The sequence below is a fragment of the Serratia sp. MMO-28 genome (assembly GCF_037199905.1).
GTDB lineage: Bacteria > Pseudomonadota > Gammaproteobacteria > Enterobacterales > Enterobacteriaceae > Chania > Chania oryzae.
In genome coordinates, this window is the sequence record NZ_JBBCVB010000022.1 from 1 (window position 1) to 57146 (window position 57146).

The 57146-nt window shown below is 52.9% G+C and carries 53 protein-coding genes and 3 tRNA genes (1 of these 56 running past the window's edge); 36 read left to right on the forward strand and 20 right to left on the reverse strand.

What is annotated here, in order from left to right; genetic code table 11:
* Positions 1–28 precede the first annotated feature (28 nt).
* From WG891_RS18535 to WG891_RS18545, 3 genes are all read left to right on the forward strand, one after another.
* Positions 29–105, forward strand: a tRNA-Asp gene (locus tag WG891_RS18535).
* Between the two features lie 201 nt (positions 106–306).
* Positions 307–1110, forward strand: coding sequence for a 2,5-didehydrogluconate reductase DkgB (gene dkgB / locus WG891_RS18540; RefSeq protein ID WP_337264152.1), 804 nt, complete (start codon positions 307–309; stop codon positions 1108–1110).
* Between the two features lie 249 nt (positions 1111–1359).
* Positions 1360–2154: an endonuclease/exonuclease/phosphatase family protein gene (locus tag WG891_RS18545; RefSeq protein WP_337264151.1), complete on the forward strand. Its 795-nt coding sequence runs from the start codon at positions 1360–1362 to the stop codon at positions 2152–2154.
* Between the two features lie 63 nt (positions 2155–2217).
* On the opposite strand, the gene mltD is transcribed toward WG891_RS18545, so the two are convergent.
* Both mltD and gloB read right to left on the reverse strand, forming a co-directional pair.
* The gene (mltD, locus tag WG891_RS18550; protein ID WP_337264150.1) at positions 2218–3594 is read right to left on the reverse strand and encodes a murein transglycosylase D; all 1377 of its coding nucleotides are present in this window, start codon (positions 3592–3594) and stop codon (positions 2218–2220) included.
* 72 nt (positions 3595–3666) lie between these two features.
* Positions 3667–4422 (reverse strand): hydroxyacylglutathione hydrolase, encoded by a 756-nt coding sequence (gene gloB, locus WG891_RS18555; protein ID WP_337264149.1) that lies wholly within the window; start codon positions 4420–4422, stop codon positions 3667–3669.
* A gap of 44 nt (positions 4423–4466) precedes the next feature.
* Between gloB and WG891_RS18560 the strand changes: the two genes are divergently transcribed.
* On the forward strand, positions 4467–5186 hold the full coding sequence (locus tag WG891_RS18560; RefSeq protein ID WP_076944387.1) for a class I SAM-dependent methyltransferase: 720 nt from the start codon (positions 4467–4469) through the stop codon (positions 5184–5186).
* Here the strand turns inward: WG891_RS18560 and rnhA are convergent.
* On the reverse strand, positions 5183–5650 hold the full coding sequence (gene rnhA / locus WG891_RS18565; protein WP_076944388.1) for a ribonuclease HI: 468 nt from the start codon (positions 5648–5650) through the stop codon (positions 5183–5185). The two genes, WG891_RS18560 and rnhA, sit on opposite strands and share 4 nt — an antisense overlap.
* A gap of 72 nt (positions 5651–5722) precedes the next feature.
* On the opposite strand from rnhA, the gene dnaQ reads away from it, so the two are divergent.
* The 6 genes from dnaQ to WG891_RS18595 all read left to right on the forward strand — a co-directional run bounded on the left by dnaQ (position 5723) and on the right by WG891_RS18595 (position 12991).
* Positions 5723–6457 carry a DNA polymerase III subunit epsilon gene (dnaQ, locus tag WG891_RS18570; protein ID WP_443006180.1) on the forward strand — a complete coding sequence of 245 codons (735 nt, stop codon included), beginning with the start codon at positions 5723–5725 and terminating at the stop codon, positions 6455–6457.
* Between the two features lie 156 nt (positions 6458–6613).
* Positions 6614–6690: transfer RNA gene (locus WG891_RS18575), tRNA-Asp, on the forward strand.
* 498 nt (positions 6691–7188) lie between these two features.
* Positions 7189–7374 (forward strand): hypothetical protein, encoded by a 186-nt coding sequence (locus WG891_RS18580; protein ID WP_337264147.1) that lies wholly within the window; start codon positions 7189–7191, stop codon positions 7372–7374.
* On the forward strand, positions 7367–9658 hold the full coding sequence (locus WG891_RS18585; protein ID WP_337264146.1) for a type I secretion system permease/ATPase: 2292 nt from the start codon (positions 7367–7369) through the stop codon (positions 9656–9658). The genes WG891_RS18580 and WG891_RS18585 overlap by 8 nt, the downstream gene beginning before the upstream one ends.
* On the forward strand, positions 9658–10965 hold the full coding sequence (locus tag WG891_RS18590) for an HlyD family type I secretion periplasmic adaptor subunit (RefSeq protein WP_337264145.1): 1308 nt from the start codon (positions 9658–9660) through the stop codon (positions 10963–10965). Before WG891_RS18585 ends, WG891_RS18590 begins: the two co-directional genes overlap by 1 nt.
* Before the next feature lie 4 nt (positions 10966–10969).
* Positions 10970–12991 carry a TolC family protein gene (locus tag WG891_RS18595; protein ID WP_337264144.1) on the forward strand — a complete coding sequence of 674 codons (2022 nt, stop codon included), beginning with the start codon at positions 10970–10972 and terminating at the stop codon, positions 12989–12991.
* A gap of 226 nt (positions 12992–13217) precedes the next feature.
* Here WG891_RS18595 and WG891_RS18600 read toward each other — a convergent pair whose 3' ends face one another.
* Both WG891_RS18600 and WG891_RS18605 read right to left on the reverse strand, forming a co-directional pair.
* On the reverse strand, positions 13218–13991 hold the full coding sequence (locus WG891_RS18600; RefSeq protein WP_337264143.1) for an amidohydrolase: 774 nt from the start codon (positions 13989–13991) through the stop codon (positions 13218–13220).
* Positions 13979–15139, reverse strand: a complete 1161-nt coding sequence (locus WG891_RS18605; RefSeq protein WP_337264142.1) for a pyridoxal phosphate-dependent aminotransferase — start codon at positions 15137–15139, stop codon at positions 13979–13981. The genes WG891_RS18600 and WG891_RS18605 overlap by 13 nt, the downstream gene beginning before the upstream one ends.
* Before the next feature lie 242 nt (positions 15140–15381).
* Here WG891_RS18605 and WG891_RS18610 point away from each other — a divergent pair, with 242 nt between their 5' ends.
* Genes WG891_RS18610 through WG891_RS18620 form a run of 3 tightly spaced genes read left to right on the forward strand, consistent with a single transcriptional unit; the run spans position 15382 to position 17221 of the window.
* Positions 15382–15996 carry a methylthioribulose 1-phosphate dehydratase gene (locus WG891_RS18610; protein ID WP_337264141.1) on the forward strand — a complete coding sequence of 205 codons (615 nt, stop codon included), beginning with the start codon at positions 15382–15384 and terminating at the stop codon, positions 15994–15996.
* The gene (gene mtnC, locus WG891_RS18615; RefSeq protein WP_337264140.1) at positions 15993–16682 is read left to right on the forward strand and encodes an acireductone synthase; all 690 of its coding nucleotides are present in this window, start codon (positions 15993–15995) and stop codon (positions 16680–16682) included. Before WG891_RS18610 ends, mtnC begins: the two co-directional genes overlap by 4 nt.
* Entirely contained in the window at positions 16679–17221 is a 543-nt protein-coding gene (locus WG891_RS18620) for a 1,2-dihydroxy-3-keto-5-methylthiopentene dioxygenase (protein ID WP_337264139.1), read from the forward strand. The genes mtnC and WG891_RS18620 overlap by 4 nt, the downstream gene beginning before the upstream one ends.
* Before the next feature lie 60 nt (positions 17222–17281).
* Here WG891_RS18620 and WG891_RS18625 read toward each other — a convergent pair whose 3' ends face one another.
* The 3 genes from WG891_RS18625 to WG891_RS18635 form a co-directional block, all read right to left on the reverse strand.
* A complete protein-coding gene (locus WG891_RS18625; protein ID WP_337264138.1) occupies positions 17282–17536 on the reverse strand; it encodes a SemiSWEET transporter in 255 nt (84 codons plus the stop codon).
* A 2-nt stretch (positions 17537–17538) separates the two neighbouring features.
* A complete protein-coding gene (gene melB / locus WG891_RS18630) occupies positions 17539–18960 on the reverse strand; it encodes a melibiose:sodium transporter MelB (protein ID WP_337264137.1) in 1422 nt (473 codons plus the stop codon).
* 83 nt (positions 18961–19043) lie between these two features.
* Positions 19044–20393: an alpha-glucosidase/alpha-galactosidase gene (locus tag WG891_RS18635; protein ID WP_076944172.1), complete on the reverse strand. Its 1350-nt coding sequence runs from the start codon at positions 20391–20393 to the stop codon at positions 19044–19046.
* A 267-nt stretch (positions 20394–20660) separates the two neighbouring features.
* On the opposite strand from WG891_RS18635, the gene melR reads away from it, so the two are divergent.
* Positions 20661–21587, forward strand: a complete 927-nt coding sequence (melR, locus tag WG891_RS18640) for a transcriptional regulator MelR (RefSeq protein WP_337264136.1) — start codon at positions 20661–20663, stop codon at positions 21585–21587.
* Here melR and mtnA read toward each other — a convergent pair.
* Positions 21579–22607, reverse strand: coding sequence for an S-methyl-5-thioribose-1-phosphate isomerase (gene mtnA, locus WG891_RS18645; RefSeq protein WP_337264135.1), 1029 nt, complete (start codon positions 22605–22607; stop codon positions 21579–21581). The genes melR and mtnA overlap by 9 nt on opposite strands.
* A gap of 129 nt (positions 22608–22736) precedes the next feature.
* Between mtnA and mtnK the strand changes: the two genes are divergently transcribed.
* Positions 22737–23936, forward strand: coding sequence for an S-methyl-5-thioribose kinase (mtnK, locus tag WG891_RS18650; RefSeq protein WP_337264134.1), 1200 nt, complete (start codon positions 22737–22739; stop codon positions 23934–23936).
* A 52-nt stretch (positions 23937–23988) separates the two neighbouring features.
* On the opposite strand, the gene fadE is transcribed toward mtnK, so the two are convergent.
* Positions 23989–26445, reverse strand: a complete 2457-nt coding sequence (gene fadE / locus WG891_RS18655; protein WP_337264133.1) for an acyl-CoA dehydrogenase FadE — start codon at positions 26443–26445, stop codon at positions 23989–23991.
* 252 nt (positions 26446–26697) lie between these two features.
* On the opposite strand from fadE, the gene lpcA reads away from it, so the two are divergent.
* Positions 26698–27279, forward strand: coding sequence for a D-sedoheptulose 7-phosphate isomerase (gene lpcA, locus WG891_RS18660; protein WP_076944177.1), 582 nt, complete (start codon positions 26698–26700; stop codon positions 27277–27279).
* 91 nt (positions 27280–27370) lie between these two features.
* A complete protein-coding gene (locus tag WG891_RS18665; RefSeq protein WP_337264132.1) occupies positions 27371–28165 on the forward strand; it encodes a class II glutamine amidotransferase in 795 nt (264 codons plus the stop codon).
* Here WG891_RS18665 and dpaA read toward each other — a convergent pair.
* Positions 28109–28867 carry a peptidoglycan meso-diaminopimelic acid protein amidase gene (gene dpaA, locus WG891_RS18670; protein WP_337264131.1) on the reverse strand — a complete coding sequence of 253 codons (759 nt, stop codon included), beginning with the start codon at positions 28865–28867 and terminating at the stop codon, positions 28109–28111. The two genes, WG891_RS18665 and dpaA, sit on opposite strands and share 57 nt — an antisense overlap.
* Positions 28868–29424: 557 nt before the next feature.
* Here dpaA and WG891_RS18675 point away from each other — a divergent pair.
* From WG891_RS18675 to dinB, 9 genes are all read left to right on the forward strand, one after another.
* A complete protein-coding gene (locus WG891_RS18675; RefSeq protein ID WP_337264130.1) occupies positions 29425–30774 on the forward strand; it encodes a Na(+)-translocating NADH-quinone reductase subunit A in 1350 nt (449 codons plus the stop codon).
* Positions 30775–30777: 3 nt separating this feature from the next.
* The gene (locus WG891_RS18680; protein WP_337264129.1) at positions 30778–32019 is read left to right on the forward strand and encodes an NADH:ubiquinone reductase (Na(+)-transporting) subunit B; all 1242 of its coding nucleotides are present in this window, start codon (positions 30778–30780) and stop codon (positions 32017–32019) included.
* Positions 32009–32803 carry a Na(+)-translocating NADH-quinone reductase subunit C gene (locus tag WG891_RS18685; RefSeq protein ID WP_337264128.1) on the forward strand — a complete coding sequence of 265 codons (795 nt, stop codon included), beginning with the start codon at positions 32009–32011 and terminating at the stop codon, positions 32801–32803. Before WG891_RS18680 ends, WG891_RS18685 begins: the two co-directional genes overlap by 11 nt.
* Complete coding sequence (locus WG891_RS18690; protein ID WP_337264127.1) at positions 32796–33425, forward strand: NADH:ubiquinone reductase (Na(+)-transporting) subunit D; 630 nt, start codon at positions 32796–32798, stop codon at positions 33423–33425. Before WG891_RS18685 ends, WG891_RS18690 begins: the two co-directional genes overlap by 8 nt.
* A 6-nt stretch (positions 33426–33431) precedes the next feature.
* On the forward strand, positions 33432–34028 hold the full coding sequence (nqrE, locus tag WG891_RS18695; RefSeq protein WP_076944184.1) for an NADH:ubiquinone reductase (Na(+)-transporting) subunit E: 597 nt from the start codon (positions 33432–33434) through the stop codon (positions 34026–34028).
* 15 nt (positions 34029–34043) lie between these two features.
* The gene (gene nqrF, locus WG891_RS18700) at positions 34044–35267 is read left to right on the forward strand and encodes an NADH:ubiquinone reductase (Na(+)-transporting) subunit F (RefSeq protein ID WP_337264126.1); all 1224 of its coding nucleotides are present in this window, start codon (positions 34044–34046) and stop codon (positions 35265–35267) included.
* Positions 35268–35281: 14 nt separating this feature from the next.
* Complete coding sequence (locus tag WG891_RS18705; RefSeq protein ID WP_337264125.1) at positions 35282–36298, forward strand: FAD:protein FMN transferase; 1017 nt, start codon at positions 35282–35284, stop codon at positions 36296–36298.
* A gap of 7 nt (positions 36299–36305) precedes the next feature.
* Positions 36306–36533 carry a (Na+)-NQR maturation NqrM gene (gene nqrM, locus WG891_RS18710; protein ID WP_337264124.1) on the forward strand — a complete coding sequence of 76 codons (228 nt, stop codon included), beginning with the start codon at positions 36306–36308 and terminating at the stop codon, positions 36531–36533.
* A gap of 270 nt (positions 36534–36803) precedes the next feature.
* On the forward strand, positions 36804–37862 hold the full coding sequence (dinB, locus tag WG891_RS18715; RefSeq protein ID WP_076944188.1) for a DNA polymerase IV: 1059 nt from the start codon (positions 36804–36806) through the stop codon (positions 37860–37862).
* A 49-nt stretch (positions 37863–37911) separates the two neighbouring features.
* On the opposite strand, the gene pepD is transcribed toward dinB, so the two are convergent.
* Positions 37912–39372, reverse strand: coding sequence for a beta-Ala-His dipeptidase (gene pepD / locus WG891_RS18720; protein WP_156294229.1), 1461 nt, complete (start codon positions 39370–39372; stop codon positions 37912–37914).
* A gap of 337 nt (positions 39373–39709) precedes the next feature.
* Between pepD and gpt the strand changes: the two genes are divergently transcribed.
* The 8 genes from gpt (at position 39710) to WG891_RS18760 (ending at position 48160) form a co-directional block, all read left to right on the forward strand.
* Positions 39710–40168 carry a xanthine phosphoribosyltransferase gene (gene gpt, locus WG891_RS18725; RefSeq protein WP_337264123.1) on the forward strand — a complete coding sequence of 153 codons (459 nt, stop codon included), beginning with the start codon at positions 39710–39712 and terminating at the stop codon, positions 40166–40168.
* A 238-nt stretch (positions 40169–40406) separates the two neighbouring features.
* Positions 40407–41654 (forward strand): esterase FrsA, encoded by a 1248-nt coding sequence (frsA, locus tag WG891_RS18730; protein ID WP_337264122.1) that lies wholly within the window; start codon positions 40407–40409, stop codon positions 41652–41654.
* Positions 41655–41718: 64 nt separating this feature from the next.
* The gene (gene crl / locus WG891_RS18735) at positions 41719–42120 is read left to right on the forward strand and encodes a sigma factor-binding protein Crl (protein WP_337264121.1); all 402 of its coding nucleotides are present in this window, start codon (positions 41719–41721) and stop codon (positions 42118–42120) included.
* 112 nt (positions 42121–42232) lie between these two features.
* Positions 42233–43336 (forward strand): glutamate 5-kinase, encoded by a 1104-nt coding sequence (proB, locus tag WG891_RS18740; protein ID WP_337264120.1) that lies wholly within the window; start codon positions 42233–42235, stop codon positions 43334–43336.
* A gap of 9 nt (positions 43337–43345) precedes the next feature.
* Positions 43346–44599 (forward strand): glutamate-5-semialdehyde dehydrogenase, encoded by a 1254-nt coding sequence (gene proA / locus WG891_RS18745; protein ID WP_076944194.1) that lies wholly within the window; start codon positions 43346–43348, stop codon positions 44597–44599.
* A gap of 191 nt (positions 44600–44790) precedes the next feature.
* Positions 44791–44866 (forward strand) — tRNA-Thr (locus WG891_RS18750).
* Positions 44867–44953: 87 nt separating this feature from the next.
* Entirely contained in the window at positions 44954–46894 is a 1941-nt protein-coding gene (locus tag WG891_RS18755; RefSeq protein WP_337264119.1) for a site-specific integrase, read from the forward strand.
* A 186-nt stretch (positions 46895–47080) separates the two neighbouring features.
* Positions 47081–48160, forward strand: a complete 1080-nt coding sequence (locus WG891_RS18760; protein WP_337264118.1) for a hypothetical protein — start codon at positions 47081–47083, stop codon at positions 48158–48160.
* Between the two features lie 136 nt (positions 48161–48296).
* Here WG891_RS18760 and WG891_RS18765 read toward each other — a convergent pair whose 3' ends face one another.
* Both WG891_RS18765 and WG891_RS18770 read right to left on the reverse strand, forming a co-directional pair.
* The gene (locus WG891_RS18765) at positions 48297–50624 is read right to left on the reverse strand and encodes an AAA family ATPase (protein WP_337264117.1); all 2328 of its coding nucleotides are present in this window, start codon (positions 50622–50624) and stop codon (positions 48297–48299) included.
* On the reverse strand, positions 50625–50906 hold the full coding sequence (locus tag WG891_RS18770) for a hypothetical protein (RefSeq protein ID WP_337264116.1): 282 nt from the start codon (positions 50904–50906) through the stop codon (positions 50625–50627).
* A 246-nt stretch (positions 50907–51152) separates the two neighbouring features.
* On the opposite strand from WG891_RS18770, the gene WG891_RS18775 reads away from it, so the two are divergent.
* Both WG891_RS18775 and uraH read left to right on the forward strand, forming a co-directional pair.
* Positions 51153–51710 (forward strand): recombinase family protein, encoded by a 558-nt coding sequence (locus WG891_RS18775; RefSeq protein ID WP_337264115.1) that lies wholly within the window; start codon positions 51153–51155, stop codon positions 51708–51710.
* A 263-nt stretch (positions 51711–51973) separates the two neighbouring features.
* Complete coding sequence (gene uraH / locus WG891_RS18780; RefSeq protein WP_337264114.1) at positions 51974–52378, forward strand: hydroxyisourate hydrolase; 405 nt, start codon at positions 51974–51976, stop codon at positions 52376–52378.
* 41 nt (positions 52379–52419) lie between these two features.
* On the opposite strand, the gene WG891_RS18785 is transcribed toward uraH, so the two are convergent.
* The 6 genes in view from WG891_RS18785 to WG891_RS18810 are tightly spaced (at most 42 nt apart) and all read right to left on the reverse strand, a layout consistent with a single transcriptional unit that may run on beyond the window.
* Positions 52420–53409, reverse strand: coding sequence for an amidohydrolase family protein (locus WG891_RS18785; protein ID WP_337264113.1), 990 nt, complete (start codon positions 53407–53409; stop codon positions 52420–52422).
* Complete coding sequence (locus tag WG891_RS18790) at positions 53409–53978, reverse strand: 3-hydroxyanthranilate 3,4-dioxygenase (protein ID WP_337264112.1); 570 nt, start codon at positions 53976–53978, stop codon at positions 53409–53411. The genes WG891_RS18785 and WG891_RS18790 overlap by 1 nt, the downstream gene beginning before the upstream one ends.
* A gap of 42 nt (positions 53979–54020) precedes the next feature.
* Entirely contained in the window at positions 54021–54437 is a 417-nt protein-coding gene (locus tag WG891_RS18795; protein ID WP_337264111.1) for a RidA family protein, read from the reverse strand.
* Positions 54434–55216, reverse strand: a complete 783-nt coding sequence (locus WG891_RS18800; protein WP_337264110.1) for a 2-keto-4-pentenoate hydratase — start codon at positions 55214–55216, stop codon at positions 54434–54436. The genes WG891_RS18795 and WG891_RS18800 overlap by 4 nt, the downstream gene beginning before the upstream one ends.
* Positions 55213–56250 carry a 4-hydroxy-2-oxovalerate aldolase gene (dmpG, locus tag WG891_RS18805; protein ID WP_337264155.1) on the reverse strand — a complete coding sequence of 346 codons (1038 nt, stop codon included), beginning with the start codon at positions 56248–56250 and terminating at the stop codon, positions 55213–55215. Before dmpG ends, WG891_RS18800 begins: the two co-directional genes overlap by 4 nt.
* Positions 56247–57146: the 3' portion of an acetaldehyde dehydrogenase (acetylating) gene (locus tag WG891_RS18810; RefSeq protein ID WP_337264109.1), read on the reverse strand. Its footprint extends 48 nt past the window's final position; only the last 900 of its 948 coding nucleotides appear in the window; the start codon falls outside the window, past its right edge — the gene reads right to left on this strand; its stop codon occupies positions 56247–56249. Before WG891_RS18810 ends, dmpG begins: the two co-directional genes overlap by 4 nt.

Here is a 57146-nt window from a genome sequence, read left to right on the forward strand (position 1 = left end):
CCGCAAGGTACTGCATGAAAGAATCGGTGGAGCGGTAGTTCAGTTGGTTAGAATACCTGCCTGTCACGCAGGGGGTCGCGGGTTCGAGCCCCGTCCGTTCCGCCACTTATTGATAAGCCCTGAGTCTATGACTCAGGGCTTTTTCATATGTAAAAATCGCCCGCGAGTGCCACTCCTCTCCTATGTTAAGGTTATTATTGCTTATTAAGCAAAAGTATAATGCTGAATGGGGTGTTTTTGCTCAACAAAACTATCGTCATAATCTTTATATCCTTTGTTTACAAATAACCTGAGAGAATAAAGATTATGAGCATCCCTGCATTTGGTTTAGGTACCTTCCGCCTCCAGGACCAAGTCGTTATTGATTCGGTCAGCACTGCGCTGCAATTAGGCTATCGTGCGATAGATACCGCGCAGATCTATGAGAATGAGGCAGCTGTGGGCCAAGCCATCGTTGCGAGCGGAGTGAAGCGGCAAGAACTGTTTATCACCACCAAAATCTGGATCGCTAATCTCTCGAAAGACCAGTTGATTCCAAGTTTGAAACAGAGCTTGAGCAAACTGCAGACTGAGTATGTCGACCTGACTCTAATCCATTGGCCGTCACCAAATGATGAAGTATCAGTGGCGGAATTTATGACGGAATTGGTGAAGGCTAAAGAGCTGGGGCTGACACGCCAGATAGGCATTTCTAATTTCACGATTAATCTGATGCAACAAGCCATCAATGCGGTGGGGGCTGAAGCCATTGCCACTAATCAGATTGAGCTTTCTCCGTATTTGCAGAACCGCAAAGTGGTTGAGTTTGCAAAACAGCATGGTATTGCCATCACCTCCTATATGACATTGGCCTATGGTAAAGCGCTACAAGATGAGGTAATTAATAACATAGCGAGAAACCGTAATGCTACAGCGGCACAGGTGGTTTTAGCTTGGGCTTTGCAACTGGGCTACGCAGTGATTCCTTCATCCACAAAGCGTGAAAATCTGGCCAGCAATCTGTTGGCACAGCAACTTAAATTGAGCGCAGAAGAGATGGCACGGATTGCCAAGTTGGAGCGCAATGGTCGTTTGGTTAATCCCGAGGGTTTGGCGCCAAACTGGGATTGATTGGCGCAAACGACCAATTTAGCATTTCAGGCCCGCATTTTGCGGGCTTTTTCGCATTTATTACCGTTTAGCGTTAACCTTTACAGACGTATACGTTTCACTGATTGAAATCCCCTCTCGTCGCCTCTATAACTGAAAGAGTATTCCTTTTAAAAGCCATACAGGCAGAGAAGCACAGGCGTATAATCAATTCATTGTTGGTAGCAATGTTGTTACCAGCTTCATCCAAATGGGAAATAGGCGAATAGCGTGCCGAAACGAACTTATGCAATGAGGTATGTTGCAGGCCAGCCAGTTGAGCGAGTTTTCCCTGGTGCCATCCATCAGTCCCTACCGCCTGGGGCCGCATTGCCTACGGCAGGGGCATTGCGGGTTATGGTATGGAATATCTTCAAACAACAACGGGCTGATTGGCTCTCAGTGCTGAAAGGCTTCGGTAAAGACGCACAACTGGTGTTATTGCAGGAAGCGCAGACTACGCCTGAGCTGGTGAGCTTTGCCACTGCCAACTATCTGGCGGCCGATCAGGTACCCGCTTTTGTGCTGCCACAGCATCCCTCTGGCGTGATGACGCTAGCAGCAGCACACCCAGTGTATTGTTGCCCGTTACGTGAACGTGAGCCCCTATTGCGTCTGGCCAAATCAGCACTGATTACTGTCTACCCCCTGTACAACGACCAACTGCTGATGGTCGTTAATATTCATGCGGTCAATTTCAGCTTAGGTGTTGATGTATACAGTAAACAACTGGATCCAATCGGTGAGCAGATTGCCAGCCATAAAGGGCCGGTCATCATGGCCGGTGATTTTAATGCATGGAGCCGCAAGCGTATTAATGCGCTATATCAGTTTGCTGAGGACATCGCTTTGCATGAGGTGAGCTTTACTGACGATCATCGTCGCAAAGCGTTTGGCCGCCCGCTGGATTTTGTATTTTATCGTAACTTGCGCGTTGTCGATGCTTCAGTGCTGGTTACCGAAGCGTCAGATCATAACCCGCTACTGGTTGAGTTCCATCCCGAAATGGATAAACCGGCCTGGTAGAAAATCTATCGGCAATAAAAAAGCACCCGGCAGGACAGGGTGCTTTTTTTGTACTGAAACCTACTAGGTGTCCGGTGACACTTTGTTGTTCACAAACAAGGTCAGCTTTAGGCCTGGCTGCAAACTGCTGTTCTTACCGAGCCTGGTGTTCCAACGCATCACATCGTCGATATCGACACCGTGACGACGCGCAATACTGGAAAGAGAATCACCTTTGCGAACCTTGTAGGTGATACTGCTGTTATCGCCGGTATTGCTGGCTACCTGCAACGTTTGCCCAACTTTCAGGGTGCTTTTGGCACGCAAGTTGTTCCAGCTTTGCAAATCACTCGGCTTCACGTTCAGCCGTTTGGCAATGGTAGATAACGTATCGCCTGAGCGAACTTTATACGCACTGCCGCCAGACAAACTACTGTTCTTCGCCAACTGTGCTGGCGGTGGCGTAATTTGCCCATCAGCCAAAGAGTCTTTCAACTGCGCGGCATTGCCTTTCGGGACCATAATGTAATGAGGCCCGTTCGGCGCCGTGACACCTTTTTTGTAGCCCGGGTTATATGCTTTCATCTTGGTGACCGAAAGCCCCGCCATCTCAGCCGCCTGAGTTAGCTGGATCTGCTGCCCAACATCAATTCGCGCCAGTGCACGGGTTTCGTCAGATTTTGGTAATTTGACGCCGTATTTTTTACTGTGCTTGATGATATCGCTCAGTGCCAGCATTTTCGGGACATAGATTGACGTTTCACGCGGAAGCGACAAATCCCAGAACTCGGTGGACTTACCTTGGCGTTTATTCGCCTTCACCGCCTGCATGATGCGGCCTTCACCACTGTTATAAGCCGCGACGGTCAGTAACCAGTCGCCGTCAAACATGCGATTCAAGCGCTCCATCATATCAAGCGCAGCAGTTGTCGAGGCCACAACATCACGGCGCCCGTCATACCACTGATTGTTCTTCAGCCCATAATTACGACCCGTTTGCGGCACGATCTGCCATAACCCTGCGGCATTGGCATGCGACGTGGCGTGTGGGTCAAAAGCGCTCTCCACTATGGGTAGCAGTACCAGTTCCATCGGCATATTACGTTTCTTAATCTGCCCGACTATCCAGTACATGTACGGCTCTGCCCGTAATGTTACATCGTGGAGATAGCTCTTACTTTTTAGGTACTTTCTTTTTTGTTCACGGATCCGGGGATTTTCCGGAACCTCCATCTTCAGCTCGTCGCTAATGAAGTTCCACAGGTCTTGTTGTGCGGCGCTATTACCCTCTAACCACCGCGCCGAGCTTGCTCGACCATTCGCTGTGTACTCTCCTGCTTCACTTTCTTGACCTGCCGAAGACAGACTCTGTGCATGCTGCTCTGGTACCTGCACGCCCTTCTTGGACGCCTGGCAACCCACTAGCAAGACTGAGGCGAGAATTATCGCTTTAGCCTTCATGTGTATGTCAATATAGTTGCTTAAAAGACGAGCAACTATACTTTGCTTCGCCAAATAACACAACAAAAAGCTTTAGAAGCTATCTTTCCGGCGGCGTAATTCGGAAAAAACCGAATGAAGGCTGTCTGGTGGCGAATAAAGACCTATTTCTTTTTGTAAATCAGTATCATGGCAACGTAAAAAGAGATTAATTTTCCGCTCTAATTGTAACGTTGTGGGCACGCTAGGCTTACCTTTTACACGTAATCTCTCAACTTGTTGCTGATATGTTTCAATATCACGATCTTGTGGCAAAATAGCCCGTGAAAACTTAAGGTTTGAGAGAGTATATTCATGTGCGCAACAAATGAGAGTGTCATCGGGAAGTTGCGCGAGTCGTTGAATTGAGTGATACATTTGTTCAGCAGTCCCTTCAAAAAGCCGGCCGCAGCCGGCAGAAAAAAGGGTGTCTCCGCAGAAAAGATAAGGTGAGCTGTAGAATGCGACATGCCCTAGCGTATGTCCGGGAACCGCGATAACGTGATAGTTTCGCCCGCTGATTGTGAGAGTTTCACCATCTTGCACCAAAGTATTCGCCCCTTTGCCGATCGTTTCTTGTGGTCCATACACGGCCAGCTCCGGGTATTGCGCAACAATTTCTGCCACGCCGCCAACGTGATCGCGATGGTGATGGGTCAATAAAATGGCATCAGGAGTCAATCGCAAGCGTATTAAAGCTTCCAGCACTGGCTTGGCCTCACCAGGATCGACGATCACGCAGCGCCCATGCTGGTTATCCAACAACCAAATGTAATTGTCCTGAAAAGCAGGAATGCTGATAAGATTCATCGTGGACCCCTCGTTGGCAACGGCTTGAAAGAAGATAATAAATCATGAAACCAGCCCATACTCTACAAAAGCTCACCAGTCCATACTCTTGGGCAGGGTTGCCATGGGGAGAATACTACCGTGAGGCGCTTGAGCAACAGCTGCAACCTTGGTGGGCAAAGCTGTTTGGTTTTCATCTGCTGAAACTCGGTAACCTCAGTGCGGCGCTGGATACGGAAAAATGTGCCATATCGCATCAAGTTAACGTTGGTTTGGCGGGTGATAATCTGCACGTATTGGCCGATCCTTACCAATTACCCTTTGCTGCCAAATCGGTAGATGCCTGCCTGCTGGCCCACACGCTTTCTTACGCTGACGATCCGCACCGCTTGTTGCGCGAAGTTGATCGCGTGATGATCGACGACGGCTGGCTGGTGATCAGCAGTTTCAACCCGTTCAGCTTACTCGGGTTGGGCAAATTGATCCCGGGATTGCGCACACGGCAGCCCTATGTCAGCCGGATGTTTACGCAGATGCGCTTGTTGGACTGGCTCAGCCTGTTGAATTATGAAGTGCTGGAACAGACTCGTTTCCATGTATTGCCCTGGCAGCGTAAAGGCGGCAGGTTTTTAAGCACGCATTTGCCGGCATTAGGATGCATGAGCATGATTGTGGCGCGTAAAAGAACTTTGCCTTTGACACCGACGCCGATGAAAGTGGGAGCGAGAAAACCCGCTCTCAGCCGCGCGGTGGGCGCGACCAAGAGTTACCGTAAGCTGCCTTAGGTTTCGGGTTGATATCCCGTATCATCCTGTGTTGGATTCCCGGCGGCATCGCGTGCCAGCACGTCACAACGCTCGTTTTCCGGGTGGCCTGCATGGCCTTTGACCCATTCCCAGCGGATCGTGTGGCGGGCAATTGCCTGGTCTAAACGCTGCCAGAGATCGACATTTTTCACGGGTTTCTTATCTGAGGTCTTCCAACCGCGCTTTTTCCAGTTGTGGATCCAACTGGTGATACCTTGGCGTACATACTGGCTGTCGGTGCTGAGCACCACTTCGCAGGGCGAGGTCAGTGCTTCGAGCGCCACAATCGCCGCCATCATCTCCATACGGTTGTTAGTGGTTAAGCGGTAGCCTGCGCTAAAGGTTTTTTCGTGCTGTTTATAACGCAAAATTGCGCCGTAACCGCCGGGCCCTGGATTACCGAGGCAAGAACCGTCGGTGAAAATTTCTACCTGTTTGAGCATCTCTGGTAGACTCTTCCTATCAGTTTTACAAAAGCCAAGTCTGACATAAACGAGCGCTATGAGCACTGCAATATGATCTCTACACCAACCAGACAGATCGTTCTTGATACCGAAACTACCGGTATGAACAAGTTAGGGGTTCACTACGAAGGCCATCGTATCATCGAGATCGGGGCCGTGGAGGTGATCAACCGTCGCCTGACCGGGCGTCACTACCATGTCTATATTAAGCCGGATCGGCTGGTGGATCCCGAGGCTTACGGTGTACATGGTATCAGTGATGAATTCTTGGCGGATAAACCCACCTTCGACCAGATTGCCGATGAATTTATTGATTTCATTCGTGGCGGTGAATTAGTTATTCATAACGCGGCGTTCGATATCGGCTTTATGGATCACGAATTCCGCAAACTGCAGCAAGATATTCCGAAAACGGAAACCTTCTGTACTATCACCGATAGCCTGTTGATGGCGCGCCGTCTGTTCCCCGGCAAGCGTAACAACCTTGATGCCCTGTGTGGCCGCTATGAAATAGATAACAGCAAGCGAACGCTGCACGGCGCTTTGCTTGATGCCGAGATTTTGGCGGAAGTCTACCTGGCGATGACCGGTGGCCAGACTTCCATGGCGTTCCAAATGGAAGGGGACACGCAGCAAACCGATTCGACGCAGGATATTCAACGCATTGTACGCCCGGCCACGGCCATGAAAGTGGTGTACGCCAGCCCTGACGAAGTGATCGCGCATGAGGCTCGCCTGGATCTGGTGGCTAAAAAGGGCGGAAGTTGCCTATGGCGTGGCGAATAATGTTTGCTTTAGTGTAAAAACACGGCGAACGCCGCATTATGCTGCCAAGGTCGTTGAAAAACTGTGCAAACGACTCTTTTTATAAGAAAAGGCATTGACGGAACGCAGGGGCAACCGTAATATTCGCTTCGTTCCTCCACAAGTAGGAACTGGCGCGGAGCGGTAGTTCAGTTGGTTAGAATACCTGCCTGTCACGCAGGGGGTCGCGGGTTCGAGCCCCGTCCGTTCCGCCAATCATTCAGACCCCAAGCTTTTAAAGCTTGGGGTTTTTTTATGCTTCTTGGGTGTATGATTCAAAAGCAGACTGCCCCCCATATCACAAGTTATGTCAACCATTCTGGAAGTGTTATGTTATTGCAGAGCGGCGAACTCGTTTTTTAACCGATAACCAAGCCCGCCGTTTAGATGCCCTGGGTTATTTCTCTGCGGGCGTATCTCTGTATTAATTGTTATGGCGAAGTAGCTAAACCTTTATTGACCATAACCTCTATAAGGGAAAATGGTGACTCACTACACTACAAGGATGTGATTAAGTTTTCAGCATCTACTCCACATACGCAGCGTACAGATGCCGCGGTCAGATAACGCGAGTGAGGTCGCATACAGAGTCACTCACGTAGCAGGGGCTATAATCATCACTGGCTCATTTTATTTCCCATAAAATTTAGTCACAGCATTTTAAATTCCCCAACTATCTTTAAGCTACCTGTTGAAATGTTTGAGTTTAAAGTATGAGTGATTTATCTGGTCGTCGATATGATGAGCTTTCTGGCTATTTTGCTGTTTTTATGAATGTTTATTCTGGTGGTGAATCGCTCTTTGCTAGCTGGGATTTATCTCATTCGCTACGTTTTATTATAATTAGCCTGGTTAATAACCGTGGATGGTTTATGAGATCAGAGGGTTCCTATGAGTGAGAAAATAACTCATCCGCCAGTATCAGGGCCCAGCGATTTTGATGATATTGCAGATCATGGCAAAGACTCATTGCTGTGGGCCACTGAATGGTTATGCCGATATCATAATAAGCTTGCCAGCAAAGAGGTCTTATACGCGGGATTACCGCGGAGCGAAAAATTAACGCCGGAACTGGCGTTGCGAATGCTGGATCAGGTGGGTATTTCTGGCGGATGGATAAAACGCGATCTGGCCAAGATCTCTTCTTATCTGTTTCCTTTGGTATTGGCTTGCAACGATGGCAGTTATTGCGTCATGACTTCACGCACGGGTAAACGTGGCGATCTGAAGTACCAGGTGGTGGTGCCGGAAAGTGGCGGTGCTCTGCAGATGTCGGAAGATGAACTGCTGGCTAATTATAGCGGCTACGCCATGTTGGCTAATCCGAAGCCGAAACTTGATAAGCGTACAGACGATGAAATTCTGCCGGAAGCGAACCGCGAAGGGCATTGGTTGTTTTCTACGCTATGGCATTATCGTCACTACTTTTACAACGCCGCAATGGCTGCCTTGCTGGCTAATATCCTGACCTTGGCCAGCACGTTTTTTACCATGAACGTCTACGATCGCGTGATCCCGACCCAGGCCTATGTCACCTTATGGTCGCTGGCGATCGGTGTCTTGATCGCTATCGTATTTGAATTCACTTCGCGGCAAGTACGTACTTACCTGATTGATGTTGCTGGTAAGAAGGCCGATTTGATTCTGGGGGCTAAATTGTTCCGCCAGGTCATGGCCATGCGCATGGAGAGCAAGCCGCAGTCAACCGGCTCTTTCGCTAACCAATTGCGTGATTTTGAGGCGGTGCGTGATTTTGTGACGTCAGCGACGCTATCGACCTTGTCAGACCTGCCTTTCTGTATCTTGTTTATGCTGATCATCTATTTGATCGGCGGGCAGTTGGTCATTGTGCCCTTGATCGCCATCCCCATTATTCTGCTGGTTAGCGTGTGTATTCAGTGGCCACTCAGCCGCTATATGGGGGAAAACATTCGGGAAATCTCCCAGAAGCAGGGGCTGTTGATCGAAACCATTGAAGGGCTTGAGGCCTTGAAAGCGGCGCGGGGTGAAGGCGTGATGCAAAAGCGTTGGGATGACTTCAGCGCCCTGGCAGCGGCTTCTTCCATGAAAAGCCGTTACCTTTCTTCCTTGACGTCTAACTTCGTCACCTTTATGCAGCAGATCACCACCGTAGCGATTGTGGTATTCGGTGTTTATCTGATCCACGCCGGTGAGTTGACCATGGGCTCGATGATCGGGGTGGTAATTTTATCCGGTCGTTCGCTGGGGCCACTGGCTTCCGTTGTCGCGTTGGCCCTACGTTATCAGCATGCCAAAACCGCATTGAAGTCTCTGAATCAACTGATGGAGTTACCGACGGAGCGTGATGCCGCGATTAACTACCTGCCGACGCCCAGTTTCACTGGGAATCTGCAGTTGAAAACGGTGGGGTTTGCCTATTCAGTGCCGGGAGTGAGGGTGCCTCCTGCAACCCTGAACAACGTCAATATCAATATTCGGGCCGGTGAACGGGTGGCGATCATTGGCAGCATCGGCAGTGGGAAATCGACACTGTTACGCGTGATGGGGCGTCTGCTGCAGCCGCGTAGCGGCCAGATTATGATTGATGGTGTCGATGCCACACAGGTAGATCCCGCGGATTGGCGAGCCGCCGTGGGGTATGTCGGCCAGGATTGCCGTTTGTTCTACGGAACCTTGCGCTATAACGTGACTATGGGCAACCCGGGGGCCAGTACCGAAGAGTTTCTGCGCGTTGCCCGTATGACCGGCCTGGATCGGATAGCGGCCAGACATCCATTGGGCTACGACATGCCGGTCGGGGAAATGGGGAGTGCATTGTCCGGCGGGCAGAAACAGCTGGTTGCTTTGGCGCGCTGTCTGCTTTTACGGCCCAAAATTCTGTTGATGGATGAACCCACCAGTTCCATGGATGCGCTGACGGAAACGCTGTTTATCCGTCAGTTGCAAAAAGCGATAGCGGGGCAGACGTTGGTGATTGTGACCCACCGCATGTCCGTGTTGAATATCTTCGAGCGGTTGATTGTGCTTGATGACGGCCGAGTGATGGCCGATGGCCCTAAAGAGCAGGTGATCGCCATGCTTAATGCGAACAGCCAGAAGAAAAGCCAGCAGAATGCACAGGCCGAAGCGGGAAGATCGGCACCCGTGGTGCCAGATAACGTCGTAGCGAAAATCGCTGAACAGCAAAGGGGAACACACTGATGAATAAGGGTGATCTCAAGGTGCCCTCACCGCAGAAGGAGCCGGTTAGCAATGGCTTGGTCAGCAAAAGTAAAAGTACCAACGATGGCCCGGTGAACGGGAAAGTCGAAAACGACGATTTAAAGTTTATCAATGATCTGCAAGCGGCTCTGATCTCACAAAAAACGCCGTTCAGTATGATGATGTTGTACACCATTGCGTTAGTTGTCGTCGTGGCGCTGTTGTGGGCGCATTTTGCGCGCGTGGAAGAGATCACGCGCGGTGACGGTAAAATTATCCCCGCGAGCCGTGAACAGGTGATACAGAGCCTGGAGGGGGGCATTCTCGAAGAGCTGAACGTACGCGAGGGTGACACCGTCGAAAAAGGCCAGGTGTTGCTGAGGATGGATCCGACGCGTGCGGGGTCCAGCTATGGCGAGTCACTATCGAAAGTCCTGGGGCTCAAGGCGTCGATAGCACGGTTGCGTGCGCAATCTTATGGCACTCCGCTAGTGTTCCCTCCTGAGGTGCTGGCGGTGCCGAGTATCGTGAATGACGAAACCCAGGCCTACAATGCCCAGTTGAGAACGCTGAACGAGAGCGTAGATGCGCTGAAGAAAAGCCTGGCTCTGGCAGAAAACGAGGTGCAGCTTTCTGAGCCACTGGCCAAGAAAGGGCTGGTTTCCGATGTGGAAATTCTGCGCCTGCGCCGGCAGGCCAATGAGTTCCAACTGCAGATTGCCGAACGCACCAACCGTTTCCGTTCTGATGCCAACAGCGAACTGAACAAGCTGGAATCAGAACTGGCTCAGGCTGAGGAAATCCTGCGTGGCCGTGAAGATGTGATGCAGCGCACCACCCTGGTGGCCCCGGTGCGCGGAACGGTAAATAACATCCGCACCACCACTCGCGGGGGCGTGATTCAGCAGGGGGCTGAGATTATGACGATCGTTCCCCTGGAGGATAACTTGCTGGTTGAAGCGCAGATTAAACCGGCAGATGTGGCATTTATTCATCCGGGCTTACCTACTACGGTTAAAATCACCGCTTATGACTATGCTATTTATGGTGGCCTGAGCGGCATAGTGGAACATATCAGCTCTGATACGTTGATAGATGAAGATAAAGCGCGCTCTGGCCATGGTGACTCGACCTATTACCGTGTCTACGTACGGACGCATCAGGCAGCATTGCTCGTCAAGGATAAAACGTTCCCCATCATCCCAGGGATGGTGGCGAATGTTGAGATCCGGACCGGAGAGAAAACCATCCTGTCTTACTTGCTGAAGCCTGTATTAAAAGCACGAGAAGCATTCCGGGAGAGATAACAGCATGGCATGTAAACAAAATGAGTTGCGTTGGCTAAAAGCGGCTGCGGCGTTGGTCGTGTCTTTGCCATTGGCTCCTTTGGCACAGGAGATGAGTGGTTTGGATACGTCGACGGCGACACAGCAGGCAGCCGATACTCCGAGTGATGCCCCTGATTTTCTGAAAAGTCTCACTGCTCTTGATACTTCGAATGGCACAGTGCGAGCGTCATCGGCTCCTGCCCAGCAAGAACGCGCCTCTCCCGCCAGGCAGCCGCAAACGCCAGGCGAGGCCCCCGATATTTTAAAAAGCCTGGTTGCCATGGACAATAACCAAGCCGCTCCGGCGCAGGAAAAGCCTGCTCAGGCCGCGGTGAATAGCGCTGCCCCGGTGTTTACCCAGCGCAATGAACCGTCTGAAACGCTACGGATGTCGGCTCCTGCAGAACCCAAGGCGTTAGTGCCACCGCCGGTCCCCGCACCGGCAACACAAGCCCCGGTGTTGACTCAGCGTAGTGAACCACCGGCTAGCGCACCTAGCATGGGTTCTCCAACGGTGCAGACGTTGTCACCGCCGCCTGACGTGAAGGCAACAGCGGCTCCGGTGCTGGTGAAAAGACCTTCCCGTGACACGAATAATTCTGCGTCTGCGCCCACCGAGCGGCAATCAACATCAATGTGGAAGAGCAATCAGGACGGGTTCCCAGCGACACAGCAATCTTTCCAGCCCGATCCGGCTTACGATAAGGTGCGCTGGAATGGCGATGTCAACGGTGAGGGCGGTAGCAATACCAAAGAAGCGGTGTCCGCCAAGGCGTTTTATGCGGCAAGCAATGACACATCGCGCGGCTTTCTGCGCAAGATGGTGACATTGGCGTTGAAGCATAGCCCGGAAGTTCGCTCTTCAGAAGCGGATGTGTTGGCTGCGGGCTATTACGTTGATCAAACCAAGGGGCAGCGTTGGCCGCAGGTGCAATTAGGCCTTTCCACCCCGTTGAGCGCTCAAAGCAACAGCGGTGGGAGCAACCGTAATAATCGTAATATCAGCGATACCAGTGGTTCGGTCTCTATCACCACACCGATTTATGATTGGGGCAGGATCGGCAGCCAGATCGACAGTGCGGAAGAGGGAGTAACGGCGGCGGTTAATGCGCAGGGGTACACTAAGGAGCAGTTGGCCTACAGCACGATCTCTGAGCTGATGAACCTTGGCCGTTACCAGGAAAGCCGAAAAGTAGCCCGTGCCTATGTTGAACGTATGCAGCAATTGACGAATATGCTGGCGCAAATCGCTGCGGCTGACCCAGGGCGTGCCAGTGAGTTTACCCAGGCGAAAGCCAAACTCCTCTCTGCGCGTGCCAGCCTGGATGATATCGAGCATCAGGTCAGCAGTAGCCGTATCCGGTTGGTGCGTCTGCTGGGCGTCGAGCCGAATCTACCCGAGGATATTTCCTGGCAAGGGGCGATGATGCCTGCGTCCATGGCCTTGTCTGCCTTGGATAAAAATCCGAACCTGCTGAAGTTGCAGGCGCAGGCCAAAGCAGCGACCTACGAGGCCGAAAGCGTTGCCGCATCAGGGATGCCGCAATTGAATTGGGTGGTCTCAAAAGATACGATCAAAGACGTCAATGGTGATGAAACGGGCTGGTATACCGGTTTAAACGTTCAGTGGAATGCGTTCAGCGGCGGCTCACAGCGGGCGGCACAGATGTCGGCCTTAGCCAAGGCTAATGGGGCTCAGCAACAATATGAAGTGGCCTACCGTGATTTGGAATATCAGATTAACAGCATGATCCAGACGCGTGATTCCTCGTTTACCCGTGCCAATGACTTTGATCGCCTCTCGGTGGAAACCGAGCGAGTCAAAGAGATGTTTTATGAGCAATGGTATAACCTCGGTACGCGTACGTTGCTGGACGTGCTGACGGCAGAGAACGATCACTTTAATAATCTGTTGTCCGCTATCAATAACCGCTACGACGGATATATCTCTAATATCAACGTTATTTCCAGTGCGGCCATGTTGCTGAAATGGGTAGGGGATTAAGAGCTATCCCAATAGGCTATTTTATTTGCCATTTTGGACCTGGGCAGTGCTCAGAATCCTTACGTACTTCGTGTACGCTCCGGTTCTTCCGCGCTGTCCGTGTCCAAACTGGCTGCAACAATTGCGCCTATTGGGATGGGCTCTAAGTTTGCTGCCAGCCAGCATGATATCGTTGAGTGGCTGTTGTTATAAAGGGGCGCAGCAGGCTGCTGCGCCTCGCTCATCGTCAGTGGTTGAGCAGGAAACCATCAGCATCGCGCCAGGCCGGGAAAGTGTTACGATAGGCTTGCAGCGTCTCCAATAATAACTCCGCATCCAGCCAGGTGGCTTCACCGGGCTTCGCGCTGGCCAGCCTTTCCCCCTGCGGGCTGATGATTAGGCTGTCACCGCTGTAACTCAGGCCATTGCCGTCTTCACCCACGCGGTTGCAACCCGCAACGTACACCTGATTTTCAATCGCCCGGGCCGCCAGCAGCGTTTGCCAGTGAAGGCTGCGCGGCGCAGGCCAGTTGGCGACGTACAGCGCCAGATCGTAATCTTGCTGATAGCGAGACCAGACCGGGAAACGCAGGTCGTAACAGATTTGCGGCAGAATGCGCCAGCCGCGCCATTCAAACACTTCGCGCCGGGTTCCTGCCTGATAGTGCAGGTGTTCACCCGCCATACGGAATAAGTGACGTTTATCGTAGCAATGCACCTTGCCGCCGGGCTCAACCAACAGGAAACGGTTCACCGCCCCTTCTGCGGTTTTCAGCGCTACGCTGCCGCCGATCAACGCGTTGGTTTTGGCTGCCCAAGCGTGCAGCCAGTCGATCACCTGCTGCTCAGGCAGTGCGCTTTCACCGGCATCCATGGCGAAACCGGTGGTAAACATTTCCGGTAGCACGATCAGATCGCGGCCGGTAACGGCATCGAGCAAAGCATCGAACTGGCGCAGGTTGGCTTGGCCATCGCGCCAGACCAGAGGTTGCTGCAATAGGGTAATCTTCAAAGTCGACATAACCGCTCCGCGGCTGCGTCCAGCGTGGCATCCTGTTTAGCGAAGCACAGCCGGATCAATTTATAAGGAAAAGGGTCGGCACAGAAGACGGAAAGGGGGATCGCCGCCACGCCTGCGTGCTCGGTTAACCAATGGCAGAAGGCCACATCATCCAGATCGGAAATGGCGCTGTAATCAGCCAGCAGGAAGTAGGTGCCGGCGCAGGGCAGAATTTCCAGTCTGCTGCTCGCCAAAGCCTGCACAAAACGATCGCGTTTGGCAAGGTAGAACGCGGGCAACTGCTGCCAATGTGCAGGTTCGGTACGCAGCATGTCGGCCAGCGCTAATTGCGCCGGAGTATTAACTGAGAAGGTCAGATACTGGTGAACCTTGCGTACCTCGGCACTCAGCGCGGCAGGGGCCACGCAGTAGCCCACTTTCCAGCCGGTCATATGGAAGGTTTTACCAAAGGAGGAAACGGCGATCGCCCGCTGGCGTAACTGCGGATGCGCCAGCACGCTGGCATGGCCGCCTGTAGCAAAGCAGATGTGTTCGTAGACTTCGTCACTCAGCACGTAGATTTCGTGTTCTGCAATTGCGGCCCACAGTTGCTGCATATCTTCTGCGTGCCAGGCGGTGGCGGAAGGGTTGTGCGGAGTATTGATGATCACCAGCCGGGTGCGCGGTGAAAGCAAAGCCGCAAACTGTTGCCAATCGGCCTTGAACGTGGGCGGCTGCAGGGCGATACGCTTCAGTTCACCACCGCAGAGCTGCACCGCCGGGGCATAGCTGTCGTAGCTGGGATCAAAGCAGATCACCTCATCACCGGGGCGCACCAGCGCGCTGATGGCGGCGAACAGGGCTTCTGTTGCGCCGGCGGTGATGGTCACTTCGCTGGTGGCGTCGGGCTGCCAACCATAAAGCTGTGCGGTTTTTTCAGCAATGGCTTCACGCAGTGGGGCAACGCCGGTCATCGGCGCATATTGGTTAGCCCCTTGGCTGACGTGCCAGCTCAGGCGCTGTTTCAGGTAATCTGGGCCATCAAAATCCGGGAACCCTTGCGATAGGTTGATCGCCTGGTGCTGCTGCGCCAGCGCGCTCATTTGAGTAAAAATGGTGGTACCGAGAGCCGGTAACTTGCTTTCGGGGGTCGGGGCTGAAGTGTTCATCTCAGGCTAATACTCCTGGGGCTTATGTTGCCAACAATATAACACGGTGTTAACCTTTAGCAATCAAGACGTTTAGATGGCTATATTCCCTTCATACTTCAAGTTGCTTGGGTGTTGGCTACGCACTGTCGCCCCAGTCACATAGTTATCTATGCTCCTGGGCTCTCCAGTGCTTGCCGCCTACAAGCAACTCGAATTATTTTGGGCATATTCCTTTCGCTACCTTGCAGGAAACTGAGTGAATGACGGAAAACCCGCAACTTCATGCGTTATTGGCTGCTTGCCACTGGATTGGTGACAAGGGTTGGTGCCCGGCGACCGGTGGCAATATGTCGCTGCGCCTCGATGGTGAACAGTGTTGGATTACGGAGTCTGGCAAAGACAAAGGCAGCCTGAGCGAGCAGGACTTTTTGCTGGTGGAGATTGCCAGCAACCAGGCGGCGAGTGGCCGCATCCCTTCGGCCGAAACCGGCCTGCATACCCTGATCTACCGCTTATATCCCCAGGTGACAGCCGTCCTGCATACCCATTCGGTTAATGCTACCGTGCTGTCGCGTGTGGAGAAGGGCGCGGCGCTGGTGCTGCAAGGCTATGAAATGCAGAAGTCCCTTAGCGGCCAGCAAAGCCATCTGAGCAGTGTCACAATCCCGATTTTTGACAACGATCAGAACATTTCGGCCTTAGCGGGCCGCGTTGCGGCCTATGCAGAAAGCACGCCGTTACCCTACGCTTTCCTGGTACGCGGGCATGGGCTGTATTGTTGGGGTACACAGGTGGCAGAAGCGCGCCGCCATCTTGAGGGACTGGAATTCCTGTTCCAATGCGAACTGCAACGCCGCTTACTGGAGGCGCAATGATCCGTGCGATTGTGACCGATATTGAAGGCACCACCAGCGATATCCGTTTTGTGCATCAGGTGTTATTCCCCTATGCCCGCGAGCGGTTGGCCGAGTTCATCCGTCATCATGGCGCCGAAGCGGAAGTGGCCGCGGCGCTGGCAGCGCTGCGCGAAGAGCTTGCTCAGCCGCAGGCGGATCATGAGCAGCTTATTGCGGCGCTTTACCGTTTTATGGATGAAGACCGCAAATCCACCGCGCTGAAAACCCTGCAGGGGATCATCTGGCGCAGCGGCTATCACAACGGGGATTTTCGCGGCCATCTTTACCCGGAGGTCGCCGGGCAGTTGTCAGCCTGGCAACAGCAGGGGGTGAGGCTGTATGTCTATTCCTCCGGTTCGGTGGAGGCGCAACGGTTGCTGTTTGGTTACAGCGAGGTGGGTGACTTACGGCCGCTGTTCAGCGGTTATTTTGATACCCGCGTTGGGGCTAAACGTGAGATCGCGTCTTATCAGAATATTGCGCGTCATATCGCACTGGCACCGGCGGAAATACTGTTCCTTTCCGATATTCATCAGGAGCTTGATGCCGCAAGGGCGGCAGGCTGGCACACTTATCAGTTGATCCGCGATGCCGCCGATCCACTGAGCCTGCACCCGCAAGTTAACCATTTCGAACAGATTGAACTGAGGGAGTTTGTTTCATGAGTGGATTAACCATTTTCAGTGACGCAGAACCACAACGGGCGCTGTGGCAGAGCAACGACGTGCAGGCTATTCAGCAGCAACTGGCGCAGGTTGGCGTGCGTTTCGAGCGCTGGCAGGCAGATCGCGAGCTGGAGGATAATCCGCAGCCGGATACGGTGATTGCGGCTTACCAGCATGAGATCGACCGGCTGGTGGCAGAAAAAAATTATCAAAGCTGGGATGTGATCAGCATGCGCCCGGATAACCCACAGCGGCAGGAGTTGCGTGGCAAGTTTCTGGCTGAACATACCCACGGCGAAGATGAGGTGCGTTTTTTTGTGGAGGGCCAAGGGCTGTTCTGCCTGCATCTGGAAGGCAAGGTTTTCCAGATCCTGTGCGAGAAAAACGATCTGCTTTCCGTGCCCGCCAACACCCGTCATTGGTTTGATATGGGCTCGGCACCACACTTTACCGCGATCCGTCTATTTGATAACCCACAGGGCTGGATAGCGCAGTTTACCGGCGACAAGATTGCCGAGGCGTTTCCGCGTTTGGCCTGATGCTCGCTGCAAAGCAGAACCTTCTCTCCTGCTCAGTGAACAGGAGAGAACGTCGGTGGCTTAACGGTTCTGGTACTTAATCACCAGAATCGGCAGGGCAAACAGCAACGTCAGCAGGTTAGCCAGGCTGACGGCGATATTGCCGATCAGCACGCCATAAATCAGCCAGAGCAGTAAACCCACAATAAACATTGCGTACATCAACAGCGAGATGCCTTGCGTGTTGCGCGTGGCGATCACCTTGATGGCCTGCGGCAGAAAAGAGAGCGTTGTCAGGCAGGCTGCCAGGTAGCCGATAAGCGAAATCCACTCCATAGTTATCCTTTTGCCTCCGCCTCGGGCAACAGGATGTGGCCTGTTTCGCGCGTAGGCCCATCCGGTGCTTGGCGATATTTATCCTGCAGGTGCGTCTGGATCTGGTGCTGGAAATCGCCGTTCAGCTTATAAAGCCTGAAATAAATGAACAGCGTGACGCAGAAGAACAGGGCAGGCAGTGCGATCATGATGAACTGCATCCCGGCAACGGTTTCAGGGGACTGGGCGACGTTGGGCACATAGCCGACAACGCCAAGCACAATGCTGATAAAAAACGCCGACAGGGCCGAACCCGCTTTCACCACCAGCGTTTGTACCGAGTAGGCAATGCTTTCGCAGCGCACGTTAAGCTTGTACTCGCCGTAGTCGACGGTGTCGGCCACCATGATCACCTGCAACACCCAGAACAGCGCGGTACCGACGTTGAGTAACACCCCCGCCAGCGAGATCAGCAACAGGTTGTGATAGCCCGCCGTGGCAATGCCAAGTAACACACCGCCGCCAAGAATCGGCATGATTGACGCCCCGGCCCACAGCACGCGGCGTGAAAGCGACTTCACCAGGCGTGGAAACAGGATCAAGGTGATCAGGTTAGCTGCACCGGCGTAAGACATGTAATAAGGGAAGAGCGCCGCATCGCCAATCACGTAGGTGAAGTAGTAAATGGCAAAACCGGTAATGACGTTGGAGGCGATATTGTAGGCCAGCGCCATGCCGAGCAGGCAGGAAAGCTGATCGTTCTTGTAGATCAGCCCGATCATGGTTCTCAGGTTGATACGGCTGGCACCCTCCGCGGTGTTATCCGATGAATACACCTCTTTGACGTTACGCAGGGTGATAAACGTTGATACGACAAAGAACGCGATCAGCACCAGAGTGAACATCTGAAAGCCGAACCCGCGATCGCCACCGCCCACGTAGTTGACAAACGGCAGCGTCACCCCGGCGGTGACAAAGCCCGCCAGGCTGGCGAAGAAGCGTGGGTAGGGCACCAGTTCCTCGCGTTCGCGCTTGTCCAGCGTAATGGTCGGCACCAGCGACCAGAAAGGAATATCCATCAGGGTATAGGTCATGCCCCAGAGAATATAGGTGACGATGACAAAGAGCAGTTGTGACGTGCCTTCAAAGTGATGGGCGCTGAACAGCAGGAACAGCACGATGGAGTTCGTCAGGGTGCCAATCAGGATCCAGGGTTTGAATTTCCCCCAGCGGGTGCGGGTGTTGTTGACGATCCAGCCCATGATCGGATCGTTGAGCGCATCCCAGATGCGCGCCACCAGGAATAACGTCCCGACGATACCCACCGATAACCCCACAACGTCGGTGTAGTAATACATCAGGTACATGTAAACAATGCCGATGGCGAAGTCTTTACCGAAAGCGCCAAAACCGTAGCTTAACTTTGTGGTTATTGAAACACTCATAGGGTACAGGGTCACCGTTGCCAGCGCCCTCCTGCTGTTTAGGGGAAGTCAGGCGCTTGGCGCCCGACGATCGCAAGGCGGTATCAGTGCAGCCAGGCTGGCAGCCAGTCGCCGTGCGCGGCGATCAGATCGTCAACCAGCGCATAGATCTCCTCAATGCCCAGTACGGCGGCGGTATGCGGATCCATCATGGCCGCATAATAAACGTACTCTTTGTTTTCGCTCAGAATGGCTTCGGTCAGCAGCGTTTGCACGTTGATGTTGGTCTGCATCAGCGCGGCTAAATGCGCAGGCAGCTTGCCCACTTTGGTGGGGCGGATGCCGTTGGCATCGACCAGGCAGGCCACTTCCACGCAGCACCCCTGTGGCAGGTTATCGATCAGGCCATCGTTACGCACGTTGCCATAGATGACGTCGGGCTCACCGGTCCACAGTGCGTTCATGATGGCGCTGGCGTATTCGTTGGACTGCTTAATCTCGATGCGATCCGCCGTTTGGTACTCTTCAAGTTCCCGTTGCCAGTTGGCCAGTTGTTCCACGCAGCGTTTCGGATATTCATCCAGTGGTACTTTATAGCGTTCGATCAGGTCATCACGGCCCGGCTTGATAAACCATGGCGTATATTCAGCAAAATGCTCGGAGGATTCCGTCACAAAGTAGCCCAGCTTTTTGAACATCTCATAGCGCACAATGTTCTGGCAGCGCGGGTTACCATGGATGTTCGCTTTCGGGGCCTGGCCGCTGGCATAGGCCTCCAGCAGGTCTGGATAAATACTGTGGTACTGGCCATCAACCCCTTTCCTCTCCAGCTCAAGGTAGAAAGCCATATGGTTGATCCCGGCGCTGCGGTAGCGTAATTCGCTGGCGTCGATATTCAGATCGCGCGCCAGCTCTTCCGCGGTACCCTGCACGGAGTGGCAGAGCCCGACCTGCTTGATCTGCGGATAGCGGGCATACATTGCCCAGGTATTCATCGCCATCGGGTTGACGTAGTTGAGCATGGTGGCATTCGGACAGACTTCCGTCATGTCTGCGCAAATCTGCCACAGGTGCGGAATGGTGCGCAGCGCACGCATAATGCCGCCGGGGCCCAGCGTATCGGCGATGGTCTGTTCCAGGCCGTGGCGTTTACACACCTCAAAGTCAGTGACGGTGCAGGGCTCATAACCGCCAATCTGAAAGGCGACAACCACAAAATCGGCCCCGTTGAGGGCGGCTTTCTGCTGGGTATGGCAAGTAATGCGCCCGCTAGCACCGGCAGAATCCATCAGTTTGCGCACCACAATATGCGACTCTTCCAGACGGGTTTCATTAATGTCCATCAGCGCGATATGGGCTGATTTAAAGGCCTGGCGATGAAACACGTCGCCAAGGATGTTTTTAACAAAAATGGTCGAGCCAGCGCCGATAAAAGTGATTTTTGGGACTGCCATAAGTGTTCTCCAGTGGCGTGTTGGGATAACGCCATGGTGGCACGACGCGCAGTGGTAACGCTTCCATATTCCCGGGTGAGCATTCCCATAAACTCAGATTCTGCGTACCAGCCTGCCGAATCTGAGTTTATGGGATAAAAAGAGGGAGAAAGCAGAGAATATGGAGGAATTGAAGCAAGGTTTAGGGCAAGGTGTGGTCTCGATCGCACCCTGTTTTCCTCTGCTGTGTCATTATTCTGATCATTCAGGAACAGGAAGACGATCGCTATGGAAAATGCCGTGGTGCGCGCTTTAGCGCCCGATCCCGACATGTGCAGCAGTACCGACCCTGCGGCGCGCAGCCCGCTGTCGCTCTATTCCGATTATCAGCGCATGGACATTGAACTGCGCGCCCCGCTCGCGATGCCGTCCAGCCACTGGCACGGCCAGGTAGAAGTGAACGTGCCTTTTGACAGTGATGTGGAATACCTGATCAACGATGAGGTGGTGCGGATCAAACAGGGGCATATCACGCTGTTCTGGGCCTGTGTTCCGCATCAGCTGACTCGCCCTGGCGACTGCCAGAGTATGGCGATCCTGAATTTGCCGATGCATCTGTTTCTTTCATGGCCGTTGGATCGGGAACTGATCAATCACGTTACGCACGGTATGGTCGTGAAATCGCTTACAGCCCATCAAATCAGCGCGTTTGAAGTGCAGCGCTGGCAGGCAGAGCTCACCAGTGGCGATGAGCAAATCCGGCAATTGGCGATCGACGAGATCGGCCTGATGCTCAAGCGTTTTAGCCTTTCCGGTTGGCAGCCGATCCTGGTGAATAAAGCTGCGCGCACCCACAAGAACGGTGTTTCCCGGCATGCGCAGTTTTACGTCAGCCAGATGCTGGGATTTATTGCCGACAACTACGATCAGGCACTGACCATTGACAGCGTAGCCGAGCACGTCAAGCTCAACCCCAACTATGCGATGGGGATTTTCCAGCGCGTGATGCAGCTGACCATGAAGCAGTACATCACGGCGATGCGCATCAACCATGTCAGGGCGCTGCTGAGCGATACCGATAAAACCATTCTGGATATCGCTCTGACGGCGGGGTTTCGCTCAAGCAGCCGGTTTTACAGCACTTTCCACAAGTATGTGGGCATGTCACCACAGAAATACAGAAAACTCAGCCAGCTCCGCAGGCATTTAACCTAACGCCCGCTGGAAAATCCCGTCAGCCACCTGCTGCGGGGTGATCACTCCGCAGTCCAACACCCAGCCGCTGATCAGCGCCGCAGGCGTGACGTCGAACGCCGGGTTATACACCGCGGCATCCGCCGGTGCCCATTGGCAGGTGCCAAAACTGCCCGCTACGCCGGTGACTTCTGCCGCAGCACGCTGTTCAATGGGGATCGCCGCACCGTTCGGGCAATGCGGATCGTGAGTGGTGTGCGGTGCGGCCACATAAAACGGAATGCGGTGATAATGGGCCAGCACCGCCAGGCTGTAGGTGCCGATCTTATTGGCGACATCGCCGTTGGCGGCGATGCGGTCAGCCCCGACCCAGACGGCATCGACTTGGCCTGCGGCCATTAGGCTGGCGGCCATTGAGTCGCAAATCAACTGGTAAGGGACACCAAGCTCGCCTAACTCCCAGGCGGTGAGGCGGCCGCCTTGCAGCAACGGGCGGGTTTCATCCACCCAAACCTGCGCGATCTTGCCCTGCTGGTGGGCACGCAACAGCACACCAATGGCGGTGCCGATGCCAGCGGTTGCCAGCCCGCCGGTATTACAGTGGGTTAACAGGCGGCTGCCCGGTTGCACCCGTTCAGCACCGTGATCGGCAATGCGATCGCACAGCGCCCGATCTTCTTCTACCAAACGCAGCGCTTCTGCGGCCATCGCCGTGGCCCAATCGGGCTGTGCCAGCGCCTGCTTCATGCGATCCAGATTGTTCATCAGGTTAACTGCCGTGGGCCGCGAGGCGCGCAGAGTCTGTAACGCCTGTTCCAGCTCCGAGGGGGATAAACCGCGTTCGGCCAGCAGGGCTAACAGCAGGCTGGCCGACAGGCCAATCAGCGGTGCACCGCGCACCCGTAAGGAGCGGATATGTTCCACCAATTCATCCACGCTGTCGCAGGGCAACCAGCGCTTTTCCTGCGGTAATGCCTGTTGATCGAGGATCCAAAGTCGGTTTTCCTTCAGCTGTAAACTGGTGGTGTTAAGCGTTTGCATTGGCAGTTAAATCCTTGTTATGTGCTTATTGCATCTGTAACGCTATTCTGCCAACATGACTTCCAGATGTATAGATGGCTAAATGCTTTTACGGCTAAAAAATAGAAATCATCGCGAGAGGGGTTGGGGATGTCGCTTTATCGTACGTTTACTGCTGCCGATGCTGTTGCCTATGCCCGCCAATACGGGCAGGTTGCCGATCCACAGAGCCTGGTGAGCGCCGAGGAGATTGGCGACGGCAATCTGAACCTGGTGTTTAAAATCCGCGATCCGCAGGGCGTGAGCCGAGCGATCGTCAAACAGGCACTGCCCTATGTGCGCTGCGTGGGGGAATCCTGGCCGTTGACGCTGGATCGGGCGCGCATTGAAGCACAAACCTTGCTGGTTCATGGCGCTTTGTGCCCGCGCCACACGGTGCAGGTGCTGCATCACGATCCTGAATTGGCGGTGATGGTGCAGGAAGATCTTTCTGATCACCATATCTGGCGCAGCGAACTGGTGAAGGGGCGCTATTATCCGCTGGCGGCCGGGCAACTGGCGGAATACCTGGCGCAAACCCTGTTTCATACCTCTGACTTTTACCAGAATGCACAAGAGAAGAAGGCGGAAGTCAGCCGTTTTACCAACCCGGAGCTGTGCCAGATCACCGAAGATCTGTTTTTCACCGATCCCTATATCGATCACGAACGTAATCAGTTTGATGAGGCACTGCTGCCGCAGGTGCAGGAGCTGCGTAATGATGCAGCCTTGAGGCTGGCGGTAGCTGGCCTCAAGCATCGCTTTCTGAGCAAGGCAGAAGCGTTGCTGCATGGCGATATTCACAGCGGTTCGGTTTTTGTGGCGGAAGGCAGGCTCAAAGCCATCGATGCAGAATTCGGTTTCTATGGGCCGATAGGGTTTGATCTGGGGACCGCGCTGGGCAATCTGCTGCTGAATTATTGCGGTTTACCGGGGCTGCTTGGCCCACGGGATGCCGCTGCCGGGCGTGAGCAGCGCTTGCAGGACGTTCGTGAACTGTGGCTGATCTTCGCCGATCGTTTCCTGACCTTGTGCCATCAGCATACCCGTGATGCTGCCTTGGCGGTGCCGGGCTATGCCGAGCAGTTCCTGGATCAGGTGTGGCAGGATGCGGTGGGATATGCGGGTACCGAACTGATTCGTCGCACGATCGGGCTGGCGCACGTCGCCGATCTGGACAGCATCAGCGAGCCTGAAATGCGTACCGAATGCCAGCGCAATGCGCTCAGCCTGGGGCGTACTCTGATCGTCAATGCGGCGCAAATCGAACATATCGACGCATTATTGGCACGTATCCGCCAAAACGGTTAAAAAGAAAAAGGGGCGATTCGCATCGCCCCTGGTGGTTGATTATGGCTGAAGGTTATGCCACTTCAGCCTGTTGTTGGCGCTTCTCCTTCGTTACCGGCTTTCCCGCTTTCTGTGCTGCCAGCAGTTCAGGGGCAAAGTCATCAACGTTGATGGAGCGCAGGCGGCTTTCTTCGGCTTTCACCAGGATTTTCGCTTCATCCGCATTGATTTTACCTTCTTCTAACGCGCGTTGTGCCAGGCGATCCAACCGGGTGAATGGCAGGCTTTTACCCATTTGCTTGCAGAGACGTTCATGAATCGGCTCTGCGGCAATCACATCGGCCAGCGCGCTTTCCATCAAACCAACCGGGTTATGTTCACTCGGCGTCAGGTACTGCCCACGCCCCAAGCGGCTGCGGGTTGCGGAAGGTTGTTGGATGATCTTCGCCAGTTGATGATCGAGGCGATCCGCAGGCGCTGAGTGGACGCGGCCGAATGGGAAAACCACCACACGCAGGGCACCGGCGATAAAGCGGTTCGGGAAGTTACGCAGTAAATCATCCAGCGCTTGTTCCGCCTGATTCAGGCTGTCCTGCACGCCCCAATGTACCAGCGGCAGATCTTCTTTCTGACGGCCTTCATCTTCAAAACGTTTCAACGTTGCCGAGGCCAAGTACATCTGGCTGAGTACGTCCCCCAGGCGGGCAGAGATGCGCTCGCGGCGTTTCAGGCTACCGCCCAGCACGCCCATCGAAACGTCAGACAGCAGGGCCAGGTTGGCGCTCAGACGGTTCAACTGCTGATAGTAACGGCGCGTTGAGTCTTTGGTCGGGCTACTGCTGGTGCGGCCATTGGTCAACCCCAGCCACAGGCTGCGCATTTTACTGCTGCCGACGTGGCCCAGATGGCCAAACAGGGCTTTATCGAACGCCTGCAGATCGTTATCCTGCGCCGCCGCCATTTCAGTCAGCACATAAGGATGGCAGCGAATGGCCCCTTGACCGAAGATCATCATGGTACGGGTCAGAATGTTGGCCCCTTCCACGGTGATGGCGATAGGTGCTCCTTGGTAAGCGCGCGCCAGGAAGTTAGATTCCCCAAGCATGATGCCTTTACCGCCGGTGATATCCATTGCATCAATGATGGCCTGCTGACCACGGTGGGTACAATGGTATTTGACGATGGCAGACAATACCGCCGGTTTCTCGCCCTGCATCAGCGCATAGGTGATCAGTGAAGCGGCAGCATCCATCACATAGGTGTTACCCGCAATGCGTGCCAGTGGTTCTTCGATCCCTTCCATCTTGCCGATAGAGATTTTGAACTGGCGGCGGATGTGGGCATAAGCCCCGGTTGCCAGCGCAATGGATTTCAGGCTGCCAGTGGAGTTGGAAGGCAGTGTGATACCGCGCCCGACGGACAGACATTCAACCAGCATACGCCAGCCCTGACCGGCCATTTTTGGCCCGCCGATGATGTAGTCGATCGGGACGAACACGTCGTTACCGCAGGTTGGGCCATTCTGGAACGGCACGTTCAGTGGGAAATGGCGGTTGCCGATTTCTACCCCTGGGGTGTTGGTTGGGATCAACGCACAGGTAATGCCTGGAGAGGCGTTATCGCTCAGCAGGTGATCCGGGTCATGCAGTTTGAATGCCAAGCCCAGTACGGTGGCGATGGGGGCCAGGGTAATGTAGCGCTTGTTCCAGGTCAGGCGCATACCCAGTACCTGTTTGCCTTGCCATTCGCCCATACAGACGATACCGGTGTCCGGAATCGCTCCGGCGTCGGAGCCCGCTTCTGGGCTGGTCAGTGCGAAACAAGGGATTTCGTCGCCGCGCGCCAGGCCCGGCAGATAGTGATTTTTCTGCTCTTCGGTGCCGTAGTGTTGCAGCAACTCGCCTGGGCCGAGAGAGTTAGGCACGCCAACGGTGATCGCCAGAATACCGGAGACACCGGCCAGCTTCTGCAGCACCTGGGCTTGCGCATACGGAGAAAACTCCAGGCCGCCATACTCTTTCTTGATGATCATGGCGAAGAAGCGATGCTCTTTCAGATAGGCCCACAGTTCTGGCGGCAGGTCGGCCAGTTCATGGGTGATCTGGAAGTCGTTTGCCATGCGGCAGGCTTCTTCAACCGGGCCATCGAGAAACGCCTGCTCTTCTGCCGTCAACTTGGGTTGCGGATAGTTGTGCAGTTTGTTCCAGTCTGGCTGGCCACGGAACAGGTCACCTTCCCACCAGGTGGTTCCTGCCTCAATGGCTTCTTTTTCCGTGGTGGACATCGGTGGCATCACCTTACGGAAGGCGCGCAGAGCGGGAGCGGAAAGCAGCGAACGGCGCAGCGAGGTGACATTCAGCGGCAGCAGAACGAGCGCCAGCGGCAGCAACATCCCAAAGCTCCATAGGCCGATAGCGCCCATGGCCACCGTATAGGCCAGCAGCAGCAGGCTGCTGAACGCTAGATTCACTCGGTGATAAAACACCACACCAATGAGTGCGAGTAAAACAACGATGCTAAGAACCATCATAAGAAGCTCCGAAGTAGTAAGAGGTCCGACCTGTTATCTCTATTGGTTGTAGTCCATACCCAGACATTTATCAATATATTTACACTTCAATTACAACTTAAGTCACAAACTGGCGGCACCCCTGCGCCAAAAACTTCAGCTATAGCTCAACACATGCGCTGTTTCATTCACAGTACTTCTCGGTGTTTCTGCGATCCGTTACACTGCACAGCGAAAGATTGACGATGCGAAAGCAAAAAAGAGGCGACCTCCATGTACCACGATTTAATTCGTAGTGAACTGAACGAAGCGGCTGATACTTTGGCGAAATTCCTCAGCGATGATGCCAATATTGACGCTATCCAGCGTGCGGCGGTCTTACTGGCCGACGCCTTTAAAGCGGGAGGGAAAGTGATTTCCTGCGGCAACGGGGGGTCTCACTGTGACGCGATGCACTTCGCAGAAGAGCTGACAGGGCGTTATCGTGAAAACCGTCCTGGTTACCCCGCTATTGCGATTTCTGACGTCAGCCACTTGTCCTGCGTCGGCAACGATTTTGGCTACGATTATGTCTTCTCTCGTTATGTGGAAGCGGTTGGCCGTGCAGGTGATGTGCTGCTGGGGATTTCCACTTCCGGTAACTCCGGCAACGTGATCAAGGCTATCGAAGCCGCTCGCGCCAAAGGGATGAAAGTGATCACCCTGACCGGTAAAGACGGCGGTAAAATGGCCGGTTCTGCCGACGTGGAAATCCGTGTTCCGCACTTTGGCTATGCCGACCGTATTCAGGAGATCCATATCAAAGCGATCCATATCCTGATTCAACTGATTGAAAAAGAGATGGTCAAGGATTGATGACGCCAGACCGCCGGTGGTGAATGGCAGCAGGGCGCAGCAGATCGCGCCCATCACGTAATGAGTCAGTGTGGTTAAGGAGTGGCTTTCGATGTGTGAATTGCTCGGGATGAGCGCAAATGTGCCAACCGATATTTGCTTTAGCTTCAGCGGGCTGGTTCAGCGCGGTGGCCGCACCGGGCCACATAAAGATGGTTGGGGCATTACTTTCTATGAAGGTAATGGCTGCCGCACCTTTAAAGATCCACAACCGAGTTTCAATTCACCGATCGCCCGCTTGGTGCAGGAGTACCCGATCAAATCCTGCGCGGTGGTTTCCCATATTCGCCAGGCTAACCGTGGTGAAGTGGCGCTGGAAAACACGCATCCGTTCACGCGTGAACTGTGGGGCCGCAACTGGACCTACGCGCACAACGGCCAGCTTAAGGGTTATCGAAAACTGCCTACCGGCAACTTCCGCCCGGTGGGGCAGACCGACAGTGAATACGCTTTTTGCTGGTTGCTGAATCAGTTGGCGCTGAAATACCCGCGGACGCCCAGCAATTGGCCAGCGGTGTTCCGCTACATTGCCCAGCTTGCCGATCACCTGCGGCAGAAGGGGGTATTCAATATGCTGCTGTCGGATGGACGTTTTGTGATGGCCTATTGCTCAACCAATCTTTACTGGATCACCCGGCGTGCCCCCTTTGGCAAAGCCACCTTGCTCGATCAGGATGTAGAGATTGATTTTCAGCAACAGACCACGCCTGACGACGTGGTGACGGTAATTGCGACTCAGCCGCTGACGGGCAATGAAACCTGGCACAAAATTGCGCCAGGTGAGTTTGCTTTATTTTACTACGGTGAACGGCTTGTTCTGGGAGAGCGAATTAACATCCACCGTTGAGGCATACTGCGCTGGCTGACCACTGCTGTTAACCGGATGGGCCAGCACATATTGGCCATTGCTCACGTTAACCATCGGCGGCTGGCGGTTTTTCACGAAGTACTCATAGCCTGGTTTTAACTGACGCCAGAAGTTAATGTTGCTGGAGTTACGGTGGCGTTGCAGGTTCTGTTCGGTCATGCGGAACGGATAAATGCTGATATTCACCTGGGCCTGACCATAGGCAAATGCCGCCTCCACATAGCGATAAATCTCATCCATGTAAGTGTTGGTCATTGCATAGCAACCGACAGATTTGCATTCACCGTGAATCATCAGATAGGCCCCGGAATACCCCTGTGCCTTGTCATAATCATTCGGGAAGCCGATGTTGATTGCCCGATAATATTTACTGTTGGGCTTCAGATTGCGCACATCGACGCTATAAAAACCCTCTGGGCTTTTAAAGTCACCTTCACGGCGTTTGGGGCCCAAACCCCCGGAGAAATTGCAGATAGGGAAGGTATTCACCAAACGGAATTCATTGCCCATTTTGGCATAAAGTTCCAGCTTGCGTTCTTCTTTGAATATCTGGATATAGACGGGTGAACCCAATAATTGCTGTTTAACTACCGGTGCTTCGGGGGCCTGCTCGCTGGCGCTGCAGGCCGTGATCATCGGCATACAAAATAGCATCGCAAAAAACAGCGCGATTCTGCTCATTATTATTCCTGCTTATATTAACTGTTGGCTTAGTGAAAACGTTGCCAACATGCCACTGACTGATGTGATTGCATTAAATGCCACGCCAGATTACCAGTGTGGTTTTTTTGTAGCAATACACGAAGTGTATAAAAAAACTACAAACCTCGTTAAAAGTGAATTGACTGGCAGATTTTAACGATGAATGCTGAAAAATAGCCGCTATTTAATTGTGTTTGTTTGACTCAGGTCACTAGATAGCACGGAAAAATGTTACCAAAAATGTTAATATTCCCCCCTTGTTTTACTATGATCTAGTGGTGAATAGATGGGGGGATTTTGAACAAAATAGAATCGATTCCATCTTTGTGTTAATAACATTTATTTAACACGCTGCACTGCTGTCTGGGCCGGAATTTTGAGATAGAGAAAACGGTTCTGTGTGAGAGTTTCATGTTGGGTACGATCCTGTTGTGCCCATCCTGAGGTTGTTATGGCAACCTCATCATCCTGGCATCGTCCGTGCCAGCCTGCGGGCCGGTAAGACGTGTGGACATTTTAAACATCGTGTACATCCTATGATCAGAATCAGAAAAGGGTTAGATCTGCCGATATCCGGGATACCGTCTCAGGTGATTGAAGACGGCCCCGTTATCACGCGTGTAGCACTGTTTGGCCAAGATTATGTCGGTATGCGTCCTTCCATGCTGGTGGAGGAAGGCGATCGCGTTAAAAAAGGTCAGGCGCTGTTCGAAGATAAAAAGAATCCTGGCGTTTTCTTTACGGCACCGGCCAGCGGGCGTGTTGCTGCGATCCATCGTGGTGAACGTCGCGTACTGCAAGCGGTGGTGATTGAGATCGAAAACGGCGGTGATGAGCAGGTGGAGTTTGCTTATTACCAGCCGGCCGATCTGCCTGCGCTGGAGCGGGAACAGGTTGAAAGCGATCTGTTGGCCAGTGGCCTGTGGGCCGCGTTGCGCACCCGTCCGTTCAGCAAGGCACCGCGTCCAGGCTCTGTACCGCGGGCTATTTTTGTCAGCGCCATGGATACCCAGCCGCTGGCGGCCGATCCGCAGGTGATCATCGCCGAACAACAGGCGGCATTTAATGCCGGGCTGACGGTGCTGACTCGTCTCACCGAGGGCAAGGTGCACGTTTGCCACGCCGCGGGTTCGCGTATGGTGGAGCAGAGTGGGGCGCAGATCAGCTATAGCGAGTTCGCTGGCCCGCATCCTGCCGGGTTGGTGGGCACCCACATTCACTTCCTGGAGCCGGTCAGCCTGAAAAAAACCGTCTGGCATATCGGCTATCAGGATGTCATCGCCATCGGTACGCTGTTTACCAGTGGTAAACTCGACACCCGCCGCATCGTGGCGCTAGCCGGGCCACAGGTGGAGCAACCTATTCTGTTGCGTACCCGTTTAGGGGCCAGCCTGGATGAGTTGACCGCTGGCCGCCTGAAGGCTGGGGAAAACCGTGTGATTTCCGGTTCGGTGCTGAGTGGCACCCGTGCCAGCGGGCCGAGTGCCTGGCTTGGTCGTTTCCACAACCAGGTTTCCGTGTTGCTGGAAGGGCGCGAGAAAGAGCTGTTCGGCTGGATCGCACCTGCGCCCGATAAATTCTCCATTACCCGCACTACGCTGGGGCATTTCCTGAAGAATAAGCTGTTCGCTTTTTCGACCACCACCAACGGCGGTGAGCGTGCGATGGTGCCGATCGGTAATTACGAACGCGTGATGCCGCTGGACATTCTGCCTACCCACTTATTGCGCGATCTGTTGTCTGGCGATACCGACAGCGCTCAGGCGTTGGGCTGTCTGGAGCTGGATGAAGAAGATCTGGCGTTATGCACCTTCGTGTGCCCCGGCAAGTATGAATACGGCCCGGTGCTGCGTGACGTGCTGACCAAGATTGAGCAGGAAGGATAATCCATGGGCCTGAAGAACTTTTTTGACAAGATTGAGCATCACTTCACGCCGGGCGGCAAGCTGGAAAAGTGGTATCCACTGTTTGAAGCGACCGCTACGGTGTTCTACACCCCAGGCACGGTGACGCGGGGTGCATCGCACGTGCGTGATGCTATCGATCTCAAACGCATGATGATCCTGGTGTGGCTGGCGGTATTCCCGGCGATGTTCTGGGGGATGTACAACGTCGGCCAGCAGGCGATTCCGGCGCTGCACCATTTGTACAGTGGTGAGCAACTGCAACAGGTACTGGCGGGCGATTGGCATTACCGTCTGGCGCAGTGGCTGGGGGCATCGTTAAACGCCGATGCGGGCTGGATCAGCAAAATGGTGCTCGGTGCGACCTATTTTGTGCCGATCTACGCCGTGGCCTTTCTGGTCGGGGGCTTCTGGGAAGTGCTGTTTGCCATGGTGCGCAAACACGAGATCAACGAAGGTTTCTTCGTCACCTCGATTCTGTTCGCGCTGATCCTGCCGCCAACGATACCTTTGTGGCAGGTGGCTCTGGGGATCACCTTTGGCGTGGTGATCGCCAAAGAGATCTTTGGCGGCACCGGGCGTAACTTCCTTAACCCGGCGCTAGCGGGGCGTGCTTTCCTGTTCTTTGCCTATCCGGCGCAGATTTCTGGCGAGCTGGTATGGACTTCCGCCGACGGTTTCTCTGGCGCTACGCCATTGTCGCAGTGGGGCTCTGGCGGCATGCACAGCTTGAGCAGCATTGCCACCGGGCAGCCCATCACCTGGATGGATGCATTTATCGGCAACATCCCTGGCTCGATTGGTGAAGTGTCCACGCTGATGATCCTGCTTGGCGGCGCGGTTATTCTGTTTGCCCGCGTGGCTTCCTGGCGCATTGTGGCCGGGGTGATGATCGGCATGATCGCCACCGCTTATCTGTTCAACGCCATCGGTTCTAACACCAACCCGCTGTTTGCCATGCCATGGTACTGGCATCTGGTGCTCGGGGGCTTTGCCTTCGGTATGATCTTTATGGCTACCGACCCGGTTTCTGCCTCGTTTACCAACAAGGGGAAATGGTGGTACGGCATCTTGATTGGCGTGATGTGTGTGCTGATCCGTGTGGTCAACCCCGCCTATCCGGAAGGCATGATGCTGGCGATCCTGTTCGCCAACCTGTTCGCACCACTGTTCGATTATCTGGTGGTGCAGGCCAACATCAAGCGGAGAAAAGCCCGTGGCGAATGAATCTAAAAATGACAGCATCGGCAAAACGCTGCTGGTAGTGCTGATGCTGTGCCTGGTGTGTTCTGTGGTGGTGGCAGGGTCTGCCGTCGGTTTGCGTGCCCAACAGCAGGAGCAGCGGTTGCTGGACAAGCAACGCAATATCCTGGATGTGGCGGGTCTGTGGACGCGGGGTATGACCGGTGGCCGGGTCAGAGCAACATTTGACAAATATATCGAAACGCGTCTGTTGGATCTGAATAGCGGTGAGTTTGTGCCGGGGGATCATAGCGAATTTGATATGGCCGCTGCGTTGCGTAGCGATGCCAAGAGCATCGCATTACCGGCTGAGAAAGATATTGCCGGCATTCGGCGCCGCAGTAACCAGGTGGAAATCTATCTGGTGCGCGATGACGCAGGGGCCGTGCGCAATATCATATTACCGATCAATGGTTCTGGCGTCTGGGCGATGATGTACGCCTTTGTCGCGCTGGATGCGGATGGTAATACGGTACGCGGCCTGAGTTTCTATCGGCACGGTGAAACGCCAGGGTTAGGGGGAGAAATACAGAACCCGCGTTGGCGCGCACAGTGGGTCGGCAAGCAGTTGTTTGACGAAAAAGGCAACCCGGCGATCCGCATTGTGCACGGTGGCGCACGGCCAGGGGATGTGCACGGCGTGGATGGTTTGTCCGGTGCCACACTCACTTCCAACGGTGTACAGAATACGTTTAATTTCTGGTTGGGCGATCATGGTTTCGGCCCATTCCTGCAAAGAGTCCGTGAAGGAGCGCTGAAAAATGGCTGATTCCAAAGAGATTAAGCGGGTTCTGCTGGAACCGCTGCTTGATAATAACCCGATTGCATTGCAGATCCTCGGGGTGTGTTCGGCGCTGGCGGTCACCACCAAGCTGGAAACCGCGCTGGTGATGACGCTGGCATTGACGCTGGTGACCGCGTTTTCCAGCTTCTTTATTTCACTGATTCGCCACCACATTCCTAACAGCGTGCGCATTATCGTGCAGATGACCATTATCGCTTCGCTGGTGATCGTGGTTGATCAGTTTTTACGTACCTATGCGTATGAGATCTCTAAACAACTGTCGGTGTTCGTGGGCCTGATTATCACCAACTGTATTGTGATGGGCCGTGCGGAAGCCTACGCCATGAAGTCGCCGCCGATCGAAAGTTTTATGGATGGCATCGGCAATGGCTTGGGGTACGGGGTGATCCTGATCCTGGTCGGGTTCCTGCGTGAGCTGGTTGGTTCGGGCAATCTGTTCGATATACCGGTGTTAGTGACGGTGCAGAACGGGGGCTGGTATCAGCCAAACGGCCTGTTCCTGCTGGCACCCAGCGCGTTCTTTATCATCGGCCTGATGATTTGGGGGCTACGCACCCTGAAACCAGCCCAAAGAGAAGTGGAGTAACCGCTGATGGAACATTACCTTAACCTGTTTGTTCGCGCGGTGTTTGTCGAGAACATGGCGTTGGCATTCTTCCTCGGCATGTGTACCTTCCTGGCGGTATCAAAGAAGGTGGCGACCTCTTTTGGCCTGGGTATCGCGGTCACCCTGGTGCTCGGCATTTCCGTGCCGGTGAACAACCTGGTCTATAACCTGCTGCTGCGTGACAACGCCTTGATCGAAGGGGTTGATCTGAGTTTCCTCAACTTCATCACCTTTATCGGCGTGATCGCCGCATTGGTGCAGATTCTGGAGATGATCCTCGATCGCTTCTTCCCGGCATTGTACAACGCGCTGGGCATCTTCCTGCCGCTGATTACGGTGAACTGCGCCATCTTTGGTGGCGTGTCGTTTATGGTACAGCGCGATTATAACTTTGCTGAATCCGTGGTGTATGGCTTTAGTTCAGGTATCGGTTGGATGCTGGCCATTGTGGCTTTGGCGGGGATCCGCGAAAAACTGAAGTATGCCAATGTGCCAGCCGGGTTACGCGGTTTGGGCATTACCTTTATTACCACCGGGTTGATGGCATTGGGTTTTATGTCATTTTCCGGCATTCAGTTGTAAAGGCAGGAAGCATTTATGGAAATTATTTTAGGCGTGGTCATGTTTACCGGCATCGTGATGCTGCTGGCGTTAATGATCCTGTTTGCCAAATCCAAGCTGGTGAATACCGGTGATATCGCCGTTGAGGTTAATGGCGATCGGGATAAAAGCTTTACTGCCCCGGCGGGGGATAAGCTGCTCAATATGCTCTCCAGCCAGGGGATCTTTGTCTCCTCGGCCTGTGGCGGCGGCGGCTCTTGCGGCCAGTGTCGGGTGGTGATCAAAGAGGGCGGCGGCGATATTCTGCCCACTGAGCTTTCCCATATCAGCAAGCGTGAGGCGAAAGAGGGTTGCCGCCTGGCGTGCCAGGTGAATGTGAAGCAAAACCTCAAGATCGAGCTGCCGGAAGAGATCTTCGGCGTGAAGAAATGGGAATGTGAAGTTATCTCTAACGATAATAAAGCGACCTTTATCAAAGAGCTGATGCTGAAGATCCCGGATGGCGAAGATGTGCCGTTCCGTGCCGGGGGCTTTATTCAGATCGAAGCTCCGGCGCACGAAGTGAGCTATGCGGATTTTGACGTGCCGCAGGAATATCGTGGTGATTGGGACAAGTTCAACCTGTTCCGCTTCCGTTCCGCGGTGAACGAGACAACGGTGCGTGCCTATTCAATGGCCAACTACCCGGATGAAAAGGGTATCATCATGCTCAACGTGCGTATCGCCACGCCACCACCGAATAACCCTGAAGCGCCGCCGGGGATCATGTCCTCCTATATCTGGTCGCTGAAAGCGGGTGACAAGGTGACGATCTCCGGGCCATTCGGTGAGTTTTTTGCCAAAGATACCCAGGCCGAAATGGTGTTTATCGGCGGTGGGGCCGGTATGGCGCCAATGCGTTCACACATTTTCGATCAGTTGAAGCGCCTTAAATCCAAGCGCAAAATCACCTTCTGGTACGGTGCTCGTTCTCTGCGTGAGATGTTCTATGAAGATGATTTCAATCATCTGCAGGAAGAAAACGAAAACTTTACCTGGCATGTGGCGCTTTCCGATCCGCAGCCGGAAGATAATTGGACTGGCTATACCGGCTTTATTCATAATGTCCTGCTGGAAAATTATCTGAAGAACCACCCGGCACCGGAAGACTGTGAGTTTTACATGTGTGGGCCACCGATGATGAACGCGGCGGTGATCAAGATGCTGAAGGATCTCGGCGTTGAAGACGATAACATCATGCTCGATGACTTTGGTGGTTGAACAGGCGGTTGTGAATGAAGTTTTGGATGACAATAGTGGCGCTTGGCGCCACTTTGCTGTTGGCGGGATGTGAGCCAAAGCAGGAAAATCTCGATGGCAAAACGATGGGAACCTATTACTCGATCCGTTTTGTCCCTGGGGAAAATACGCCGGCAGTCGAAACGCTGCGTGCCGAGATCGATAAGCGCCTGGAGCAGGTTAACGATCAGATGTCGACCTACCGGCCAGACTCTGAGCTGAGCCGTTTCAACGCCAGCCGCGAAGTGAATAAACCCTTCCCGGTTTCTGCTGCAACGACGGAAGTGGTGCTGGAAGCGCTGCGCATCAACCGGGTTACCGATGGTGCGCTCGATGTCACCGTGGGGCCGCTGGTGAATCTGTGGGGCTTTGGCCCCGAAGGCCGCCCGAATAAAGTGCCGACCGTTGCCGAACTGGAGCTGCGCCGTAGCTGGACCGGGAGCGATAAGCTGTCGGTTGAAGGCCATGCGTTGGTGAAAAGCATTCCGGAACTGTATGTCGATCTTTCTTCTATCGCCAAAGGCTATGGTGTGGATGTGGTAGCCGAATATCTGCAATCACAGCACGTCAAAAACTATATGGTCGATATCGGTGGCGAAGTGCGAACTCGCGGCCATAACGGCGAGAAGAAGCCGTGGCGTATCGCCATTGAGCGCCCGGTAGCCGGTGTGGAGCAACAGGCTCATCTGGTGGTTGAACCGGGTGAAATGTCTATTGCCACCTCCGGTGATTATCGTAACTACTTCGAATACGACGGAGTGCGCTATTCTCATACCATCGATCCCTCGACCGGTAAGCCGATCAATCATAACCTGGTGTCGATTACCGTGATCAGCCCACAGTGTATGACTGCCGACGGTCTTTCCACCGGTTTGAACGTCATGGGGCCGGAACGGGGCATGGCGCTGGCAAACCTGATGGGGATTCCGGTATTTATGATCGTGAAAACCGCCAATGGTTTTGAAGAACGTTACTCCGAGGCGTTCAAACCCTATCTGAAGAAAAGCGAGTGAGGCGGTTATGCTGACGGTATTCGTTGCATCCTTTGTGCTGTTTCTGCTGGTGATTGGCGGCATGTCTCTCGGCTATCTGCTGCGGCGTAAACCCTTGCAAGGCAGTTGCGGTGGTATCAGCGCATTGGGGATGGAAAAAGTCTGCGACTGCCCGGAGCCTTGCGATGCACGTAAAAAGCGCTTGGCAAAAGAGGCGTTGCGGCGTGAACAACTGGAAAAACGTCGCATCTTATAACCGCTAAATATCAAGGGGTTCGGTACGCAGAACCCTCAGACTGCTGACAAAGCCCGTTATTAGGGAGAGCGTGCCGAAGGGGTCGTAGCGGCGTAAGCCGCCGGAGCGCCCCTCGGTGCGCTAGGCCCGAGTATCTCGGGTTCAAAAGCTACTTTGTCATCAACCTCGGGGTTCTGTACACAGGACCCTTTTTTTGTCCCTTCTGTTCATTTCCGCATTTGAGTTCTTTTTATTTTACTGTATATTTAAACAGCATTATGGGAGGGCGAAATGCGTAAAATCATTCATGTTGATATGGATTGCTTCTTCGCGGCGGTGGAAATGCGCGACGATCCAAGCCTGCGCGATATTCCATTGGCGATTGGGGCCAGTGCCGATCGCCGTGGTGTGATCAGCACCGCCAATTACCCGGCACGCCGCTATGGGGTGCATAGCGCCATGTCTACCGCCATGGCGCTCAAGCTTTGCCCGCACCTGAAGCTGTTACCGGGGCGGATGGCGGCCTATAAAGAAGCCTCGCAGCATATCCGCGCTATTTTTGCCCGCTACACTTCACTGATTGAACCACTTTCGTTGGACGAAGCCTATCTGGATGTGAGCGACAGCACGCAGTGCAGCGGTTCGGCAACGCTGATCGCCCAAGAGATCCGCCAGGCGATCTCCGATGAGTTGCATCTCACCGCCTCGGCCGGTGTCGCACCAATCAAATTTCTCGCCAAGATTGCCTCGGAATTGAATAAGCCCAACGGGCAATACGTGATTACGCCCGCGCAGGTGCCGGGGTTTTTGCAGCAACTGCCGCTCGGTAAAATTCCTGGCGTGGGTAAAGTCACCGCCAAGCGCCTGGAAGATCTGGGGTTGTTCACCTGTGCCGATGTGCAAAAATACGATTTGGCAGCCTTGCTAAAAAGCTTCGGCAAATTTGGCCGGGTGCTGTGGGAGCGCAGCCAGGGTATTGATGAACGTGAGGTGTCCCCCGATCGCCTGCGTAAGTCGGTGGGCGTTGAGCGCACGCTGGCGCAAGATATTCACCGCTGGGAAGAGTGTGAGACGCTGATTATCGATAAACTCTATCCCGAGCTGGAGATGCGGCTGCGCAAGGTGAAACCGGATCTGCATATCGCCCGGCAAGGGGTGAAGCTGAAGTTTCAGGATTTTCAGCAGACCACCCAGGAGCATATCTGGCCGGTACTGAATAAAGAGGATTTGATCAACGTTGCCCATAAAGTGTGGCAAGAGCGGCGTGATGGGCGCGGGGTGCGCTTGGTTGGGCTGCATGTCACCTTGCTGGATCCGCAGCTTGAGCGGCAACTGGTGCTGACGTGGTAATCACGGGGGAACCGCAAGGGCACAAGATTGCACCCTTGCAGCACGGCGCTTATTTGCGCTCAGGAATCGCTTTCAGCAGTGCGGTCAGCAACTGCCAGTATTGCCCGACGCTGGCAATATGCACCTGTTCATCCGGCGAATGTGGCCCGGTGATGGTTGGCCCAATCGAGACCATATCCATATGTGGATAAGGTTTTTTGAACAAACCGCACTCCAGCCCAGCGTGGATCACCATAATGTTCGGCGTGCTGTTGAACAGTTTCTGGTAAGTTTCACGCACTAACTGCATTACCGGTGAATTAGCATCGGGTTGCCAGCCTGGGTAAGCGCCCTTGGCTTCAGTCTGTGCGTTAGCCAATTGCCCCAGCGCGTTCAGCATCCCCACCACATAATCTTTCCCGCTGTCGATCAGCGAACGGATCAGGCAAATGATCTCCGCTTCTTTTTCGCTGGTGGTCACTACGCCAACGTTCAGCGAGGTTTCTACCACGCCTTTTACCTCATCACTCATGCGGATCACTCCGTTAGGCGTGCCGTTCAGCAGGGCGATAAAACGCGCTTGGCAGTTGGCAGTCATAGCCTGCGATGGGCTGGTGACAGGATCCAGCAGAATGGTGATGTTTTTCTCTTTTGCGACCAGCTCGTTTTTCAGGATAGCCAGGTAGTGCTGGGTCAACGCTTTCAGCGCATCGGCTTTCGCTGCTGGCACGGCAACCACCGCCGAGGCTTCGCGTGGGATCGCATTACGCAGCGTGCCGCCGTTCAGATCCAGCAGGCGCAGATCCAGTTCTTGCGCATGGGCAAACAGGAAACGCGCCAGCAGTTTGTTGGCATTGCCTAAGCCCTGATGGATTTCTGCGCCTGAGTGGCCGCCCTTCAAGCCTTTGATGGTCAGCTTCAGGGTTTGGTAGCCGGCTGGCAGTGCTTCACGTTGCAGTGGCAGCGTGGTGATAAAATCAATACCGCCAGCGCAACCCATGTAGATTTCGCCTTCCGTTTCGGAGTCGGTGTTGATCAGGATATCGGCCTGCAGCCAGTTGGGCTGTAAGCCAAAAGCGCCATCCATACCGGCTTCTTCGGTCATGGTCAGCAGCACTTCCAGTGGGCCGTGTTCAACGCGATCGTCGGCCAGCACCGCCAGCGCAGAGGCCATGCCAATGCCGTTATCCGCACCCAGCGTGGTGCCGCGGGCTTTCACCCATTCGCCATCAACGTAGGCTTGGATCGGATCTTTGGCGAAGTCGTGGACGGTGTCGTTATTTTTTTGTGGCACCATATCGAGGTGGGCCTGTAGCGCCACCGGTTTGCGGTTTTCCATGCCTTTGGTGGCTGGCTTGCGAAGCAGAATGTTGCCCACCTGATCGCGCTCGGCGTGCAGGTTCTTTTCTTTTGCCCAATCGAGAATGTGTTGCGCCAGCGCTTCTTCGTGGTAGGAAGGGTGGGGAATCGAGCAAATCTTGGCAAAAATATCCCACAGCGGCTGTGGCGAAAGTTGAGACAATTCAGACACTCTAGGTCTCCTGTAACAGCATGCCTTGCAAAGGGGAATGCTGCGCGGTTAGGGTTAGTTGATATCTGTGCTTGGTGGCACGATGCTCTGAGAATATCACTTTATTCCAGGACGCGCGCGCACCGTATTGGCGGTTTGGCCAGTGCTATACAGCGCTTTACCTGGCCGCAGAGGATTTAATCAGCGCTAATCCTCCCGCAGGCAACCAGACAAAATACGGATGAATTCCTCAGTTCAACTGGTATTCAGCGCGGCCAGTCTCTATAATCTCGCGCAACCTTTTTTCCCCTGATTACTCAATAAGCCACATCAACTGCTGGCCGGGACCACACATTCTATGAGCGAAAAATACGTTGTTACTTGGGACATGTTGCAAATGCAGGCGCGCAAACTGGCTCATCGCCTGCTGCCTGCTGAACAATGGAAAGGCATCATTGCCGTCAGCCGCGGTGGCCTGGTTCCAGCCTCTTTGCTGGCGCGTGAACTGAGCATCCGCTATGTGGATACCGTGTGCATTTCCAGCTATGACCATGACAGCCAGCGCGAAATGAAAGTGCTGAAACGTGCCGAAGGTGATGGTGAAGGCTTTATCGTGGTTGACGATCTGGTGGATACCGGCGGCACTGCAAAAGCGATCCGTGAAATGTATCCGAAAGCCCACTTCGTCACCATTTTTGCCAAACCGGCTGGCCGTCCGCTGGTTGACGACTACGTGGTTGATATCCCTCAGGATACCTGGATCGAGCAGCCGTGGGACATGGGCGTTGCCTTCGTGCCACCGATCGGCGGCCGCTGAGTCAAGCCAAAACGCCCGGTTCTGCCGGGCGTTGGTATTTATAAGCCCAGGCAGCCTGATTTCGTCATCTTCTGTAAATTCCCCGCATTCTGCCCGTAGAGCTTTGGTGTCTGTCGCCAGAGTTAGGTACACTGTCTTCAGACATTCCGGCTGTTTTATCCCCGTGGCGGTTTAAGCTGCAGCTTAAAAACCATTGGGTATCAGCCTTGAAGCAAGATCCTCGGAGGCTGTTGTTACCATGGCACAAGCCAACCTTTCTGAAGTACTGTTCAAACCTTCGTTTAAACATGCCGAAACCTCGACGCTGGTATCGCGCGCTCATCACGTGGTGGGAGCGGATATGCACTCTGCGTTGGAGGGGGATACCGGCAACAACTGGTATCGCATGCTTAACCACCTGCTGTGGACCTGGCGCGGTATTGATCCGCTGGAAATCAGCGAAGTCCTGGCGCGAATTGCCAATTCGAACGCCGAACACAGCGACGAGCACCTGCTGGATACCGTGGTCGGTTATCGCAACGGTAACTGGATTTATGAATGGGTACGCCAGGGCATGAAATGGCAACAGCGTGCCTTGGAACAGGGTGATCCGCTGCTGGGTGGGCAGTATTGGCTAAATGCCGCCAATCTCTACAGCATTGCCGGTTATCCGCATCTGAAAGGGGATGAACTGGCTGAGCAGGCAGAGGTGCTGTCCAACCGTGCGTATGAAGAAGCCGCCTTGCTGTTACCCTATCAGCTCAAGGAGTTGGAATTCGCCATTGAGGGCGGCAGTGCGATCACCGGTTTCCTGCATATGCCGGAAACCGGACAGGCCCCGTACCCAACGGTGCTGATGTGCGGCAGCCTGGATACGTTGCAGACCGATTACCACCGCCTGTTCCGCGATTATCTGGCACCCCTGGGCATTGCGATGCTGACCATCGATATGCCTTCTATTGGTTCATCCTATAAATGGAAGCTGACGCAAGATTCCAGCTTCCTGCACCAGCAGGTGCTGACGCAGTTGCCCTCGGTGCCGTGGATCGATCATCAACGCGTCGCTGCCTTCGGCTTTCGTTTTGGTGCCAATGTGGCGGTGCGCCTGGCCTATCTCGAGGCTCACCGGTTGCGTGGTGTGGCGTGCGTGGGGGCTTTGGTACATAGCCTGCTGTGTGAAGCCCAGTGCCAAGAGCATGTGCCCGATATGTATATGGACGTCTTGGCCAGCCGCATGGGCATGTCTAATGCTTCCGACAGCGTGCTGAAAACCGAGCTGAACCGTTATTCGCTGAAAACCCAGGGGCTGCTTGGCCGCCGTTGCCCAACGCCGATGCTGGCCGCGTACTGGGATAGCGATCCGCTCAGCCCGAAAGCCGAAGCCCAACTGATCGCCTCATCCTCGTTGGATGGCAAGCTGATCGCCATCCCTCGTTCGCCGGTATATGAAAATTTCCACAAATCATTACTGCAGATTTGTAACTGGTTGAAAGATAAAATGCGGTAACCAGTTGCTAATTTTCAACAGTTTGCTAAAAAGGATGGTCTACCTACATTGAGGAGGTTAAAGAATGACGTTACCAAGTGGCCATCCTAAGAGCCGGTTAATGAAACGCTTTGCCAGCCTGGGGCCTTATCTGCGCGAAAGCAAATGTGAGAATGACCATTTTTTCTTTGATTGTTTAGCGGTTTGCGTCAACGTCAAGCCTGCGCCGGAAAAGCGTGAATTCTGGGGATGGTGGCTTGATCTGCAGGCCGACCAATCTCGCTTTACCTATGCTTATCACTTTGGCTTGTTCAACAAAGATGGGCAATGGAAGGCTGAAAAGATTAAAGATGGCGAAGTACAGGAAAAGTTGGAAACCACACTGCGCGATTTCCATCATCGCCTGGGGGAACTGATGACCAGCCTGGAGTTGGTGCTGGAGCCTGCTGATGATTTTAATGAGAAACCGCTAAAACTTTCCGCCTAGATCATTTTCATTTCATAATTGCGCTGAAATCGCGTTGTGCCTGTTGGCATAACGCGTGTCTCCTGTTACAAAGTTCTTTGCATTCCCTTCTTATTTCAATGGCAGAGATATTATGAGCAGCAGCCAGACATTGGTTGTGAAATTGGGCACCAGCGTGTTGACCGGCGGATCGCTGCGTCTGAACCGTGCCCATATTGTTGAGCTGGTGCGCCAGTGCGCGCAGCAGCATGCCGCGGGCCATCGCATTGTGATTGTTACCTCCGGGGCGATTGCTGCCGGGCGTGAACACCTGGGCTACCCCGAACTGCCCGCCACCATTGCTTCCAAACAGTTATTGGCGGCGGTGGGGCAAAGCCGCCTGATCCAACTGTGGGAACAGCTATTTTCCATTTACGGCATTCATATTGGGCAGATGCTGCTGACGCGAGCCGATCTGGAAGATCGTGAACGGTTCCTCAACGCGCGTGACACCATGAGCGCGCTGCTGGATAACCGCATCGTGCCGGTGATCAATGAAAATGACGCAGTGGCGACGGCAGAGATCAAAGTTGGCGATAACGACAACCTTTCGGCCCTGGCGGCGATTCTGGCCGGCGCCGATAAACTGCTGCTGCTGACCGATCAGCAGGGCTTGTACACCGCCGATCCGCGCAACAACCCTACGGCGGAGCTGATCCGTGAAGTGCATGGCATTGATGATGCACTGCGTGCTATTGCTGGCGACAGCGTATCTGGCCTGGGGACCGGCGGCATGGGCACCAAGTTGCAGGCCGCCGACGTGGCTTGCCGTGCGGGTATTGATGTAGTTATCGCTGCGGGCAGCAGGCCGGGCGTGGTGGCCGATGTGATCGCAGGTAACCCGGTGGGCACCCGTTTCCACGCGCTGGAAACCCCGTTGGAGAACCGTAAACGTTGGATCTTTGGTGCGCCACCTGCGGGTGAGATCACCGTAGATGACGGTGCGATAGATGCCATGATGGCGCGCGGCAGTTCACTGTTGCCAAAAGGCATACGTGACGTTAAAGGCGATTTTTCCCGTGGTGAAGTGATCCGCATCTGCAATCTGGCGGGCCGCGATCTGGCTCATGGCGTCAGCCGCTATAACAGCGATGCGATGCGCATGATTGCCGGGCATCATTCGCAAGAAATCAACGAAATTTTGGGTTATGAGTATGGCCCGGTGGCTGTCCACCGCGACGATATGATTGTCAGCTAAGGAGTAAGCATGCTTGAGCAGATGGGGAAGGCCGCGAAGCAGGCTTCCTGGCAACTGGCGGTGCTGAGCACGGCAAAGAAAAACCAGGTGCTGGCGGTAATGGCCGATCGGTTAGAAGCCAACAGCGAAGTGATTCTGCAGGCCAACGAGCGGGATATGGCACAGGCGCGTGAGGCAGGGATGAGTGAGGCCCTGTTGGATCGCCTGTTGCTGACGCCTGCCCGCCTGGCTGCGATCGCTAACGATGTGCGTCAGGTATGCCGCCTTAGCGATCCGGTGGGCCGGGTGTTGGACGGCAACCTGTTGGACAGCGGCCTGAAGCTGGAACGCCGCCGCGTGCCGCTTGGCGTGATCGGCGTGATCTATGAAGCGCGCCCCAATGTGACTATCGACGTTGCCAGTCTGTGCCTGAAAACCGGCAATGCGGTGATTTTGCGCGGTGGCAAAGAGACGCACCATACCAATCAGGCAACGGTGAAAGTGATCCAGCAAGCGCTCGAACAATGTGGCCTGCCAGCCGCAGCGGTGCAGGCGATCGAAAGCCCGGATCGCGAGTTGGTAAACGAGCTGCTGCGCATGGATCGTTATGTCGACATGCTGATCCCGCGTGGTGGTGCCGGTTTACATAAACTGTGCCGCGAGCAGTCAACGATTCCGGTGATCACCGGTGGCATTGGCGTGTGTCATATCTACGTTGATGACTGCGTTGATTATGACAAAGCGCTGACGGTGATTGAAAACGCCAAGATTCAGCGGCCAAGCGCCTGTAACTCGTTAGAAACGTTGTTAGTTAACCGCACTATTGCCAACAGTTTCTTGCCTGCGCTGAGTGCGCGCATGGCGGCCGTTGGGGTGACTTTACACGCCAGCGATAACGCTATGCCTTTGCTGCATGAAGGCCCGGCGCGGGCAGTTGCGGTAGAAGCGAAAGACTACGACGATGAATGGCTGTCGCTGGATATGAATGTGACGCTGGTAGACGATATCGATCAGGCGATCGAACATATCCGCACCCACGGCACCAGTCATTCGGATGCGATTCTGACGCGTTCGCTGAGTAACGCCGAATATTTTGTGCGCGCGGTGGATTCTGCGGCCGTGTACGTCAACGCCAGCACCCGCTTTACCGATGGCGGCCAGTTTGGTTTAGGGGCCGAGGTCGCGGTGAGCACCCAGAAGCTGCACGCTCGCGGCCCGATGGGGTTGGATGCGCTCACCACTTATAAATGGATTGGCTACGGCGACGATCTGGTTCGCAGTTAGTGCTGTTGCTGGGGTAGAAAAGGGGCGCGCTGTGCCCCTGGAACCGCTGGCAATCGGCGTTGCATTTAAGCCACAGTAAGCATAGGGTTGATGTGAAATGCAGCAGATGATTAGCGGCCTATTGACTCAGCCCGTGCTTTTGCATAATTTGTTCAGCGTATTCCGGCATGCACCTGTATGCCCGGCCCAAAGCCGATATAGCTCAGTTGGTAGAGCAGCGCATTCGTAATGCGAAGGTCGTAGGTTCGACTCCTATTATCGGCACCAGTCACTTCTATCTTATTGATTTAGTTAGTATTAAATCCATTCAGAGTGAAATCGCGTAGCCTCTCCTACATAGAGGTCATACAGCCGATGGCTCAACGTGATAATCTGTATCGCCGTAGCAGCGGTATTTATGTTGTCCGTATTGCAGTTCCCGCCCGATACCGTCTCTACACGGGACAGCGTGAGATTCACGCTTCAACAGAAACAAACGACATCAGAAAAGCGCGAGCGATTGCCGCAGTTCTATTGGCTGTCTGGCAGCGATGTCTGGGTGAGTATCAAAAATTGGATAGAGAAAAGTTGGTAAGCAGTGCGCCTGCTTTGGCTGGAGAAGGAATGATCAGCCTCGCTGAATTTTGCGGTTTAACGAGCGCTTCCCTGCAACAAGTGGCGCAGCGACTACTTGATACGAATATCCCACTTTTTTGGCTTGCTGATGGGCATCCTGCCTACTATGTAGAAGATCTTTCACTCGTTGATAAGGATGATCCTGAGGCTTCTGGATTTATCATCGATAGTGCCATTAACATCGGGATCAGAGGTTCTCTGAACGGTTATATCCAGCCTTTGGTTACCTCACGTATATTACGTCAGATGATCGCTGGCGAGCCGCTAGACGCAGAAACCGCATTTAAATCCTCAGAGGCTTCATCCAAAGCCGCATGGTTCGTTGACTTTCCCGGTGTCGAAATCTCGCCTGGTTCACTAATGATTCATCGTGTGCAAGCCGAGCGCTTACGATTGTTTTGGCTGTCATATAGCCCCTCACTATCTCCTGCAACTACTGAGAAGCCAAAAGCAATATCCACTGCAATATTGTCCCCATCATTGCCGGAGAATGAGTATGTAAATCGCAAATACTACTCGGTGAAAATGAGCGAGTTATGTGAAAAATATATTCGCTACAAGCGCGGGGGGAAATTCACGGAAAAGGCAGAGAATCGAGTCCGGGAGGGTTTTAGCCTACTGGTTGAAGTCATGGGTGATCCAAAGCTTGTAAAAGTAGATCGTGACTATCTCCGCGAGTATGAGAGCTTGCTAAGGTCGATACCTGCACGGCGTGATTTAGCTAAAATCCGATACAGAATCAATGACATTCATGAGTTGATGGTTAAAGCAAGAGAGAATGGCGACCCTCTAATGAGCGATAACACCGTTCGTAAATATATGCGGGTTATCTTCGAAGCTTTAAGGTGGGCAGATGGAGAAGGTATTTTTATTAAGTCTCCTGCGAATCAATTCTTCGCACCTGTAGAAAATGAAAAGATGGATCAGGACTTCAAAGCTGATTTCACTGATGAGGATTTGCACGCTATTTTTAACCGCCCTTGGTTTAAACGTGGAACTGTGGATAGAAATAGCGGGGGACGCTTCCATCATTACCGTGCATTTCATTACTGGTTGCCACTCATCGGATTCTTTACCGGAGCAAGGATTAATGAGTTATGCCAGCTTTATCTGGATGATATTAAACAGGATGCTGCCGGATTTTATTTCTTTGAAATCAGCAACGAGCGTGTCGATCATTCACTGAAAACGATTAATTCACGAAGAAAAATACCGTTGCATCCGACATTGATCAAACTTGGATTAATCCGCTATTGCGAAGCATTGAAGAAAGCAGGCCATGCGCGTTTATTTCCTGAGCTTCCTTACCACTCTGTAAAAGGATACGGAGATAAGGCTTCGGACTGGTTTAACCGTTCGTTGCTGAAAGTGCAGTTAGGATTTGAAAAGGGCAGTAAGAAATCTTTCCATTCATTCCGTCACACGTTTTCAACCAGGCTCAAACAAGCAGGAATCGACAGCGAGACGCGTGCGCAGTTTGTTGGACATATCCGCGGTTCTGGCGAGACAGAGAACCGATACAGCAAAGATCATCCACCAGCAGCTCTTTATACTGTGCTTGAGAGCGTTACGTTAGGTCTACCGGAAGTTGCTCCATTTGTTTGCGAAGATGGTGTGGTTGCTGTAGCTGATGCGCTACGGATTAAACAGAGCAACAAAAAGCGTATAGAAAAACACTAGGTTGTTGTGATGACTTTGGGCATCAAATGTTACAACATGATTGAACATGGCAGGTGTAGTAAGACTTAGTTTTTGCACTGCGTTATTTACATCGAATACTAAGGTCTAAGGAATTGCAAACTTTTAGTTATACTCATATGCACCATCCGATGAGTGTTAATTTTTAAAATTACAAAGGAGCAGACGATGCGTGAAGCAAAAATATTAGACATTCTGATAAATAGAATTGCTCGTAATCACTTTAAGAGACAGGCACATCGAACTAAAAATTCGCATGAGTTACACCAGTTCGCATCTCTTTTTGATTCAGACTACCTAAAAAAACTGGCTCAGTTATTTATTATGACAGATAAAAATTCAACTGATGGCCTGCATTCTCATTATTATATTGTTGAGGCCGGCTGGATCGATAAGAAACCACTGGTTGCATTTCCTCCAGCGCTAAATTTACCAAAAGTAGAACTCGGTGATGCCTTACTTATCTATAGTAATCAACTCGTTGATAAGGAAAGAAAATTTATAAGTGTGGGTGAAGAACGTGCTGTAATTATTCAAGCTAAAATCACTGGAAATAAATTACGTCTTCCCAAAGTAACTGTAACCTCTGGAGAATCTTCAAAAAAGGAGTTTGAACTTTATAGTAAATGGCCTTCTTTTATGCTTAAGAATAAGAGTGGTTACACTTCCTTGTTTAATCTTCCTCACCCACTGAGTAAAAGTCAGCCATATCCCTATGCATTTTATCTGGCAGCAAGAAAATCTTACTCTAAGAATCCAGACTGGCGATGTCATTGGATGGGGGCTCCATCAAAAAAGACAGAAAGGTGTAACATATCTGCTGGTGATATATTGCTTGGTTTGAAAACTGGGTTGCCAGTAAGTAACTACCAAGTAGGAGCAGATTTAAAGTCAAACCCGGAGTGGGCCAGACTTGTAAGAGCTGTATTAATGTATGTATCTTCTAGTTGGACTAATAAAGGATGGTGTGGTGTTACTATGCCAACGAGAATAAAAGGAAGTCATTTAACTTCTCTTAATTTATATCTTACAAAGAAATATCTTAGAACAAATATATTTAATATGGGTTTTAATTCATCATTAATTAATTTATTGCCTGATGTGCCGGTATCATGGGGGAGTTTATCTAACTCAATTAAAAATGGTCCTTCTGAGAGTGATTTCTCAGGCAAGTTAATGATTTTGAGAATGACTCGAATTAGTTCAGAGTTCCCATTTGAAACAAAAGATGTCGAACAAGAATTATAAGGCATTTAAGGATGTCCAAACTTACTAAAGTCTTTATTCTATTTTTAATACCTCTAATAAATTAGTTGATAAATAATAAATTAGTGTTTTTATTATCTTGAAAAAATTGAGCCCCATAATAAGGGGCTCATCTAAGCTATGCCCTTCTGGCCTCGACTCCTTTTTTTCTGCCCTCTATCAATACTCTCCACGATTCTAATATTTCGATGTCTTTGATTAATTCGTCAGGATGAGGAGTGGGAATCATTGCGATTGCAGCACCATCGTGTGCAAATTTCGAACATCTGGTCATATTAGATTCTACCAATCGGTAATCTTCATCTTCGACAATCACATATCTTAGTTTTTGTGTGGAAATTCCTTCGGAAAATCTGTTCACTACACCTTGAAAAAGAATTTCTTCGACACTTCTTTCCCAAGCCATTCTTAAATGGTAATAGGTATCTTGTGTGAGTTTTTTGGTTAAATCCTCGTCTCCACCTTTATGATGTCTTACTACTTCACTATGCATACCCCTCAATGCTTTAACTCTCTTTGAGGTGCTTAGTGCATCAAATGGTAATCTATCTGTGTGAACACCAAAACCTTGAGATGTTTTTCTGATGCATTGTGTAAGGTTTACAACATCATTCTCTTGAGATTCTTGCTGAAGAATGCATAAAAAATAAATGTCATGTGTGAAAACTATTAACTGCCTTTTCTTAGACTCTTCTACTAGCCGTCTTGCTACATGCCAGCGACGGCGATGATCTAGAGATGATACTGGATCATCAAAGATTAATCCGGACATTGTTTTAGATAAGTTAACTTCAGTCAGGAATGAAGCAATTGCTATTGCTCTTTGTTCACCTTCGCTAAGAATCTCCGATGGTCTTGCACCATTAGATTTTTCCATTACTAATTTAAATTGAGTTTTGCCTCCAGGAGAAGAGTTTTGCATTGTGACTCTTAGCTCATGAACATTTAGAGCTTCAAACTCTTTGTTAAGCATTTCAATAACTTCAGGTGTCGCTATTGATCTCGCCAATTCAGTGGACTTTCGTGATATAGCCGTTGTCCCACAACTGGCAGAACATTGATTTAGTTTATTGCAAAGGTCTAATTTTAAGATACAGTCGATAACAATATCTTTAAACTCTTTTAGCTTAGAACGTGACATCAACTCGTTATGCTCATTAACCATAGCCTGTTTAGCTTCTGCATTAAAAGTTGCCTCTAAAGCCTTCGCATCAGATTCAAGTTTTATAACTGCTTCATTAATGATTAAATTAGGTGTATCAAGTAACTTACTTACGTCTTCCCAAGGAAGTTTTTCACTTGCTGCTAAGATAATATCACCTTGACGCTTTTTTAAATGTTGTTCAAACGTCAAGCATAAATCTAATAATTGAGGTGAGTAGTCTGATAACTCATTATTTAATGCTTCATCAATATTTAGACTCAAGTTTAACTTCTCTATCTCCTTATAAGCATTTCCAGCATTAGTTCTTGTCGTTACGGCCAACTTCTCCGCTTCTTTCTGTATGAATTCATCGAAAGAAATTAATCGTGTCACTCCTTGTTCGCCTAACTCATTTTGACAAAGAGGACATTTGTCATTTTCTTCTAACTTTGGGAAGTGTTTTTCAGGGTAGTTTTCTTTTGAAAATACACGTGCTGCTTCAAAGAGTATTTTCCATGGTTCACTGCCTGTTCCTAAAAGTTGCCCAGGGGTTTCTTTGAAAGCTTTAGCCGCAATTTCAGCCGCATTTCTTGCAGATTTATACTTACCTATTAATTCCTTTAAATTATCTTCCTTATTTGATGATATTGAAGTTGAAGCCTCAGTTATTCTTTTGTAAAGCCCTCTAAAACGTAGTGCTTTTTGCCTTAATATCAGGGCTTTTTGCTTAGGGTCAGATTCTGCTAATGTTCTTGTTAGTGTATCTAAACGGGTAATTTCATCCTCTTTAAGTGAGGCAAGTTGTTCAACTTTTTGTATTGATGTCTGATGAGATAAATTAGCAAGAAGAACACCAGTTTGGGTCTTTGTGTTTGATAGCTCACTAAAAATATCTAGATTTGGTTTATTCGTTTTCGTGTCATGCTCAATCTTTAACTTTAATTTATTACACACGTTAACTAATTCAGTTAAAATGTCTAGACCATAAGGTATATAAGCAAAGTCGCCTTGGTTATCTATATAGGCTCTTGCGCAAAATGAGTCGAAAGTAGATATATTGGAAAGCTCTTCAGGAGGAGGGGTGCCATCTTGCCAGTTGAGTGTTATTTCTTCTCCGTCTTTAATAATTTCGAATTCTGCCCTAGCCGGACCAGTTTGTTCTGGGGGGCGGTTAGCATTAGGAAGGATTGGTTCTCTCTGATCTCGAGCTCTACAAACTTTTTTTAGTAATCTTGAGTAACCAGATTTACCCGCACCATTCTCACCATAGATTATGGTGAGTCCGGTAGGAGATATAGGCAATTATTCTTTCTCAGCTAATGCATTTATATTTTCTAGGTTTTTTATCGATTTTATCTGAATTAGTGAAGATATATTCTCTATTGCAGCTATTTGATCTTCAGTAAATGTTAATGCTTGTATTTCCTGTTGCTCAGGAATTCCATGATGAAGTTTAAGAAGAAGATATATGTCATCCAAATCCTTATCTTCAAGTTGCCTTGAGTCGTAGATTCGATTTATAGCATGTTGTTGCCAGAGTGGTAGTTTGGTGGACCAGCTTTGAATTTCCTGAAGTATTGACATGCAAAACCTCCATCTGCATGAAAGTAGAAAATGTTCTTGTTATCTATACCACCTTAGCCATGGTAATGCAGCGACAAATCTATCCTTATTTTTGGTGTGAAAGATAAAACACGCCAGTTAACGACCGTTTTCTGGCACCTCCCAATCGCACGCTTTCACACTGTTGGAAAAATAGCCTTGGCTTTTCTGACAGGCCATCCTAATGTTGGCCTCGTTTTCTGGCAGGGGTCAGATGGGGAGATAACAATGGCTACTTTTGGCTACGGGCGTGTTTCAACAACGCAGCAGGATACTGAGAACCAGCGACTGGAGCTTGAGCAAGCTGGGTGGCAAATTGACTATTGGTTTGCCGATATTGTCAGTGGGAAGGTTCCGGCTATGCAACGTAAAGCGTTTTCTGAAATGCTTAGCAAAATTCGCGATGGTGAAACGTTGGTAGTTGCAAAACTAGACCGTCTGGGACGTGATGCGATTGATGTTCTCCAGACGGTCAGGGCGCTGGCAGAGCGTAATATCAAGGTGATCGTCCATCAGCTTGGAACTACTGACCTCACTTCTGCTGCCGGTAAGCTTCTGTTGTCTATGCTGGCAGCCGTTGCTGAAATGGAGCGTGACCTACTTATTGAACGCACTCAGGCGGGGCTGTCACGAGCAAAAGCTGAAGGAAAGAAGCTGGGCAGACCGTCAAAAATCGCACCAGAAGCCCGTAGGGCGATTATAGAGAAAAAGAATAGCGGGACCAGTATCAGTGCGTTAGCGCGTGAATATGGTGTTTCCAGAGCGACTATAGCCGAGCTGCTTTAAATGCTTCTAAACTTTCATTGCAACCCCGAGTTTTGGGTTGGCCCGGTGGTGCGTATCAAGTTGAATATGAAAATTGCTGCCTGCAGAAAAGCAAAAGCCGATGCTGATACACCCTATCATTCTCTTGCAGTTCTCCCCCTTTCTTCACTCGGCTTGAATTGTCACTGACGGAACACATTAATAAACTTAAACTTTCTGTTATACAAATTTTTCAGGCGTTTTTGGTGTTACTTTCATTGCCTACATTTGCAATGGAGGTATTTATGAAAGTATTCATTCCGATCCTGTTAGCGGCGTGCAGTTTTTCGGCCATGGCGGCGGGCACGCCTAATCCGCTCAGTGTGCACGTACTCAACCAGCAGACCGGCCTGCCATCCAAGGGAATGGTGGTCGAGTTGGAAAAGCAACAGGGCAACGGTTGGACGCGCCTGGCACAGGCGGTGACTAATGACGATGGCCGCATTGGCGCACTGTATCCGGCAGGCAAGGATATGGATGCCGGGGTCTATAAGGTCACGTTTAAAACCGGGGATTACTTTTCTGCCATCAAGCAAGAAACGTTTTTCCCGGAAGTCCCGGTTATTTTTAACGTCAGCACCACTAATCAGAAACTGCATATTCCTCTGTTGTTGAGCCAATATGGCTATTCCACCTACCGAGGAAGCTGATTATTTAGCGCGGGAACGGCGCAATACCGCCCCCGCGCTACCTACGCTAGAGAAAAAAACGAACGTGCGTTTGCCGCCAGAATCTGGCGTTTGCTCTCTTCAGGCAGGGCTGAATGGCTGACCAGATGCCCCACCTGCTGCTCACCTAACGGGAATGGTGCATCCGAGCCCAACATCACCCGATCGGCCCCCATAGTCTCCACCAGCAGTTGCAACGCCCGCGGGTCAAACACCGCAGAGTCGACGTAGAAACGATCTAAGTAGCTCGAAGGCTTCTGCGGGCAATCTTCACGCACGATATCGCGCTGTTCCCAAGCGTTGTCCACTCGGCCCATCAGGTAGGCAAAGCTGCCGCCCCCGTGGGCAAAACACAGCTTCAGGTTGCGCGGCAGGCGCTCGAAGGCACCGGAGAGGATCAGCGACAGGATCGCCAACTGGGTCTCTGCCGGCATTGCCACCAGCCATGGCAGCATCCACTTCTTCATGCGATCTGCGCCGCCCATCATATCCCAAGGGTGTACCAACACCGGGATCTCCTCCCGGGCGCAGTGGGTCAGAAAGGTAATCAGCGACTCATGATCCAGATCTTTTGCCCCCACGTGGTTGCCGATCTGCACGCCAATATGGCCGCATGCCTTTGCCCGGCTGGCTTCGCGGCAGGCGGCATCGCTATCCTGCAACGGCACCTGCGCCAGCACCTTCAAACGCTGCGGGTTGGCAGAGGCCATTTCCAGCGCCTTGTCGTTCATCAGTTGCGCCCAGGGCAGGGCGCGTTCAATGGCGACGTCGTAGGCAAACATCACCGGCGTGGCACACATGATCTGAATATCGATCAGCTGCTCATCCAGATGTTCCAGGCGGCGTTCGGCATCCCACAGTGCGTCATAAACCGGGCGGAATGGTTGATTGTTCAACATGATTTGGCCTTCGCGCCCGTGGGTTGCCAGCCAGGGAGCCCGTTCAACGTCCAGTCTGGCGGCCTCTTGCTGGCTGATTTTCGGGAAGAAGTGCGAGTGAATATCTATTTTCATCAGTTTGTTGTCGCCTTGAGTATGCGATGCCAGGTCTGCCAGTCGCGGCCTGAGTGGATTTCACCGCACTTGGTACAGCGGCGCTCTTCATCGCTGGTTGCATAGAATTGTTCATAAACCGGGGGAAGATCTGTCACGATGCTTTTCAGGTGCATCTCATAGCGTTTGATCAGCGTGCCACAGGCGGCACACGACCACTGCAATGCGTCCACTTCGTTTTTCGGGCGCACCCGCTCGAACACCAGGCACAGGCTGCCCTCTTCTGGCCGCTGTGGGGAGTGGATCACATGAGGAGCCATCAGGAAAACGTCGCCTTCGCGCAGGTCGACACGGTCATAGTGGCCGTTATCCCAGATGTTCAGATAGGCATTCCCTTTAAACTGGTAGAAAAACTCTTCCACCGGATCGTCATGAAAATCGGTGCGCTGATTCGGCCCGCCGACGACGGTGACCATAAAATCGCTATCCTGCCAGATCTGCTGGTTATTCACCGGTGGTTTGAGCAGGTCGGCATTCGTGTCTAGCCAATTCTTGAAGTTAAGCGGAAGTCCGTATTTGAAGTTAGACATTGTGATTCTCCGATGTGTAGGGCAGAGGATACGAATATTTTATTATTGTGGTTTATAGGCGATCGCTTTGATTTCAATGAGCAAGTGCGGGTGGGGCAACTGATGTACCGCGACGGTGGTGCGGGTCGGGCCATCGTAGTCAAAATACTCGGCATACACCGCGTTATAACCAGCAAAATCGTTCATATTGACCAGAAATGCGCTGATCTCGACCACATCATTCAGATCGGCACCGACGCTGTGCAGAATATCGCGGATATTATCGAGCACCGCGCGGGTCTGCACGTCGATATCCAAACGGGTGGCGCCCATGGCGTCCACTTCCGCACCGGCAATACTGTTGTCCGGCAATCTTGAACTGGTGCCGGAGACAAACAGAAAGTCACCGGCCCGCTTCACGTGTGGAAAGCGCCCGCGCGGGGTCGCTTTGCCTTTAACCACTACCGCCTGGTTGTTCATAGTTCACCTCTGGTATGAAATGCTGTCCGGCCAAAACCGGAGATATCGACGCTGACGTGCAGCCCGGGATAAAGTGCTTCGGCGGCGGTCGCTGCACCCGCCAGAATCACCGATCCTGCAGGCAGCGTGCGCTCTTGCTGATGCAACAGGATGGCTATCTGCACCAGCGCACGCAGCGGGTGCCCGAGGATCGCCGCCGTGCTGCCAACCTGCAGCGGGCGGCCGTTAAAGTTCATCACCACGCCGAGGTTATCAATGGCGCGTTGCGGGCTCTGCAATGCGCCAACGACGAATTTGGCGGATGAACAGTTGTCGGCCACCACGTCTTCCAGGGTGAAGCGGAAGTCCCGATAGCGGGAATCGATGATCTCCAGCGCCGGGCCCACGCCTTCCAGCACCGATCCTGCTTCCGCCAAGGAGAGCGGGCTGTTGATCTCTTTGCGGGTGATAAAGTAGATCTCAGGCTCAACGCGCGGGTGGATCAGCTCGCGCAGATCCAACTCCCCCCCTTCTTCAATCTGCATGGCGTCGGTCAGTTCGCCCCAGATCAGGTGTTCAACCCCCATCTGCTGCATTTTTGCGCGGCTGGTAAAACCCAGCTTCAGGCCGACTCGCCGTTCGCCGCGCTGTTTACGCAGGCGGATCCCTTCGGCCTGCACGCGGTAGGCGGTGGCAAGATCGAGCGTTACCTGCCCGGTTAACTGGGCTGCGGCTTCCTGGCGCAGCGTGGCCTGGTCCAACTGGGTGGCCAAGGTGGTTAAATCCATAACGTTGCTCATGCGGTTTTCTCCGGTTGCCCGTTGCGCTGTGCCAGCAAATCCAGGGCGACATCGACGATCATATCTTCCTGGCCGCCCACCATGCGGCGGCGACCAACCTCGAGTAAAATATCGGCGGCTTTGAGCTGATAGCGTTCTGCGGCGTTCACGGCGTGGCGCAGGAAGCTGGAATAAACCCCGGCGTAACCCAGCGACAGGCTTTCGCGATCGACGCGTACCGGGCGATCCTGCAATGGCCGTACCAGATCGTCGGCCGCGTCCATCAGTTGCAACAGATCGCAACCGTGGTCCCAGCCCAGGCGTTCGGCGGTGGCGATAAACACCTCGAGCGGCGCATTGCCGGCCCCGGCTCCCATGCCTGAAAGGCTGGCATCCACGCGGTGGCAGCCTTCTTCCACTGCAACGATGGAGTTGGCAACGCCGAGCGCCAGATTGTGGTGAGCGTGCATGCCAAGTTCAGTGTTCTCGTTGAGCACTTCGCGCAGGGCGCGGAAGCGATCGCGGATATCCTGCATCAGCATGGCACCACCCGAGTCGACCACATAAATGCAGGTGGCACCGTAGGACTCCATCAGCTTGGCCTGCTGCGCCAGTTTCTGTGGTTCAGCCATATGGGACATCATCAGAAAACCCACGGTATCCATGCCCAGATCGCGGGCATAGGCAATGTGCTGGCGTGAAATGTCGGCCTCGGTGCTGTGAGTGGCGACGCGCACCACGCGGGCGCCGGCGTCATAGGCATTGCGTAAATCATGCACCGTGCCGATACCCGGCAGCAGCAGCGTGGCGATCTTGGCATTGCTGACTGATTCTGCCGCCGCGGCAATCCACTCAACGTCGCTGTGCGCACCAAAGCCGTAGTTGAGGCTGGAACCGGATAAACCGTCACCGTGTGCGACTTCGATCGAATCCACACCGGCGCGATCCAGTGCGCTGGCGATCTGCCGCACCTGTGGCAACGAATAGCGGTGGCGCATGACGTGGGAACCGTCACGCAGGGTCACGTCGGAGATATACAGTTGTTTCATCTTTATGCTCCCTGATGCTGCAGCAGACGCGCGGCGATGTGTTCACCGCAGGCCAAGGCGGCTGACGTCATGATGTCGAGATTGCCTGCATAGGCGGGCAGGTAGTGGGCAGCCCCCTCCACTTCGAGGAAGATCGAGACTTTCAGGCCACCTTCTGGCCCCAGATCTGGGTAGTAGCGAGCATCGGCCGGTGAGATAGTTTCAAACTGTACTTCCTGCTTCAGCCGATAGCCGGGCACATACTCTTGTACCCTGGCCGCCATAGCGGTAACCGCTGCGCTGATAGCGTGCGGATCGCAGGGCGGCGTCAGGCAGAAAACGGTATCGCGCATCATCAGCGGCGGTTCGGCCGGGTTGAGGATAATGATGGCCTTGCCGCGCCGGGCCCCACCCACGGTTTGCAGCGCCTGTGAGGTAGTTTCGGTGAATTCATCGATATTGGCGCGGGTGCCGGGGCCGGCGGAACGGCTGGCGATCGACGCCACGATCTCGGCGTAGTAAACGTCGGTGACGCTGGCGACGGCGGCCACCATCGGAATCGTGGCTTGCCCACCGCAGGTGACCATATTCAGGTTTGGTGCATCGCCCTGGCTTTGCAGGTTCACCACCGGCACCACGTAGGGGCCAATGGCTGCCGGGGTGAGATCGATCACCCGCACGCCGTGCTGTTGCAGCAGTTGGTTATGATGCGCGTGGGCACCAGCGGAGGTGGCGTCAAACACCACTTTAATGGCACCGAAATCCGGCAGGGCCAGCAGCCCGTCAATGCCTTCATGGGTTGTCGCCACCCCGAGCCGATTGGCGCGTGCCAGGCCGTCGGAGGCGGGATCGATGCCGACCATGGCTGCCATTTTCAGGCGCTGGCCGTGGCGCAGGATCTTGATCATCAGATCGGTGCCGAT

Excerpts from the sequence above, each read along its gene's own strand:
- WG891_RS18760 (WP_337264118.1), top strand. The coding sequence starts at position 47,081 with ATGCGTGAAGCAAAAATATTAGACATTCTGATAAATAGAATTGCTCGT.
- mtnA (WP_337264135.1), bottom strand. The coding sequence starts at position 22,607 with ATGCAAACGCTTAACACCACCAGTTTACAGCTGAAGGAAAACCGACTT.
- frsA (WP_337264122.1), top strand. The coding sequence starts at position 40,407 with ATGGCACAAGCCAACCTTTCTGAAGTACTGTTCAAACCTTCGTTTAAA.
- WG891_RS18755 (WP_337264119.1), top strand. The coding sequence starts at position 44,954 with ATGGCTCAACGTGATAATCTGTATCGCCGTAGCAGCGGTATTTATGTT.
- rnhA (WP_076944388.1), bottom strand. The coding sequence starts at position 5,650 with ATGCTCAAACAGGTAGAAATTTTCACCGACGGTTCTTGCCTCGGTAAT.
- WG891_RS18665 (WP_337264132.1), top strand. The coding sequence starts at position 27,371 with ATGTGTGAATTGCTCGGGATGAGCGCAAATGTGCCAACCGATATTTGC.
- WG891_RS18605 (WP_337264142.1), bottom strand. The coding sequence starts at position 15,139 with ATGAACACTTCAGCCCCGACCCCCGAAAGCAAGTTACCGGCTCTCGGT.
- WG891_RS18690 (WP_337264127.1), top strand. The coding sequence starts at position 32,796 with ATGGCTGATTCCAAAGAGATTAAGCGGGTTCTGCTGGAACCGCTGCTT.
- nqrF (WP_337264126.1), top strand. The coding sequence starts at position 34,044 with ATGGAAATTATTTTAGGCGTGGTCATGTTTACCGGCATCGTGATGCTG.
- WG891_RS18590 (WP_337264145.1), top strand. The coding sequence starts at position 9,658 with ATGAATAAGGGTGATCTCAAGGTGCCCTCACCGCAGAAGGAGCCGGTT.
- dpaA (WP_337264131.1), bottom strand. The coding sequence starts at position 28,867 with ATGAGCAGAATCGCGCTGTTTTTTGCGATGCTATTTTGTATGCCGATG.
- dinB (WP_076944188.1), top strand. The coding sequence starts at position 36,804 with ATGCGTAAAATCATTCATGTTGATATGGATTGCTTCTTCGCGGCGGTG.
- nqrE (WP_076944184.1), top strand. The coding sequence starts at position 33,432 with ATGGAACATTACCTTAACCTGTTTGTTCGCGCGGTGTTTGTCGAGAAC.
- dnaQ (WP_443006180.1), top strand. The coding sequence starts at position 5,723 with ATGATCTCTACACCAACCAGACAGATCGTTCTTGATACCGAAACTACC.
- WG891_RS18620 (WP_337264139.1), top strand. The coding sequence starts at position 16,679 with ATGAGTGGATTAACCATTTTCAGTGACGCAGAACCACAACGGGCGCTG.
- melR (WP_337264136.1), top strand. The coding sequence starts at position 20,661 with ATGGAAAATGCCGTGGTGCGCGCTTTAGCGCCCGATCCCGACATGTGC.
- WG891_RS18785 (WP_337264113.1), bottom strand. The coding sequence starts at position 53,409 with ATGAAAATAGATATTCACTCGCACTTCTTCCCGAAAATCAGCCAGCAA.
- proB (WP_337264120.1), top strand. The coding sequence starts at position 42,233 with ATGAGCAGCAGCCAGACATTGGTTGTGAAATTGGGCACCAGCGTGTTG.
- lpcA (WP_076944177.1), top strand. The coding sequence starts at position 26,698 with ATGTACCACGATTTAATTCGTAGTGAACTGAACGAAGCGGCTGATACT.
- gpt (WP_337264123.1), top strand. The coding sequence starts at position 39,710 with ATGAGCGAAAAATACGTTGTTACTTGGGACATGTTGCAAATGCAGGCG.
- WG891_RS18770 (WP_337264116.1), bottom strand. The coding sequence starts at position 50,906 with ATGTCAATACTTCAGGAAATTCAAAGCTGGTCCACCAAACTACCACTC.
- WG891_RS18635 (WP_076944172.1), bottom strand. The coding sequence starts at position 20,393 with ATGGCAGTCCCAAAAATCACTTTTATCGGCGCTGGCTCGACCATTTTT.
- WG891_RS18775 (WP_337264115.1), top strand. The coding sequence starts at position 51,153 with ATGGCTACTTTTGGCTACGGGCGTGTTTCAACAACGCAGCAGGATACT.
- WG891_RS18625 (WP_337264138.1), bottom strand. The coding sequence starts at position 17,536 with ATGGAGTGGATTTCGCTTATCGGCTACCTGGCAGCCTGCCTGACAACG.
- fadE (WP_337264133.1), bottom strand. The coding sequence starts at position 26,445 with ATGATGGTTCTTAGCATCGTTGTTTTACTCGCACTCATTGGTGTGGTG.
- mtnC (WP_337264140.1), top strand. The coding sequence starts at position 15,993 with ATGATCCGTGCGATTGTGACCGATATTGAAGGCACCACCAGCGATATC.
- WG891_RS18675 (WP_337264130.1), top strand. The coding sequence starts at position 29,425 with ATGATCAGAATCAGAAAAGGGTTAGATCTGCCGATATCCGGGATACCG.
- WG891_RS18585 (WP_337264146.1), top strand. The coding sequence starts at position 7,367 with ATGAGTGAGAAAATAACTCATCCGCCAGTATCAGGGCCCAGCGATTTT.
- nqrM (WP_337264124.1), top strand. The coding sequence starts at position 36,306 with ATGCTGACGGTATTCGTTGCATCCTTTGTGCTGTTTCTGCTGGTGATT.
- WG891_RS18580 (WP_337264147.1), top strand. The coding sequence starts at position 7,189 with ATGAGTGATTTATCTGGTCGTCGATATGATGAGCTTTCTGGCTATTTT.
- gloB (WP_337264149.1), bottom strand. The coding sequence starts at position 4,422 with ATGAATCTTATCAGCATTCCTGCTTTTCAGGACAATTACATTTGGTTG.
- uraH (WP_337264114.1), top strand. The coding sequence starts at position 51,974 with ATGAAAGTATTCATTCCGATCCTGTTAGCGGCGTGCAGTTTTTCGGCC.
- WG891_RS18560 (WP_076944387.1), top strand. The coding sequence starts at position 4,467 with ATGAAACCAGCCCATACTCTACAAAAGCTCACCAGTCCATACTCTTGG.
- dkgB (WP_337264152.1), top strand. The coding sequence starts at position 307 with ATGAGCATCCCTGCATTTGGTTTAGGTACCTTCCGCCTCCAGGACCAA.
- WG891_RS18600 (WP_337264143.1), bottom strand. The coding sequence starts at position 13,991 with ATGTCGACTTTGAAGATTACCCTATTGCAGCAACCTCTGGTCTGGCGC.
- WG891_RS18705 (WP_337264125.1), top strand. The coding sequence starts at position 35,282 with ATGAAGTTTTGGATGACAATAGTGGCGCTTGGCGCCACTTTGCTGTTG.
- mtnK (WP_337264134.1), top strand. The coding sequence starts at position 22,737 with ATGTCGCTTTATCGTACGTTTACTGCTGCCGATGCTGTTGCCTATGCC.
- WG891_RS18610 (WP_337264141.1), top strand. The coding sequence starts at position 15,382 with ATGACGGAAAACCCGCAACTTCATGCGTTATTGGCTGCTTGCCACTGG.
- WG891_RS18790 (WP_337264112.1), bottom strand. The coding sequence starts at position 53,978 with ATGTCTAACTTCAAATACGGACTTCCGCTTAACTTCAAGAATTGGCTA.
- WG891_RS18595 (WP_337264144.1), top strand. The coding sequence starts at position 10,970 with ATGGCATGTAAACAAAATGAGTTGCGTTGGCTAAAAGCGGCTGCGGCG.
- WG891_RS18795 (WP_337264111.1), bottom strand. The coding sequence starts at position 54,437 with ATGAACAACCAGGCGGTAGTGGTTAAAGGCAAAGCGACCCCGCGCGGG.
- melB (WP_337264137.1), bottom strand. The coding sequence starts at position 18,960 with ATGAGTGTTTCAATAACCACAAAGTTAAGCTACGGTTTTGGCGCTTTC.
- proA (WP_076944194.1), top strand. The coding sequence starts at position 43,346 with ATGCTTGAGCAGATGGGGAAGGCCGCGAAGCAGGCTTCCTGGCAACTG.
- WG891_RS18800 (WP_337264110.1), bottom strand. The coding sequence starts at position 55,216 with ATGAGCAACGTTATGGATTTAACCACCTTGGCCACCCAGTTGGACCAG.
- crl (WP_337264121.1), top strand. The coding sequence starts at position 41,719 with ATGACGTTACCAAGTGGCCATCCTAAGAGCCGGTTAATGAAACGCTTT.
- mltD (WP_337264150.1), bottom strand. The coding sequence starts at position 3,594 with ATGAAGGCTAAAGCGATAATTCTCGCCTCAGTCTTGCTAGTGGGTTGC.
- WG891_RS18680 (WP_337264129.1), top strand. The coding sequence starts at position 30,778 with ATGGGCCTGAAGAACTTTTTTGACAAGATTGAGCATCACTTCACGCCG.